This window comes from Klebsiella sp. HMSC25G12 (assembly GCF_001807705.1).
Classification (GTDB): Bacteria; Pseudomonadota; Gammaproteobacteria; order Enterobacterales; family Enterobacteriaceae; genus Klebsiella; species Klebsiella variicola.
Genome location: NZ_KV789920.1, coordinates 1 through 56,041, shown reverse-complemented (window position 1 = coordinate 56,041; position 56,041 = coordinate 1). Strand labels below are relative to the sequence as shown.

The window sequence follows — 56,041 nt, the reverse complement described above, 5'->3', positions numbered from 1 at the left end:
GCGACAAGCCAGAGCCGTCGGCGATGATCGTGTTGCCGAGATCGACCCCAGCCTGTTGACGCAGGATCTGGCGTACGGCATCGGATCCTGCCCGCCAGGTGCCTGGTACGCCGAAGCGGGCGTGGCCGATGGTACGAAAGACGGTGTCGGCAATCATGTTATCTGACTTCTTCAGCATGATCCGCAGCAGATCGTGCAGTGGAGCCGACTGGGTGGTGGCTAATACCGTTCCGGGGTCATTGGCCAGCGTCTGGCGCAACAGCGTGCCGCTATAGGTGATCCCCGCCTGGGTCAGCTCCGCTTTGAGGATCGCCCCGGCGTAGCTGGCGCCGTCCTGAATGGCGAAGGCCAGCGGCAGCGGCTCGCTACGCTGCGGCAGGCAGCCAGTGAGGGTGTAGCGATTGAGATCGCCTGGCACCACATCGAGCTCGCAGTACTGTGCTTCTGCTGAGCCGCGCGCCAGCGTTCGCACCTGGCTGAACATGGTGACCGGATAATAGGACGCAACGCGAATGAAGGCGAGATCGCCCGGTTTCTGCGCGCTATACAGCGAGACAGAGAAGCAGTTACGGTCGACAATTGCGGCCGCCGGCGGGGCGCTGAAGCACTGCGTCAGGTCGTTCCACGGCCAGCCTGGCGCTTTGTCATGGCTGGCGAAGACCGAGGTATCGATGAGCACATTGCCTTCGATACGCTGCACGCCAGCTTTTTTCAGCGTCGCCACCATATTGCGAATATCCTGCCGTTTGAGCGTCGGATCGCCGCCGAAGCGCGCAATCAGGTCGCCTTTCAGCACGCCGCCGTCAAGTGAGCCTTTGGTTTCCAGCGTGGTGGTAAAGCGAAAATCGGGCCCCAGCTGCAGCAGAGCCGCCAGCGCGGTGATGACCTTTTGCGTACTGGCCGGGAGCGCCATTTGCTGGCTGTGGTAGTCGATTTCCGGCGTCGATGCACCAACCTTTTGCGCCATAAAGGCAAGGTTCGCACCGGCGGGAAGCTGGTTGATGTACTCGTCAATATTCGCCGCCTGAGCGCTAAGCGCTATACCGGCAGTCAATCCGATGATAAATCTGGGAAATCGCATAATCTCGCGCTAACAACCTGAAGCCAGGCCGTCATACTACGGTGCAACGCCCAGTAAAGTAAACGATGACCCATAATGAACTTCGGGGTAAAATACCTATCAAATGAAAAATTGCTGCTGACCTGGGGAGTGTTTCCCGGGTCGGTTTCTTTTTGCTCGTGTCCTGCCTGTGGGCAGGGCAGGTGGCGGGGCGGAGCTCTCCGTTCCCTGAAGGAATGATAAAGAGGTATAACTAATGCAAGCGATTCCGATGACCTTACGTGGCGCTGAGAAACTGCGCGAAGAACTGGATTATCTGAAGTCTGTGCGTCGTCCTGAAATCATTGCCGCTATTGCTGACGCTCGTGAACACGGCGATCTGAAAGAGAATGCTGAGTATCATGCTGCGCGTGAGCAGCAGGGCTTCTGCGAAGGGCGTATCAAAGATATTGAAGCGAAGCTGTCCAATGCCCAGGTGATCGATATCACCAAAATGCCGAACAATGGCCGGGTAATTTTTGGCTCAACCGTCAGCGTGCTCAACCTCGATACCGATGAGGAACAGACCTACCGCATCGTGGGTGATGATGAAGCTGATTTTAAGCAGAATCTGATCTCCGTGAACTCGCCGATCGCCCGTGGTCTGATCGGCAAAGAGCAGGATGACGTCGTGACTATCCGTACCCCGGGTGGTGAAGTGGAATACGAAATTACTAAGGTTGAATACCTGTAAGGCGTATTTCCCGCTACGATGTTTATAGATTGTAAAGAAAGGAAAAAGGCCGCATAGCGGCCTTTTATCAACGTCAGGAGCATGGCATTTTGCTCGCCTGGCCGCAGAAATCCCTCGTTTTACACAAAGTTGTGTCGAGATTCAGGATATTCTTAGCGTGGCAGCGAGATCTTACGCTCTGGCGTTGGGCGGTACAGAACCAGCGTTTTACCGATGACCTGTACGTTACAGGCGCCGGTTTCACGTACGATGGCTTCCACGATCAAGGCTTTAGTTTCGCGATCTTCTGAGGCGATCTTCACCTTGATGAGCTCATGGTGCCCTAACGCTTGTTCGATCTCGGCCAGTACCCCTTCGGTCAAACCATTATTGCCAAGCATAACTACCGGCTTGAGCGGATGTGCCAGACCTTTCAGGTGCTGTTTTTGTTTAGTACTCAGATTCATCGTGTTTTTTTGCTTACGTTGGGATTGAAAACGGGTCATTCTACCGCCATCTCCCATATATCGCCAAACTACCGCGTCGATTTTTACGCAGTAAAGTACGATGAACCCGAACGGGAATGTTAAATGACAGGTAAAAAGCGTTCTGCCAGCTCAAGCCGCTGGCTTCAGGAACACTTTAGCGATAAATATGTTCAACAGGCACAGAAAAAGGGGTTACGTTCCCGTGCCTGGTTTAAACTTGATGAAATACAGCAAAGTGACAAAATTTTTAAGCCGGGGATGACGATAGTCGATCTCGGTGCTGCTCCCGGTGGCTGGTCGCAGTATGCGGTCACGCAGATCGGCAACAGCGGCCGCATCATCGCTTGCGATCTTTTACCAATGGATCCAATCGTTGGTGTGGACTTCCTTCAGGGCGATTTTCGTGATGAATTAGTCCTGAAAGCGTTACTTGAGCGAGTGGGCGACAGTAAAGTCCAAGTTGTCATGTCCGATATGGCGCCGAATATGTGCGGAACACCGGCGGTGGATATTCCCCGGGCTATGTATCTGGTAGAACTGGCGCTTGAAATGTCTCGTGATGTATTAGCGCCAGGTGGTAGTTTTGTAGTGAAGGTGTTCCAGGGCGAAGGCTTCGATGAGTATCTTCGAGAAATTCGCTCCCTGTTTACGAAGGTCAAAGTTCGTAAACCGGACTCTTCCCGCGCTCGTTCGCGTGAAGTGTATATTGTAGCGACCGGGCGTAAACCATAACCGGCAGATTTCAAACGAAAGTTTGAAAGAAACTGGATATAGAGTATCCTGACGCTGTTTTTAACACAGTTGTAATAAGAGGTTAATCCCTTGAGTGACATGGCGAAAAACCTAATACTCTGGCTGGTCATTGCCGTTGTGCTGATGTCAGTATTCCAGAGCTTTGGGCCCAGCGAGTCGAATGGCCGCAAGGTGGATTATTCTACCTTCCTGCAAGAGGTCAATCAGGACCAGGTTCGCGAAGCGCGTATCAACGGACGTGAGATCAACGTTACCAAGAAAGATAGTAACCGTTACACGACTTACATTCCGGTTAACGATCCGAAGCTGCTCGATAACCTGTTGACTAAAAACGTCAAAGTTATTGGCGAACCACCAGAAGAGCCAAGCCTGCTGGCTTCCATCTTCATCTCCTGGTTCCCAATGCTGCTGTTGATCGGCGTCTGGATCTTCTTTATGCGGCAAATGCAGGGCGGCGGCGGGAAGGGCGCGATGTCCTTCGGCAAAAGCAAAGCCCGTATGCTGACGGAAGACCAGATCAAAACCACTTTTGCCGACGTTGCCGGGTGTGACGAAGCGAAAGAGGAAGTCGGTGAGCTGGTGGAATACCTGCGTGAGCCGAGCCGCTTCCAGAAACTGGGCGGTAAGATCCCGAAAGGCGTCCTGATGGTCGGCCCTCCGGGTACCGGTAAAACGCTGCTGGCGAAAGCGATCGCTGGCGAAGCAAAAGTGCCGTTCTTCACAATTTCCGGTTCTGATTTCGTCGAAATGTTCGTCGGTGTCGGTGCATCTCGTGTGCGTGACATGTTCGAGCAGGCTAAGAAAGCAGCGCCTTGCATCATCTTCATCGATGAAATCGACGCCGTCGGCCGCCAGCGTGGCGCGGGTCTTGGCGGTGGTCACGATGAACGTGAGCAGACCCTGAACCAGATGCTGGTTGAAATGGACGGCTTCGAAGGTAACGAAGGTATTATCGTTATCGCGGCGACTAACCGTCCGGACGTTCTGGACCCCGCGCTGCTGCGTCCAGGCCGCTTCGACCGTCAGGTTGTCGTTGGTCTGCCGGATGTTCGCGGTCGTGAACAGATCCTGAAAGTGCATATGCGTCGCGTACCGCTGGCGCCGGATATCGACGCGGCGATCATTGCGCGCGGTACCCCTGGCTTCTCCGGTGCGGATCTGGCGAACCTGGTCAACGAAGCGGCGCTGTTTGCTGCTCGCGGCAACAAACGTGTTGTTTCGATGGTTGAGTTCGAAAAAGCGAAAGACAAAATCATGATGGGTGCGGAACGTCGCTCCATGGTGATGACGGAAGCGCAGAAAGAATCGACCGCTTACCACGAAGCGGGCCACGCGATTATCGGCCGCCTGGTTCCGGAACACGATCCGGTCCATAAAGTGACGATTATCCCGCGCGGTCGTGCGCTGGGTGTGACCTTCTTCCTGCCGGAAGGCGATGCGATCAGCGCCAGTCGTCAGAAACTGGAAAGTCAGATCTCCACCCTGTACGGCGGTCGTCTGGCGGAAGAGATTATCTACGGTCCGGAACATGTTTCTACCGGCGCGTCCAACGACATTAAAGTGGCGACGAACCTGGCGCGTAACATGGTGACCCAGTGGGGCTTCTCCGACAAACTCGGTCCGCTGCTGTATGCGGAAGAAGAAGGCGAAGTCTTCCTCGGCCGTAGCGTAGCGAAAGCGAAGCATATGTCCGATGAAACCGCGCGTATCATCGACCAGGAAGTGAAATCGCTGATCGAGCGTAACTACGGTCGTGCTCGCCAGCTGCTGAACGACAACATGGATATCCTGCACGCGATGAAAGATGCGCTCATGAAATATGAGACTATCGATGCGCCGCAGATTGACGACCTGATGGCTCGTCGCGATGTTCGTCCGCCGGCGGGTTGGGAAGAACCGGGTTCTTCGAATAACTCTGACAACAATGGCACGCCTCGTGCGCCGCGTCCGGTTGATGAACCGCGTACGCCGAACCCGGGCAACACCATGTCAGAGCAGCTGGGCGACAAGTAAGCTACCGCTGTTGATGTCTTGTTTTAACCTTAAAAACCCCGGGGCGCCCGCTCCGGGGTTTTTCTTTTTTTAACCTCTTCAGTCTCAGGGATTTTGTGATGAAACTTGTAGCCCAGGGCTCAACCCTCGATCTCTCTCATCCGCATGTGATGGGCATTCTTAATGTGACGCCCGACTCTTTCTCCGATGGCGGCGCTCACAACTCGCTGGTTGAGGCGGTGAAGCATGCCAATCTGATGATTAACGCAGGGGCGACCATCATTGATATCGGCGGTGAATCCACGCGGCCAGGGGCGGCTGAGGTGAGCGTAGAAGAGGAACTCGCGCGGGTGATCCCGGTTGTCGAAGCGATCGCTCAGCGCTTTGAAGTGTGGATCTCGGTGGATACGTCCAAACCGGAGGTTATCCGCGAATCAGCCCGGGCCGGGGCGCATATCATTAACGATATTCGTTCGCTGACCGAACCTGGCGCGCTGCAGGCCGCTGCGGAAACCGGGCTGCCGGTGTGTCTGATGCATATGCAGGGTCAGCCGAAAACCATGCAGGAGGCGCCGAAATATGAGGATGTCTTCGCCGATGTCGAGCGCTTTTTTGCAGAACATATTGTGCGCTGCGAGCAGGCGGGGATCGCAAAAGAAAAATTGCTGCTCGACCCGGGATTCGGTTTCGGTAAAAATCTCTCCCATAATTATCAACTGCTGGCCAGGCTGGGTGAATTTCACCACTTTGGGCTGCCTCTGCTGGTCGGTATGTCGCGTAAGTCGATGGTAGGTCAGTTGCTGAACGTCGGGCCGTCGGAACGGCTGAACGGCAGCCTGGCGTGTGCCGTCATTGCAGCAATGCAGGGCGCGCAGATAATCCGCGTCCATGATGTCAAAGAAACGGTAGAAGCGCTGCGCGTGGTGGAAGCCACCCTCGCCGCTAAGGGAAAAAAACGTTATGAGTAACCGCAAGTATTTTGGCACCGATGGTATTCGTGGCCGCGTCGGCGATGCGCCGATCACTCCGGAATTTGTGCTTAAGCTGGGCTGGGCGGCGGGGAAAGTGTTAGCGCGCCACGGCTCGCGTAAAATTATCATCGGCAAGGATACCCGTATTTCGGGCTATATGCTGGAGTCCGCGCTGGAAGCTGGGCTGGCGGCCGCGGGGCTCTCTGCGTCGTTCACCGGGCCAATGCCGACACCGGCCATCGCCTACCTGACGCGCGCATTCCGCGCCGAGGCGGGGATCGTTATTTCAGCTTCGCATAACCCTTTCTACGACAACGGTATTAAATTCTTCTCCATTGAGGGCACCAAGCTGCCGGATGATGTGGAAGAGGCGATTGAAGCCGAAATGGAGAAAGAACTCACCTGCGTGGATTCGGCAGAGCTGGGCAAAGCCAGCCGTATCGTTGATGCCGCCGGGCGCTACATTGAATTTTGTAAAGGCACCTTTCCCAACGAACTGAGCCTCGGCACGCTGAAAGTGGTGGTGGATTGCGCGCACGGTGCGACCTATCACATTGCCCCCAATGTCTTCCGCGAGCTGGGCGCCCAGGTTATCGCGATGGGCTGCGAGCCTGATGGCCTCAACATCAACGAAGAGGTCGGCGCCACCGACGTGCGTGCGCTGCAGGCGCGCGTGCTGGCGGAGAAAGCCGATCTGGGTATTGCCTACGACGGCGATGGCGATCGGGTGATCATGGTTGACCATGAAGGCAATAAAGTCGATGGCGACCAGATCCTCTACATCATCGCCCGGGAAGGGCTGCGTCAGGGGCAGCTGCGCGGCGGCGCCGTTGGTACCCTGATGAGTAATATGGGACTGGAGCTGGCGCTCAAGCAGTTAGGCATCCCGTTTGCCCGCGCGAAGGTCGGTGACCGTTATGTACTGGAGATGCTGCAGGAAAAAGGCTGGCGCATTGGTGCGGAAAACTCAGGCCATGTGATCCTGCTGGATAAAACCACCACCGGCGATGGCATCGTCGCCAGTCTGCAGGTGGTCGCGGCGATGGTACGTAACCATATGAGTCTGCATGACCTTTGCAGTGGCATGAAGATGTTCCCTCAGTTACTGGTGAATGTGCGTTTTACCGAAGGCAGCGGTAACCCACTGGAGAACGAGCATGTCAAAGCGGTGACCGCAGAAGTGGAAGCAGCGTTAGGGAAACGCGGCCGTGTCCTGCTGCGTAAATCCGGAACGGAGCCGCTGATCCGCGTCATGGTGGAAGGCGAGCATGAAGATCAGGTGCACGAGTTTGCGCATCGCATCGCCGAAGCGGTAAAAAGCGTCTAAGCTTGCCGGCTAAGTGGTTAAAAAGGCGGCGCTTGCCGCCTTTTTTATGATAGAAAACCGACTTTTTGCTGTTTTTTTCTGCAGTTGATACAATGTGTCGAAATTGCCCTTGCGAAGGTCATTCGCTTTGGTTAGTATTCACACCCGCTTCAGTGGGAAACGTTAAAACGTCCCGCTTTATTGGTCGAAGCACTTGGTATGCGGCAAATCCGCAAGGAACAGGTTGATTATGTACGAAGCTCTTTTGGTTGTTTTCCTTATTGTAGCGATTGGCCTTGTTGGTCTGGTTATGCTGCAGCAAGGTAAAGGCGCTGATATGGGAGCCTCCTTCGGTGCAGGCGCTTCCGGCACACTGTTTGGGTCCAGCGGTTCTGGCAACTTCATGACCCGTATGACCGGTATCCTGGCTGCGCTGTTCTTCATCATCAGTCTGGCGCTGGGTAATATCAACAGCAACAAGACCAGTAAAGGAAGTGAGTGGGATAACCTGAGTGCACCGAAAACGGAGCAAACTCAGCCAACTGCGCCGGCTCAGCCGACCAGCGACATCCCGCACTAAGTATTCTGTACCGAGGTGGTGGAATTGGTAGACACGCTACCTTGAGGTGGTAGTGCCCTAACGGGCTTGTGGGTTCGAGTCCCATCCTCGGTACCAATATTCCAGAAAAAAGACGCTGAAAAGCGTCTTTTTTTGTTTTTGTCCCCTCCGGCCATTTAATTATAAACATCTCTTTGCTGGTTCCCTTCTTTTACTGTCGTTAAAGTCGCCTCGTCAAATTAACAGAGGTGAAGTGACATAATGAACAAGATCGGGTTGCTTATCGTCGCCGGTGTGCTCGGTTTAGCAGGGTGCAGTTCAATATCGCCCTCCCAAACGGTGGAGACGATTAATGCGCTAACGGTACCGGTATCGCACAGTGAGCCTGGGGCGACAGCGAATAATGCCCAGGCGGTGACGCGCTATTTCCAGGACAATACGGCGCTGATTGGTCGCCTTAACCATTCGTTGAAAAATCATTATTTGCAGGATGTGGAGCGCCGCGATGTGTTTGACAGACATAGTGAGGCGTACCAGGTGTATGGCGCCCTGACCCGTCTGGAGCAGATGGCGTCCATGAATGATGTTTACCGTAAAGAGAATAATGTTGCCGGTCTGCAGGAGATCAACCGCGTGCTGAAAAGCGTGCCGTTGGCCAGCTGAGAGAAGACAGGGACTGTCGGACAGCAATCCCTGTGTAAGGATTAAAAGCGGAAGTTAACCCCGGCATAGACCCCGTCGGCAAGGGTGTTGTCACGATTGCCATCTTTCCCCGCCATATCGATATAACGATAGCCTGCTTCGATATTCAGAGACGGGAGTACGTTAATACGTAATCCGGCATTGGCCTCCACATAATCATCGACGCCGCTGGACATTGAGTCCGGCGAATAATACCCCTCACCGAAGAGCGTGAAGTACTGGCCGAGGGGCAGCTCCGCGCCGCCGCCAGCGGCGATGGCGTAGCCTTCATCACCATCTTTGGGATTCAGATAGACGCCTTTACCGCCCAGCGTCATCAGAAAAGGTCCAAGGTTAAAGTTGTAGCCCATTCCCAGCCCTACGCTGTCCCCGTCATTGTCGCTGTGAGCCCACTGGGTATTGAACGTCATACCCGGTTCCCCGGCGCCAAAGCTGGCGGACAGATTGGTGAACTCGGCACCGGCTTCACCATGCAGGTTAACGGATGCGCAGACGGCGCTGCTGGCCCCCAGGGCGATCATCACGGCAAACAATTTTGGAGCAATCGACTTCATTGTTGAATTCCTTCAGATAAAAAAAAGCCCGATACGGGCGTTCGGGCAAAATTAACGGGTTCTTGGATCTCATCGTTATGGTCGCTGCAGACGGCAGGCGAGGGGGTCAACTCCCGCTACCGCTGCTCACGCCTGGCCGATTTCCGGGGCATATCCTGAGCCGGTGCAGGCCCGGCGGTTAACGCCGTGAGTGGTTGCCTGCTGGTCGAGCCCAGGGACATGTTGTCCGCCGGTAAATTCAGGTGCTCAGCATAAAATTTTTCTTTTTTTACCGTTAGCGTTTATTAATTTAAATTTAAACATTTTCAACATTGAGGCGAGTAACAACAAATAAAGGTGACTGACGCGGTCAAAATTTTTCAGGAAGTGAGGTGATGCTTTGCAAATAACCGCCGCGGGCGAAAGCAATATAACCGCCTTTCTTTAATGCTGACAAGACATTGAGAATACTGCTGCGCGACAGGTGGGTCCTGTCCTGAATATATTCAAGAATAGACACGCGCAGTCGGGTCTCTGCGGTTAATAGCATCATTTCCAGCAGATGGTTACGGATCACTGAATAGGTTCGCTGTTGCAGGACCAGATCGTCACGATATACCAGGTAAGAAGTATGATAGGCCAGCAGGCTGGTCACCTCCTCCCACAGGTTATGCTGACGAAAGAGCGCGGAAGCCAGGTCATAGTCGATGCGTAGCAGTTCGGAAGAGACTTCCGCTCGCAGGCTATGGCTGCGGCTGGGCTGTAGCATTTCCGCCACGCCGAAAAGGTGGGGCTCATAGACGGTCACCATCAATAGCTTGTCGGAATTCCGAATAATCGATAGCTCGCCTTTTTTAAAAATAAAGAGCTGGGTTTTGCCTTTATATTCCCAGGTGAGTCTTTTTCTGGCGATCGCGTTAACGGGCGTCGCGTGTGGCTCAAGCACATCGATCAGTCGGTCAATGGCCTTTTGCGGCCTGATCGGCGGTTTAATATTCATGATGTTTATCACCAGATATGAATTAATCAATTGAGGCTATTATAATCAACAATTTTGCTGACCGGGCGATAAGGAAAAAATGCCTCTTTTCAATTTTTCTGGCGCTGACAGGGAACAAAAAATAAAAAGCCGGCGGAGGGCCGCCGGCGGGGAGCAAACATCGTCAGGCGATTATTTGCCTTTGTTTTCCAGATTCTCAACCTGCGGTAAACCGGTTGCCGAGGAGGCGCTCAGCAGGCCTGACTGGGCATAGCCGAACAGCTTCTCGCGGGTATCGGTAATATCCAGATTACGCATGGTCAGCTGACCGATACGGTCTTCGGCGGTAAACATGGAATCGCCTTTTTCCATGGTCAGACGCTCTGCTTTATAGGTCAGGTTGTCTGAAACGGTATTGAGGATCGAGTAGTCGTTACCGCGACGCAGCTCAAGGGTAACTTCGCCGGTGATCTGGCTCGCGACCCAGCGCTGCAGAGAATCACGCAGCATCAGCGCCTGGGAATCGAACCAGCGTCCCTGATACAGCAGGCGGCCCAGCTGACGACCGTGGGCATGGTATTGCTCGATTGTGTCTTCGTTATGGATACCGGTCAGCAGACGCTCGTAGGCGATATGCAGCAGCGCCATCCCGGGGGCTTCATAAATACCGCGGCTTTTCGCTTCGATAATGCGGTTTTCAATCTGATCGCTCATCCCCAGACCGTGGCGGCCGCCGATGCGGTTGGCTTCCAGCATCATCTCGACGTCGTCAGCGAAGGTTTTGCCATTCAGCGCCACCGGATGGCCTTGCTCAAAGCGTACGGTCACCTCTTCCGCAGGGATCTTCACGTTTTCGTCCCAGAACTTCACGCCCATAATCGGGTTGACGATTTTCACGCTGGAATTGAGGAATTCGAGGTCTTTCGCTTCGTGGGTGGCGCCGAGCATGTTGGAGTCGGTGGAATAGGCTTTTTCAACCGACATCTTGTAGTCAAAGCCGCAGGCGATCATAAATTCGGACATTTCGTGCCGGCCGCCGAGCTCATCGATGAAATCACTGTCCAGCCACGGCTTGTAAATCTGCAGTTCAGCATTGGTCAGCAGGCCGTAACGATAGAAACGTTCGATATCGTTGCCTTTATAGGTGCTGCCATCGCCCCAGATGTTGACGCCATCTTCTTTCATTGCCGCCACCAGCATGGTGCCGGTGACCGCGCGGCCCAGCGGCGTGGTGTTGAAGTAGGTCAACCCACCGGTGGTGTTATGGAAAGCGCCACACTGAATCGCCGCGATCCCTTCTGCGACCAGCTGTTTGCGGCAGTCGATCAGACGGGCACCTTCAGCGCCATACTCTTTCGCGCGGCGCGGAATAGCATCGTAGTCGTCTTCGTCCGGTTGACCCAGGTTAGCGGTATATGCATAAGGCACGGCGCCTTTTTTGCGCATCCATAACAGCGCGGCGCTGGTATCCAGTCCACCAGAGAAAGCGATACCAATACGTTGACCAACCGGGAGATGCTTGAGAATCGTCGTCATAAAATAAAACCCTGCTCGATAGACTGTGGTGAGTTCGACTCAACAACCTTAACTGCATTTTTATGCATTAATTGTGAGTATTCATTTAACCATCTTTTACTGGCGACAGGAAGGGCTTCATCATCTTTTTGCTAAAAAAGCCTGAAATACCAGCACAAACGGCAATCGGGGGCGATAAAAAGCATGTTGACAAAATATACTAATTGCCGATACAATTCACCCCGATTTTATGTCCCGTCTTCGGTACCAAATCCCAGCAGTATTTGCGTCTTTTGCTCAATAAGAGTAAAATATGCCACGTTTCAGGCGCGGGGTGGAGCAGCCTGGTAGCTCGTCGGGCTCATAACCCGAAGGTCGTCGGTTCAAATCCGGCCCCCGCAACCACTTTCCCATTAAGTACTTTTTCAAATATACTGTGAGGACTAAGTGTCCTTCGTAGCCGAATTTGAAAGAATTCTTGCGGAAGGTGTTCCAGATCGCCATGGCGATCTCAGGGTTCAGTTATCTAAAGCCCCGATTTATCGGGGTTTTTTGTTATCTGACTTCAGAATAACTGGGCTATACGCCCTTTTTTTATGTCTTGGGGGTGGGTTTGTCCACATTAGAGCAAAAATTGACAGAGATGCTCACAGCGCCGGTTGAAGCGCTTGGCTTTGAGCTGGTCGGCATCGAATTTATTCGCGGTCGCACATCCACACTGCGCATCTATATTGATAGTGAAGATGGCATCAACGTTGATGATTGTGCTGATGTGAGCCACCAGGTAAGCGCCGTCATGGATGTTGAAGACCCGATCACTGTCGCTTACAACCTGGAAGTCTCTTCGCCTGGTCTCGACCGTCCGATGTTCACCGCCGAACACTACCAACGTTTCACTGGCGAAGAAGTTGCGCTGGTGCTGCGCATGGCGGTTCAGAACCGTCGCAAATGGCAGGGCATTATCAAAGCGGTAGACGGTGAAATGATCACGGTAACCGTCGAAGGCAAAGATGAAGTGTTCGCGCTGAGTAACATCCAGAAGGCGAACCTGGTTCCCCACTTTTAACAGTCTGGATTGAGGTGAAAGGCCCCGATGAACAAAGAAATTTTGGCTGTTGTTGAAGCCGTTTCCAACGAAAAAGCGCTGCCGCGCGAGAAAATTTTCGAAGCGCTGGAAAGCGCGCTGGCAACGGCCACCAAGAAAAAATACGAACAAGAGATCGACGTTCGCGTAGAAATCGACCGTAAGAGCGGCGATTTCGACACCTTCCGTCGCTGGCTGGTTGTTGAAGAGGTGACTCAGCCGACGCGCGAGATCACGCTGGAAGCAGCGCGTTACGAAGATGAAAGCATGAACGTCGGCGACTATGTCGAAGATCAGATTGAATCTGTTACCTTCGACCGTATCACCACGCAGACCGCTAAACAGGTTATCGTGCAGAAAGTCCGCGAAGCCGAGCGCGCGATGGTGGTCGATCAGTTCCGCGAGCACGAAGGTGAGATCATCACCGGCGTGGTGAAAAAAGTGAACCGCGACAACATCACCCTGGATCTGGGCAACAACGCTGAAGCCGTGATCCTGCGTGAAGATATGCTGCCGCGTGAAAACTTCCGTCCGGGCGACCGCATCCGCGGCGTACTGTACGCTGTCCGTCCGGAAGCGCGTGGCGCCCAGCTGTTCGTGACCCGTTCCAAACCTGAGATGCTGATCGAATTGTTCCGCATTGAAGTGCCGGAAATCGGTGAAGAAGTGCTGGAGATCAAAGCGGCGGCTCGCGATCCGGGCTCTCGTGCCAAAATCGCGGTGAAAACCAACGACAAGCGCATCGACCCGGTTGGCGCTTGCGTCGGTATGCGCGGTGCGCGCGTGCAGGCCGTCTCTACTGAGCTGGGCGGCGAACGCATCGATATCGTCCTGTGGGATGATAACCCGGCGCAGTTCGTGATCAACGCCATGGCGCCGGCAGACGTCGCGTCTATCGTGGTGGATGAAGATAAACACACCATGGATATCGCGGTAGAAGCGGGCAACCTGGCGCAGGCGATTGGCCGTAACGGTCAGAACGTTCGTCTGGCTTCGCAGCTCAGCGGCTGGGAACTCAACGTGATGACCGTTGACGACCTGCAGGCTAAGCACCAGGCGGAAGCGCATGCCGCTATCGATACCTTCACCAAATATCTCGATATTGATGAAGATTTCGCGACAGTGCTGGTTGAAGAAGGCTTCTCCTCGCTGGAAGAGCTGGCCTATGTGCCGATGAAAGAACTGCTGGAAATCGACGGTCTGGATGAAGCCACCGTTGAAGCACTTCGTGAGCGTGCGAAAAACGCACTGACTACGCTGGCGCTGGCTCAGGAAGAAAGCCTGGGAGATAACAAACCTGCCGATGATCTGTTGAATCTGGAAGGTCTGGATCGTGCCCTGGCATTCAAACTGGCTGCCCGTGGTGTTTGTACGCTGGAAGATCTCGCCGAGCAGGGCGTTGATGACCTGGCTGATATCGAAGGGATGACCGACGAGAAAGCTGGCGAGCTCATCATGGCCGCTCGCAACATTTGTTGGTTCGGCGACGAAGCGTAATAAACTGTAGCAGGAAGGAACAGCATGACAGATGTGACTATTAAAGCGCTGGCCTCAGAGATTCAGACCTCTGTGGATCGCCTGATACAGCAATTTGCTGACGCAGGCATCCGCAAATCGGCTGATGATTCTGTGACCGCGCAAGAGAAACAAACTTTGTTGACGCACCTGAACCGTGAACACGGCTCGGCGCCCGACAAGCTGACGTTGCAGCGTAAAACCCGCAGCACGTTGAATATTCCAGGTACCGGTGGAAAGAGTAAATCGGTACAAATCGAAGTCCGCAAGAAACGCACCTTTGTGAAACGCGATCCGCAAGAGGCTGAACGTCTGGCCGCGGAAGAGCAGGCGCAGCGTGAAGCGGAAGAGCAGGCCCGTCGTGAAGCTGAAGAAGCAGCGAAACGCGAGGCGCAATTAAAAGCTGAACGTGAGGCCGCAGAACAAGCTAAACGTGAAGTCGCTGATAAAGCGAAACGTGAAGCTGCGGAAAAAGACAAAGTGAGCAATCAACATACCGACGAAATGACCAAAACCGCCCAGGCTGAAAAGATCCGCCGTGAGAACGAAGCCGCGGAACTGAAGCGCAAATCGGAAGAAGAAGCACGCCGCAAACTTGAAGAAGAAGCGCGCCGTGTAGCGGAAGAAGCACGCCGTATGGCAGAAGAAAACGAAAAAAATTGGTCTGAAACCTCAGACAGCCCGGAAGATAGCAGCGACTATCACGTCACTACTTCACAGCATGCTCGTCAGGCTGAAGATGATAACGATCGTGAAGTTGAAGGCGGTCGCGGCCGTAGCCGTAGCAGCAAAGCGGCGCGTCCGGCGAAGAAAGGCAACAAACACGCTGAATCTAAAGCTGATCGTGAAGAAGCCCGTGCGGCCGTTCGCGGCGGTAAAGGCGGTAAGCACCGTAAAGGTTCCGCTCTGCAGCAGGGCTTCCAGAAGCCGGCGCAGGCCGTTAACCGTGACGTTATCATCGGCGAAACCATCACCGTTGGTGAACTGGCTAACAAGATGGCGGTGAAAGGTTCTCAGGTCATCAAAGCGATGATGAAACTGGGCGCCATGGCGACCATTAACCAGGTCATCGACCAGGAAACCGCGCAGCTGGTTGCCGAAGAGATGGGCCACAAAGTTATCCTGCGTCGTGAAAACGAACTGGAAGAAGCGGTAATGAGCGACCGTGACACCGGCGCTGCGGCTGAACCGCGCGCACCGGTCGTGACCATCATGGGTCACGTTGACCACGGTAAAACCTCGCTGCTGGACTATATTCGTTCTACTAAGGTTGCCTCCGGCGAAGCGGGTGGTATTACCCAGCACATCGGTGCTTACCACGTAGAAACCGACAACGGCATGATCACCTTCCTGGACACCCCGGGCCACGCCGCGTTTACCTCCATGCGTGCTCGTGGCGCGCAGGCGACGGATATCGTGGTTCTGGTGGTGGCGGCAGACGACGGCGTGATGCCGCAGACCATCGAAGCTATCCAGCACGCTAAAGCGGCGCAGGTACCGGTGGTGGTTGCGGTGAACAAAATCGATAAGCCAGAAGCTGATCCGGATCGCGTGAAGAATGAACTGTCCCAGTACGGCATCCTGCCGGAAGAGTGGGGCGGCGAGAGCCAGTTCGTCCACGTTTCCGCGAAAGCCGGTACCGGCATCGACGACCTGCTGGACGCGATTCTGCTGCAGGCTGAAGTTCTCGAACTGAAAGCTGTACGTAACGGTATGGCGAGCGGCGCGGTCATCGAGTCCTTCCTCGATAAAGGTCGTGGCCCGGTGGCTACCGTTCTGGTTCGCGAAGGTACTCTGCATAAGGGCGATATTGTCCTGTGTGGCTTTGAATATGGCCGCGTGCGTGCGATGCGTGACGAACTGGGTCGCGAAGTGCTGGAAGCGGGTCCGTCCATTCCGGTGGAAATCCTCGGTCTGTCCGGTGTGCCGGCTGCGGGTGATGAAGTGACTGTGGTTCGTGACGAGAAAAAAGCGCGTGAAGTGGCACTGTATCGTCAGGGCAAATTCCGTGAAGTTAAGCTCGCGCGTCAGCAGAAATCTAAGCTGGAAAACATGTTCGCTAACATGACCGAAGGCGAAGTTCACGAAGTGAACATCGTGCTGAAAGCGGACGTACAGGGTTCTGTCGAAGCGATTTCCGATTCCTTACTGAAACTGTCTACCGACGAAGTGAAAGTGAAGATCATCGGTTCCGGCGTAGGTGGTATCACCGAAACCGACGCGACCCTGGCAGCAGCATCCAACGCGATTCTGGTTGGCTTCAACGTTCGTGCAGATGCCTCTGCGCGTAAAGTTATCGAAGCGGAAAGCCTGGATCTGCGTTATTACTCCGTCATCTATAACCTGATCGACGAAGTGAAAGCGGCGATGAGCGGCATGCTGTCTCCGGAACTGAAACAGCAGATCATCGGTCTGGCTGAAGTGCGTGATGTGTTCAAATCGCCTAAATTCGGCGCCATCGCGGGCTGTATGGTTACCGAAGGGACGATCAAACGTCACAACCCAATCCGCGTCCTGCGTGACAACGTGGTTATCTATGAAGGCGAGCTGGAATCCCTGCGCCGCTTCAAAGATGACGTTAACGAAGTCCGTAACGGCATGGAATGTGGTATCGGTGTGAAGAACTACAACGACGTTCGCGTTGGCGATATGATCGAAGTGTTCGAAATCATCGAAATCCAGCGTAGCATCGATTAATCATTTGATGGCTAAGCAGCCGGGGAAGCGAAGCGCCACCCGGCAATCATTTTAAAAAGGGGCTTTTGGCCCCTTTTTTGTCTTTATTCTGGAGAACTTATTATGGCGAAAGAATTTGGTCGCCCGCAGCGTGTGGCCCAGGAGATGCAAAAAGAGATTGCCATCATCCTGCAACGTGAAATCAAAGATCCGCGTCTGGGTATGATGACCACCGTTTCCGGTGTGGAAATGTCCCGTGACCTGGCCTATGCCAAGGTGTATGTCACCTTCCTCAACGACAAAGATGAAGCCGCGGTGAAAGCGGGCATCAAAGCGCTGCAGGAAGCTTCTGGTTTTATCCGCTCCCTGCTGGGTAAAGCGATGCGCCTGCGTATTGTGCCGGAACTGACTTTCTTCTACGACAACTCGCTGGTGGAAGGGATGCGTATGTCCAACCTGGTCACCAGCGTGGTGAAACACGACGATGAACGTCGTGTGAACCCGGACGACAGCAAGGAGGACTGATGAGTCGTCCTCGTCGTCGCGGCCGCGACGTGCACGGCGTATTGTTGCTGGACAAGCCTCAGGGCGCTTCCAGCAACGATGTGCTGCAGAAAGTAAAGCGTATTTATAACGCCAACCGCGCTGGCCACACCGGCGCGCTGGATCCGCTGGCGACCGGTATGCTGCCAGTGTGTCTTGGCGAAGCGACCAAGTTTTCCCAGTATCTGCTGGACTCCGATAAGCGTTATCGCGTGATCGCCAAACTGGGCCAGCGCACGGATACCTCCGATGCCGACGGTCAGGTGGTGGAAGAGCGTCCGCTAACCTTTAGCGACGAGCAGCTGGCGGCGGCGCTGGATAGTTTCCGCGGCGAGACGCAGCAGGTACCGTCGATGTACTCGGCGCTGAAGTATCAGGGCAAGAAGCTGTACGAGTATGCTCGTCAGGGCATTGAGGTCCCGCGTGAAGCCCGGCCGATTACGGTCTATGAGCTGCTGTTTATTCGCCATGAAGGCGATGAACTGGAGCTGGAGATCCACTGCTCGAAAGGCACCTACATCCGGACGATTATCGATGATTTAGGTGAAAAGCTCGGCTGCGGCGCGCACGTGATTTTCCTGCGTCGCCTGGCGGTGAGCAAATACCCGGTTGAGCGGATGGTGACCCTCGAGCAGCTGCAGGCGCTGGTCGATCAGGCGGCAGCGCAGGATATTCCTGCCGCGCAGCTGCTTGATCCGCTGCTGATGCCGATGGACAGCCCGGCATCGGACTATCCGCTGGTGGCGATTCCGGAGACCTCCGCGGTTTACTTTAAAAACGGTAACCCGGTTCGTCAGTCAGGCGCGCCGCTTAACGGGCTGGTGCGGGTGATGGAAAACGAATCCGGCAAGTTTCTCGGCATGGGCGAAATTGACGATGAAGGCCGCGTGGCGCCGCGTCGTCTGGTGGTGGAATACCCGGCGTAAGCGCTTTTCTTGCGATAAAAGCCTGCTACGAGTAGAATATCGCCGCTTAACGTCCGCTAAAGTGTTTTAACATTTTCGGGCGTTGCATCAGGGGTCGCTGAATTAGAGATCGGCACCCTTTCTTTCTTTTAATTTTTGGAGTTCTAAAATGTCTCTAAGCGTTGAAGCTAAAGCAAAAATCGTTTCTGAGTTTGGTCGTGGCGAAAACGACAGCGGTTCTACCGAAGTTCAGGTTGCACTGCTGACTGCACAGATCAACCACCTGCAGGGCCACTTTGCAGAGCACAAAAAAGATCACCACAGCCGTCGTGGTCTGCTGCGCATGGTTTCTCAGCGTCGTAAACTGCTCGACTACCTGAAACGTAAAGATGTTGCACGTTACGCTGCGCTGATCGAGCGTCTGGGTCTGCGTCGCTAATTCTGCGAGTTTCAGAAAAAGGGGCCTGACGGCCCCTTTTTTCGACCGGGCGGCAGCAATTCATTCAAAACTCATGTATTGTTGCTAGTAATGATCTTCATGCAGAGGTTCGCGCGGCTAATGAGAGGCTTCATCCGCAGGGGCGGGTAAAGGTTGTCATTAGTCGCGAGGATGCAGAGGATCGGGTCAATAGACGCTATATCTTTGATATGGCGTGATTTATAGATAAAAAGGATAGAATTTTGCTTAATCCGATCGTTCGTAAATTCCAGTACGGCCAGCATACCGTAACCCTGGAAACCGGCATGATGGCGCGCCAGGCAACGGCCGCTGTGATGGTTAGCATGGATGACACCGCGGTATTCGTGACCGTTGTGGGTCAGAAAAAAGCGAAGCCAGGCCAGGACTTTTTCCCGCTGACTGTTAACTACCAGGAGCGTACTTACGCTGCCGGTAAAATCCCGGGTGGTTTCTTCCGTCGTGAAGGCCGTCCAAGCGAAGGCGAAACCCTGATCGCGCGTCTGATTGACCGCCCGGTTCGCCCGCTGTTCCCGGAAGGCTTCGTTAACGAAGTTCAGGTTATCGCCACCGTCGTTTCCGTTAACCCGCAGGTTAACCCGGATATCGTCGCGATGATCGGCGCTTCCGCTGCGCTGTCCCTGTCTGGTATTCCGTTCAATGGCCCAATCGGCGCCGCGCGCGTGGGTTACATCAACGACCAGTACGTACTGAACCCAACCCAGGAAGAACTGAAGTCCAGCAAACTGGATCTGGTGGTTGCCGGTACTGAAGCGGCCGTGCTGATGGTTGAATCCGAGGCTGAACTGCTGAGCGAAGACCAGATGCTGGGCGCGGTGGTCTTCGGCCACGAGCAGCAGCAGATTGTTATTCAGAACATCAACGACCTGGTGAAAGAAGCCGGTAAACCGCGTTGGGACTGGCAGCCGGAAGCCGTCAACGAAGCGCTGAACGCGCGCGTGGCTGCGCTGGCTGAATCCCGCCTGAGCGATGCTTACCGTATCACCGACAAACAAGAGCGTTACGCTCAGGTTGACGTGATCAAATCTGAAACCATCGCCACGCTGGTAGCCGAAGATGAAACCCTGGACGCTAACGAGCTGGGTGAAATCCTGCACGCCATCGAGAAAAACGTGGTTCGTAGCCGCGTACTGGCAGGCGAGCCGCGTATCGATGGCCGCGAAAAAGACATGATCCGTGGTCTGGACGTTCGTACCGGCGTACTGCCGCGTACTCACGGTTCCGCACTGTTCACCCGTGGCGAAACGCAGGCGCTGGTTACCGCGACTCTGGGTACCGCACGCGACGCGCAGAACATCGACGAACTGATGGGCGAGCGCACCGACTCCTTCCTGTTCCACTACAACTTCCCTCCGTACTCCGTAGGCGAAACTGGCATGGTGGGTTCTCCGAAGCGTCGTGAAATCGGTCACGGTCGTCTGGCTAAGCGCGGCGTATTGGCCGTGATGCCGACTATCGACGAATTCCCGTACACCGTTCGCGTGGTGTCTGAAATCACCGAATCCAACGGTTCTTCTTCCATGGCCTCCGTCTGTGGCGCCTCTCTGGCGCTGATGGATGCGGGTGTGCCGGTGAAAGCCGCCGTTGCGGGTATCGCAATGGGTCTGGTGAAAGAAGGCGACAACTTCGTCGTTCTGTCTGACATCCTGGGTGACGAAGACCACCTTGGCGATATGGACTTCAAAGTTGCGGGTTCCCGCGACGGTATCTCTGCGCTGCAGATGGATATCAAAATTGAAGGTATCACCAAAGAAATCATGCAAGTTGCTCTGAACCAGGCTAAAGGTGCGCGTCTGCACATCCTGGGCGTGATGGAGCAGGCGATTAACGCGCCGCGCGGCGATATCTCTGAATTCGCACCGCGTATCCACACCATCAAGATCAACCCGGACAAGATCAAAGACGTTATCGGTAAAGGCGGTTCTGTTATCCGTGCCCTGACCGAAGAAACCGGCACCACCATCGAAATCGAAGATGACGGTACCGTGAAGATCGCAGCGACCGACGGCGATAAAGCACAGCATGCTATCCGTCGTATCGAAGAGATCACCGCTGAGATCGAAGTTGGCCGCATCTACAATGGTAAAGTGACCCGTATCGTTGACTTTGGCGCGTTCGTTGCCATCGGCGGCGGTAAAGAAGGTCTGGTTCACATCTCGCAGATCGCTGATAAGCGCGTTGAGAAAGTGACTGACTACCTGCAGATGGGTCAGGAAGTGCCGGTTAAGGTTCTGGAAGTTGACCGCCAGGGCCGTGTTCGTCTGAGCATCAAAGAAGCAACTGAACAGACTCCGTCTGCCGCAGCGCCGGAAGCTCCGGTCGCCGAGCAGGGCGAGTAAGGTTGCCGTTAGCCCTCCGCTTTTGCGGAGGGCGTTTTACGGGCAGGACGCCTCGTTTGCAGCCGGGGAACAGGACGTTCATCCAATCGTTGTCTTCGGGAGTGGGAAATGAAGCCTTTTTTGCGCTGGTGTTTCGTGGCGACAGCTCTCACGCTGGCAGGATGCAGTAGCACCGCCTGGCGTAAGGACGCCGTCCTCGCAGTACCATTGCAACCGACTTTACAGCAAGAAGTGATTCTGGCACGCATGGAACAAATTCTTGCCAGTCGGGCTTTATCCGATGACGAACGCGCACAGCTTTTATATGAGCGCGGAGTGTTGTATGATAGTCTCGGTCTGAGGGCATTAGCGCGAAATGATTTTTCACAAGCGCTGGCAATCCGACCCGATATGCCTGAAGTATTCAATTACTTAGGCATTTACTTAACGCAGGCAGGCAATTTTGATGCTGCCTATGAAGCGTTTGATTCTGTACTTGAGCTTGATCCAACTTACAACTACGCGCACTTGAACCGCGGTATCGCCCTGTATTACGGCGGCCGGGCTAAGTTAGCGCAAGATGATCTGCTGGCGTTTTATCAAGACGATCCCAATGATCCTTTCCGTAGCCTGTGGCTTTATATCGCCGAGCGTAAACTCGACGAGAAGCGGGCGCTTGAAGCACTCAGAGAGCGCTTAAACAAGTCGGACAAAGAGCAATGGGGATGGAACATTGTCGAGTTCTACCTTGGCGACATTAGCGAAAAAGAGCTGATGACTCGTCTGAAGGCAGACGCAACGGATAACACCTCGCTCGCTGAGCATCTCAGTGAAACCAACTTCTATTTAGGTAAGTACTACCTAAGTCTGGGGGACAAGGACAGCGCTACGGCACTGTTCAAACTGGCGGTCGCTAACAACGTACATAACTACGTTGAGCACCGATACGCATTGTTGGAATTATCGCTCTTGGGCCAGGAGCAAGATGACCTGGCAGAATCGGACCAGCAATAGCTGACGAACACATCAGCCCATAGTTTTTTGCTTGCTATCACCTTTGCGGGTGAGGGCGTTGTTGTTCGTTAATACACCTACTTTGAGCCGGTTCACACTTTTCAATGAAAATTACCGTAAATTTTCACGATGAGTTATGTAGACTGGCCGCCATTAATTTTGAGGCACACGTACTACATGGCTGAATTCGAAACCACTTTTGCAGATCTGGGCCTGAAGGCTCCCATCCTTGAAGCGCTTAACGATCTGGGTTACGAAAAACCATCTCCGATCCAGGCTGAGTGCATTCCGCATCTGCTGGACGGCCGCGATGTTCTGGGTATGGCCCAGACCGGTAGCGGTAAAACCGCAGCGTTCTCTTTACCGCTGCTGAACAACATTGATCCTGAGCTGAGAGCACCACAGATTCTGGTGCTGGCGCCGACCCGCGAACTGGCGGTACAGGTTGCTGAAGCAATGACGGAATTCTCTAAACATATGCGCGGCGTAAACGTGGTTGCCCTGTACGGCGGCCAGCGTTATGACGTGCAGCTGCGCGCTCTGCGTCAGGGTCCGCAGATCGTTGTCGGTACCCCGGGTCGTCTGCTGGACCACCTGAAGCGCGGCACGCTGGATCTCTCTAAACTGAGCGGTCTGGTACTGGACGAAGCCGATGAAATGCTGCGCATGGGCTTTATCGAAGACGTAGAAACCATTATGGCGCAGATCCCGGAAGGTCATCAGACCGCGCTGTTCTCTGCCACCATGCCGGAAGCGATTCGTCGCATTACCCGCCGCTTTATGAAAGAGCCGCAGGAAGTGCGCATTCAGTCCAGCGTCACCACGCGCCCGGACATCAGCCAGAGCTACTGGACGGCCTACGGCATGCGTAAAAACGAAGCGCTGGTGCGCTTCCTGGAAGCGGAAGACTTTGATGCGGCGATTATCTTTGTGCGTACCAAAAACGCGACCCTGGAAGTGGCTGAAGCGCTGGAGCGTAGCGGCTATAACAGCGCCGCGCTGAACGGCGATATGAACCAGGCGCTGCGTGAGCAGACGCTGGAGCGTCTGAAAGACGGTCGTCTGGACATTCTGATCGCTACCGACGTTGCGGCCCGTGGTCTGGACGTTGAGCGTATCAGCCTGGTTGTTAACTATGACATCCCGATGGATTCCGAGTCTTACGTTCACCGTATCGGCCGTACCGGTCGTGCGGGTCGTGCTGGCCGCGCCCTGCTGTTCGTTGAGAACCGCGAGCGTCGCCTGCTGCGTAACATCGAACGTACGATGAAACTGACGATCCCTGAAGTAGAACTGCCAAACGCAGAACTGCTGGGCAAACGTCGCCTGGAAAAATTCGCGGCTAAAGTTCAGCAGCAGCTGGAAAGCAGCGATCTGGACCAGTACCGTGCGCTGCTGGCGAAAATCCAGCCGACGGCGGAAGGCGAAGAGCTGGACGTGGATACGCTGGCCGCCGCGCTGCTGAAAATGGCCCAGGGCGAACGTTCTCTGATCGTCCCGCCGGATGCGCCGATGCGTCCTAAGCGTGAGTTCCGCGATCGTGATGACCGTTTCGAGCGTCGTGGCGACCGTAATGACCGCGGCCCGCGTGGCGATCGTGAAGATCGTCCGAAGCGTGAGCGTCGTGATGTTGGCGAGATGGAACTGTACCGCATTGAAGTAGGCCGTGATGACGGCGTTGAAGTTCGTCATATCGTTGGCGCGATCGCTAACGAAGGCGATATCAGCAGCCGTTACATCGGTAACATCAAGCTGTTCGGTTCTCACTCCACCATCGAACTGCCGAAAGGTATGCCGGGCGAAGTACTGCAGCACTTTACTCGCACCCGCATCCTGAACAAACCGATGAACATGCAGCTGATGGGCGATGCGCAGCCGCGCACTGAACGTCGTGGCGGCGGTGAACGTCGTGAAGGCGGCCGTGGTTTCGGCGGTGAGCGTCGTGAAGGCGGCCGTAGCTTCGGTGGCGAACGTCGTGAAGGCGGTCGTGGTGATGGTCGTCGTTTCAGCGGCGAACGTCGTGAAGGCCGTGCGCCGCGTCGTGACGATGCAGCTGCGCCGCGCCGTGATGACTCCGCTGGTCGTCGTCGTTTCGGTGGCGATGCGTAATTAGCGCAACACGCTAGCGTAAAGTAAATAATACAGCCCCGATCGTCATGATTGGGGCTTTTTTTATTTCTTTTGTACTCGTGTACTGGTACAGTGCGTCGCACCCATTGTGGGAAAGTTTTTTTGACTGGAGATTTCGGTAAATGGCGACACTAACCACTACGACCACCCGACCGTCCCTGTTTGGCGGCGTGGTGATTATCGGCGGCACGATTATTGGCGCGGGCATGTTCTCGCTGCCGGTGGTGATGTCCGGCGCGTGGTTCTTCTGGTCGCTGGCGGCGCTGGTTTTTACCTGGTTCTGCATGCTGCACTCCGGACTGATGATCCTGGAAGCCAACCTCAACTACCGGATTGGCTCCAGTTTCGACACCATCACCAAAGACCTGCTCGGCAAGGGCTGGAACCTGGTGAACGGCGTGTCGATCGCCTTTGTGCTGTATATCCTGACCTACGCCTATATTTCGGCGAGCGGTTCGATCCTGCACCACACCTTCAGTGAAATGTCGCTGAACGTACCGGCGCGCGCGGCGGGCTTCGGCTTTGCGCTTCTGGTGGCATTTATTGTCTGGATGAGCACCAAAGCGGTGAGCCGCATGACGGCTATCGTGCTCGGCGCCAAGGTCATCACCTTCTTCCTGACCTTCGGCAGCCTGCTGGGACACGTCGAACCGACGACGCTGTTTAACGTCGCGGAGAAGAATGCCTCCTATGCGCCCTACCTGCTGATGACGCTGCCGTTCTGCCTGGCCTCGTTTGGCTATCACGGTAACGTGCCGAGCCTGATGAAATATTATGGTAAGGATCCGCGCACCATTACCCGCTGTCTGATTTACGGTACGCTGCTGGCGCTGGGTCTGTACGTGGTCTGGCTGCTGGTGACGATGGGCAATATCCCGCGTCCGCAGTTTATCGATATTGCGCAGAAGGGCGGTAACATTGATGTACTGGTACAGGCCCTGAGCGGCGTACTGAATAACCGCGGCCTGGATCTGCTGCTGGTAGTGTTCTCCAACTTTGCTGTCGCGAGTTCGTTCCTCGGCGTGACGCTGGGTCTGTTCGACTATCTGGCGGATCTGTTTGGCTTTGACGATAGCGCGATGGGGCGCTTTAAAACCGCGCTGTTGACCTTTATCCCGCCGATGCTCGGTGGGCTGGTGAAACCAGATGGTTTCCTTTACGCCATCGGCTATGCCGGCCTGGCGGCGACGGTATGGGCGGCCATTGTGCCGGCGCTGCTGGCCCGCGCTTCGCGTAAACGCTTCGGCAGCCCACAGTTCCGCGTGTGGGGCGGAAAAGCGATGATTGTGCTGATCCTGCTCTTTGGTCTCGGCAACGCGGTGGTGCACTTCCTGTCGAGCTTTAATCTGCTGCCGGTTTATCAGTAAGGTTAATGCCCGGTGGCATAACATCCACCGGGCTGACGTTTGTGTTACCCCAACAGCTCCTCTTTCACCTGCATCGCCAAATCAAACGAATGCAGGCGAGCCTGATGGTCGAAGATCTGGCCGTTGACCATGATTTCATCCGCCTCGGTTTCGCGCAGAATGGACTCTAAGCCGTGGCGGACTTTCGTTTTATCGCCGACCAGCGACATGCTTAACGCCTGCTGCACGCCATACTGCTCGGACGCTGACCACAGCTGATGCATATTTTCCACCGGCGGCGGCAGCTGTCCGGTTTCGCCGCGCCGCAGCTTAACGAACGCCTGCTGCATAGAGGTAAAGAGGAACTCCGCATCGCGGTTGCTGTCGGCGGCGATAATATTGATACACACCATCGCGTACGGTTTTTCCAGCCGCGCCGAAGGTTTGAAATTGCTGCGATACAGATGCAGCGCCTGGAACAGCATATCCGGCGCGAAATGCGAGGCGAAAGCAAACGGCAGGCCGAGCTGCGCCGCCAGCTGGGCGCTGTACAGGCTTGAGCCCAGCAGCCACACCGGAATTCGTTCGCCATAGCCGGGAACCGGACGCACGTGCGGGTTCGGATCGCGGGCGTCAAACCAGTCCACCAGTTCCGCCACGTCGCGCGGGAAGTTATCGACATCGCCGCTCATATGGCGGCGCAGGGCGCGCATGGTCGGCTGATCGCTGCCTGGCGCGCGGCCAAGGCCGAGATCGATACGCCCGGGATAAAGGGTATTCAGGGTGCCGAACTGCTCGGCGATCACCAGCGGTGAGTGGTTGGGCAGCATCACCCCGCCGGAACCGAGATGCAGAGTGGTGGTATTGGCGGCGAGATAGCCTATCAGCACTGAGGTCGCCGCGCTGGCAATGCCGACCATATTATGGTGCTCCGCCAGCCAGTAGCGGTGATAGCCGCGCGATTCGGCCAGCCTGGCGAGACCCAGAGAGTGGGTAAAGGCTTCTTTGGCAGAAGATCCTTGCGGGATCGGCGCCAGGTCGAGCACCGAGAACGGAACAGATTTGTCAGTCATAAAGGCTCACTTTGCTACAGCATCGTCATCAGATTGAAGGTCTTCTTCCAGCCTGGCGCATCCTGGACGCGCCAGCCAGAAAAGCTGCATCTTTAATAATGCATTAAAATCTGAGCACTGTTGTTAACAAAGTGAGCGGTTTATCAGGCTTGCAGCACCAGACCGGGCAGCCGTTTCCAGTAGCCGTTGCAATCACTATTGCTGGTAAGATCCAGTGGCGCAGCACCGTTTTCGTTGGCGCGGAAGGCCTCTAGCATAGCGAAGGTTTCGTTGCCCATCGGCGACAGGCGCACCATATCCACCAGGCCGTGCATCAAGGTTAACTCGTTGCCAAGGTTATAGACGTAGCCGCTCATCGTCTGGATACCGTTGAGCACGAACACCTGCTGGTTCTCCTGCGACAGCATGCTGCGTCCGGTCGGGTACTTGATGCAGCAGGTTTCGCATTCGTCCTTTGGCCGGTCTTCCGAGCGGGCGGTAAAGCAGCGCGCGGAATAGGCCAGCGGCAGATGGCCGTAGCTCAGCACTTCCACTTCAAACTGGTTGCGAATACCCAGCTCTTCGCACTGGGTCAGTAAATTTGCCAGCCAGTCGCGGGAAAGCTCTACCGGCATGCACCAACGCATCATGCCTTGTTTCAGCAGCAGGCGCAGAGTGACGGCGTTATAGCAGTTCAGCGCATGCCCGGCAACGAACGGCAGCTTGCGTTCGGCGCAGAGGTTCACCACGCCAAGGTCGCTGGCCTCAATCAGGAACTCGCCGTTAGCGACATAGCGCTTCAGTTCGCCCAGTTCGGAAGAGGCCTGCACCAGCGCGAGGGTAGACAGCACCACCTGTTTGCCGCTACCGGCCAGCGCTTTTGCCATCTCGATCCAGTCGCCAACTTTGGTGGCGCGGCGTTTGCTGCACACGGCTTCGCCGAGATAAATGGTGTCGGCGCTGCTGTTTGCCGCCTGCTGGTAAAAATCTTCCAGCGTCTCTTTTGGCCAGTAGTACAGCACCGGCCCTAATGAATATTTCATGTTTCTCACTGCCATTTACGGTGATAGGCGCCAAGGGTGGTTTGCGTCCCTTCGGACATCGAACCAAGGGTTTCCATCCAGGCGGATTGCGGCACAAAATTCTGCGGATCGGCTTTGCAGCGGTCGATCGCCTGGCGCCAGACTTTCGCCACCTGGGTGACGTACGCCGGGCTGCGCTGACGGCCTTCGATTTTCACCGAGGCGATATTGGCGGCCATCAGCTCCGGCAACAGCTCCAGGGTGTTTAGGCTGGTGGGTTCTTCCAGTGCGTGATAGCGCTCGCCATCGACCAGATAGCGGCCTTTGCACAGCGTCGGATAGCCGGCGTTTTCGCCATCCTGATAGCGGTCGATCAGCACCTCATTAAGGCGAGATTCCAGCCCCTGCGGCGTTTGCTGCCAACGCACGAAGCGGGCAGGTGAACAGGCGCCGACGGTATTCGGCGATTCGCCGGTCAGGTAGGAAGAGAGATAGCAGCGGCCTTCCGCCATGATGCACAGGCTACCGAAGGCGAAGACTTCCAGCGGCACCGGCGTGGCACGGGCCAACTGCTTCACCTGGTGAATAGATAACACTCGTGGTAGTACGACGCGTGCCACGTCAAAGTTGCGATGATAGAAGCGAATGGCCTCTTCATTGGTGGCGGAAGCCTGCACCGAAACGTGACGCTCAATGTGTGGATAACGCTCCGCGGCATACTCCAGCATGGCGATATCGGCCAGGATCAGCGCATCGGCGCCCAGCTGGGCGGCCATGTCCACCGCGCGCTGCCAGCGGGCGTAGCCGTCGGGATGGGCGAAGGTGTTGATCGCAATATGTAGCTTACGACGGTGCTGATGCACAAAGCTGACGGCTTCCTGCAGTTTCTTTTCGGTGAAATTAAGGCCGGCAAAGTGGCGGGCGTTGGTGTCATCTTTCAGCCCGATATAGACGGCATCGGCGCCGTTTTCGATGGCCGCCTTAAGCGCCGGAAGGTTACCGGCTGGGCAGAGCAGCTCCATAATTTTTCCTGAAAAATGCGGCCCGTCAGGGACGCTGAATGGTTAACGAGCAGGGATTTTAGTTAACCTTCTGGTGACAATTTTTGATTTGAGGCAGTTAAAAGTGTATTGGTGGCGCCAATAACTGGCGGCCGTCATCGCGTTTTTGTTGATTTACGCCGCTATGTTGTTTATGTGATATGGCACAATAGCGGAACAATTGCATTCATGGAGTAAAGCTTGTGTTGGATAAACTGCGTTCCCGGCTGGTCCACTTTGGCCCGTCTTTACTGAGCGTGCCGGTTAAGCTGGCGCCTTTTGCCCTCAAGCGCCAGGTGCTGGAGCAGGTGCTAAGCTGGCAGTTCCGTCAGGCGCTGGCAGAGGGAGAACTGGAGTTTCTCGAGGGGCGCTGGTTAAGTATTCATGTGCGTGACATCGGTCTGCTGTGGTATACCTCGGTAGTCGATGGTCGCCTGGTGGTCAGCCAGCAGGCCGACGCCGACGTCAGCTTCAGCGCCGACGCCAGCGATCTGTTAATGATTGCCGCGCGCAAGCAGGATCCGGATACGCTATTCTTCCAGCGTCGTCTGGTGATTGAAGGCGATACGGAGCTGGGGCTGTACGTAAAAAATTTGATGGACGCCATTGAGCTCGAGCAGATGCCAAAAGCGCTGCGCGTGATGTTGCTGCAACTGGCGGATTTTGTCGAAGCTGGACTGAAGAGCCCGCAGAAACCTGAACAGACATCGGTAGGTGAGGCATGCTGATTCGAGTGGAGATTGGGATTGATGCACCGGGAATCGACGCGCTGCTGCGTCGTACCTTCGGCCGCGATGCCGAAGCGCAGCTGGTGCACGATCTGCGTGAAGATGGACTGATCACGCTGGGGGTGGTGGCAACGGATGATGAAGGCCAGGTGATCGGTTACGTTGCCTTCAGCCCGGTTGCAGTGGAAGGTGAAGAGCTGCAGTGGGTCGGTCTGGCGCCGTTGGCGGTGGATGAACACTATCGTGGACAGGGCATTGGCCGGCAACTGGTCTATGAAGGGCTGGATTCGCTGAATGAGTTCGGCTATGCCGCGGTGGTGACGCTGGGCGACCCGGATTTATACCGTCGCTTCGGCTTTGAGCCGGCCGCGCGCTTCGATCTCCGCTGCCGCTGGCCGGACAGCGCGGAGGCGTTCCAGGTTCACCGTCTGGCGGATGACGCTCTCGAAGGCGTCCACGGCCAGGTAGAATACAGCGACCATTTTAATCATCTTTGAGCCTCGCCAGCAGGGTATCGAAGGCATCCTCTCCGGCAACGAGGCGCTCTTTTTCGCGCTTCGTTAGCTGCTTAACGCGATATTCCAGTCGCAACGCAAGTGAGTGTTCACCAACCTCGTGGCTAAAGGCCAGCAGCAGGTCGCCTTTACCGCGCAACGCCTTCGCGCCTTTTCCCGCCTGATGCTGGCGAAAGCGGCGCGGCACATCGGTGGTGATGCCGGTATAAAGGCGATTATCCGCGGTTCGAATGAGATACAGAAACCAGCACACGGTCACAAAGTCACTATGGTAAGGTGTGTGCACCATAGCATAATGGAGAAGAAAGATGGAAACCCTTGCTGCCATTGGTCGCTGGCTGAGTAAGCAGCACGTCGTCACCTGGTGCGTCTCCCGCGACGACGAACTGTGGTGTGCGAATGCCTTTTACGTCTATGACCCGGATACCGTGGCCTTTTATCTGCTCAGCGATGAGCACACCCGCCACGGTCAGATGACCGGCGAACGGGCGAAAGTGGCCGGTACGGTTAATGGCCAGCCAAAAACCGTGGCCCTGATCCGCGGCGTGCAGTTCAAAGGCGAGATCCGTCGTCTGAGCGGTGACGAAGAGGCGCGGATGCGCCAGCGCTACGTTAAGCGCTTTCCGGTGGCCCGCATGCTGTCGGCGCCGGTATGGGAGATTCGTCCGGACGAAATCAAGTTTACCGATAACACGCTGGGCTTCGGGAAAAAGTTACACTGGCGGCGTGATGCCGGCGCCGAGCAGGCGTAGCGCTTCGCGATTGAAGGCCGGCAGATCGTCCGGCGTTCTGCTGGTGACCAGCTGTTCGTTATCGACCACCACCTCCTGGTCGTAAAACTCGCCCCCGGCGTTTTTCACATCCACCACGATAGGCTTCACCGCCGTGAGCTTACGCCCGCGGATCACATCGGCGCTGATCAGCAGCTGTGGGCCGTGGCAGATGGCAAACACCGGCTTCCCGCCATTGACGAAATCGCGGGTAAAGGTGACGAAGCGTTCATCCCCGCGCAGCTGATCAGGGGAATAGCCCCCGGGCAGCAGCAAGGCATCAAATTCGCCCGGTGTGACGTCATCAATGGCTCTGTCGATGGCGACCTCCGCTTCTCCCTGTTTACCCTTCACCGTCTTGCCAGCCTGCTTTTCGATCGTGACGACCTGATGCCCGGCGAGCTTGAACGCGTCGGCGGGAGAGGTAAATTCAGAATCTTCAAAGTCGTCGGTAATGAGCACGGCTATCTTTTTACTCATGCTTCCTCCGCTATCTGGATGGTCAATGAGGTAATTCCATGATGATGGTGGATACTTACCTTGTAAGGTATTAAGCCTGGAACATGAGCCCGAAAGTGCAAGGCGGAGAATTCTGTAAAGGAGAATCAATGAGTCAGGTATTATTAACCGGTGCGACCGGGTTAGTTGGCGGTCACTTACTCCGGCTGCTGCAGAATGAGCCGAGCATCAGCACCATCGCCGCGCCGACGCGTCGCCCTCTGGCGCCGGCGGAAGGTGTCTTTAATCCCCACGATCCCCAGCTGACCGATGCCCTGGCGCAGGTAGTCGACCCGGTCGATATCGTCTTCTGTTGCCTGGGGACGACGCGTCGGGAAGCGGGAAGCAAAGAGGCCTTTGTCCATGCTGACTACACGCTGGTGGTTGATACCGCGCTGACCGGCAAACGACTTGGTGCGCAACATATGCTGGTGGTTAGCGCGATGGGCGCCAATGCCCACTCGCCGTTTTTCTACAATCGGGTGAAGGGGGAAATGGAGGCGGCGTTGATTGAACAGGCCTGGCCGCGGCTGACCATCGCCCGGCCGTCGATGCTGTCAGGCGAGCGGGAAAAAAAACGGGCCAATGAGACTTTCCTCGAACCGCTGTTCCGGCTGCTGCCAGGAAACTGGAAAGCGATTCCGGCCCGTGACGTGGCGATTGCCCTGCTGGCGGAGGCGCTGTCGCCCTCCCAGGAAGGCGTGCAAATTCTGACGTCATCCCAGCTGCGGGAGCGCGCCGCGCAGCAGGCTGAATAGCGTTTTGCAAACGCAAATATCCGGCGTACTATTCACGGCTTCAATTCATATCCACATTTCTTGCTGGGGAATGCTATGACTGGTCAGTCTTCATCTCAGGCGGCGTCACCGTTTCAATGGTGGAAACCCGCGCTTTTCTTTCTCGTCGTGATTGTCGGCCTGTGGTTCGTCAAATGGCAGCCCTATTACGGGAAAGCCTTCACCGCCGCGGAAACCCACAGTATCGGTAAATCCATTCTCGCCCAGGCCGACGCCAATCCGCTGAAAGCCGCGTGGGACTATGCGATGGTTTACTTCCTCGCCGTCTGGAAAGCGGCAGTGCTCGGCGTGCTGCTCGGGTCGCTGATTCAGGTGCTCATCCCGCGCGATTGGCTGCTGCGCACCCTGGGACAATCGCGTTTTCAGGGCACGCTGCTGGGGGCGATTTTTTCACTGCCTGGCATGATGTGCACCTGCTGCGCCGCGCCGGTCGCGGCCGGCATGCGTAAACAACAGGTGTCGATGGGCGGGGCGCTGGCGTTCTGGATGGGTAACCCGCTGCTCAACCCGGCGACACTGGTGTTTATGGGCTTTGTCCTGGGCTGGCAGTTTGCGCTGGTTCGCCTGGTCGCTGGCCTGGCGACGGTGCTGATTGTTGCGACCCTGGTGCAGAAATGGGTGAAAGAGGCGGCGACGCAGCCGGTAGCGGTGCCTGCTGCACCGTCTGAAGCGGCCAGAGACAGCTTCTTTAGCCGCTGGCTGCGGGCGCTGTGGACCCTGTTCTGGAACACGATCCCGGTTTATATCCTCGCGGTACTGGTGCTGGGAGCGGCGCGGGTCTGGCTGTTCCCGCACGCCGATGGCGCGGTGGATAACACGTTGTTCTGGGTCATCGCGATGGCGATCGCCGGCTGCCTGTTTGTGATCCCTACCGCGGCGGAAATTCCGATTGTGCAGACGATGATGCTGGCTGGCATGGGGACAGCGCCCGCGCTGGCGCTGCTCATCACTCTGCCGGCGGTGAGCGTGCCGTCGCTGATTATGCTGCGCAAAGCCTTCCCGGCCAAAGCGCTGTGGCTGACGGGCGGACTGGTGGCGCTGTGCGGGGCGATTGTCGGTGCGCTGGCGCTGGTGTAGTTTGCCGTAAACGTATGGATAGCCGGATTGGCTGCCGGGCGGCGGCTACGCCTTACCCGGCACACAACGGACAGGGGACGGTAGCCCGGCTAAGCGCAGCGCCAGCCGGGAGACTGCAGGTTTATTTGATGTAGGTAAAGGCGGTAGTCACCCGGGACACGCCGCTCACCCGGCTGGCAATATCCGCGGCAGCCCGGCCTTCGCGCTCGGTCACCAGCCCCATCAGGAAGACTTCGCTGTTTTCCGTGGTCACCTTCACGTTCGAGGATTTGACCTGATCGGTGCTCAGCAGCTGCGAACGCACCTTGGTGGTAATCCAGGTATCAGACGAGGCGGTCCCTAAACCAATCGGCTGGCCCTGGCGCACTTCATTAAACACTTCCGTGGTCCCTTCCACGCCCATGGCGATTTGCTTGGCGCGGGCGGAGAGGTCCGGCGTCGGCGACTGGCCGGTCAGCAGGACTTTGCCCTGATAAGCCGTGACGTTGATGCGGGCCTGTTTCTTAATCTGTTCATCTTTCGACAAGGCGCTATTGACGCGCAGTTCCAGGGTGCTGTCATCGACCTGGGTTCCCACCGTACGCGGGTCCGTTGCGGCTTTAGTGCCGACAGCTGCCGTTCCGACTACCGCGGCGGCAACGCAGCCCTGCAGCAATAGTGCAGAAAGTAGGATGGCGAGGGGCGAGAGAGCCTTCATGTGTTCTCCTTAATCGTCCTGGTGTGGAAAAAGGGTGTTATCTATCAAATCGCACAGACAGTTGACGGTTAGCATATGCATCTCCTGAATACGCGCGCTGCGATGCGAGGGGATGCGGATTTCGACATCCTGCTGACCTAAGAGGCCAGCCAGCTCACCGCCGTCATAGCCGGTTAACGCGACGATAGTCATGTCGCGAGTCACGGCGGCTTCCACCGCTTTGACGATATCCCGGCTGTTACCGCGCGTAGAGATCGCCAGCAGCACATCGCCGGCGTGTCCCAGAGCGCGCACCTGCTTGGCGTAGATCTCGTCATGCAGGCGATCGTTGGCGATGGCGGTTAAGACCACATTATCGGTATTAAGTGCAATGGCGGGTAAACCAGGGCGTTCCGTTTCAAAACGATTAATCATGCTGGCAGCAAAATGCTGTGCGTTGGCGGCGGAGGTGCCATTACCACAACAGAGGATTTTGTTGCCGTTGAGCAGGGACTGCACGAGCGTCATCGCCGCCCGGGAGATGGCGTCCGGGAGTGCTTCCGCTGCGGCAATTTGGGTTTGAATGCTTTCGGTAAAGCAGGCTTTGATTCTGTCGAGCACGGGATCCCTTACTTCTGGTATTACGCTATTCGCCAAAGGCGTTTTTTAGCCATTGGATGTCGTTTCCGGTGAAGGCTACCACATCGAAACGGCAATCCACAGTCTCAAAGCTCCCATTCTGTCGGCAGAGCCACAAACGGGCGGCTTTAAGCAGTCGTTGTTGTTTTTGCGGGGTGACGCTGGCCGCCGCGTCACCGTACCGGGCGCTACGGCGGTAGCGCACCTCGACAAAAACGGTGACGGCGCCGTCGCGCATGATGAGATCAATTTCGCCGCCACGCTCGCGGGCATTAGCGGCGATAAAACGCAGGCCCTGGCCTTCCAGCCAGCGGCGAGCCTGGTTTTCCCAGGCATCGCCAGTCTGTTTGCTTAGCTGGCCGGAACGATTTTTCCCTGCTGGTACTTGAGCCATGACAGTTTCCTGTTAATCACGCAGTCCTGGGTGGCCGTCAGATCGCCGGTATTGCCGTTCAGCTCGAAGCCCGGCGTTTGGCGCATTTGCGTGAAGTGGTTCGCCAGTGACCAGGCGTCAGCTCCCATGGCATACAGGCGCGCCAGCGAGTAGTCATTACGTACAGCGGACAGCGCCTGCTGCATCAGCGCCGGGTTGCTGCCGGCCAGCATCGGGATCTCACTATACTGCAGCCCTTCCATCTCCAGACGGAAATCCGGCCCTGCGGTGCCCTGGGCGCTGCGCGAGCTGGCGTACAGGGTGACATTGTTTTGACTGCCGTTGCGCATGGCGATCATGGGTTTGATATAGGCAATCTGTTCCGGGGTGGCGAGGATATAGGCGGCGTCCACGCTGCCGCCGCTGCTCACCGGCATCTCATCCGCACTGCCGAGGGAACTGTTCTGGGCCGAAGGCAGGGTGGAGACCGGGGTGCCGGTCAGCGCAATGCCCCCTCCGCCGTTGACGCCGGCGCGCAGCTCGGCCGTGGATCCAAAACGCTGCTGCAGGACGCTGGCGCCGCCCAGCTTCAGCCATTCGTCGGCAAACGCGCTAACCACGCGATCGCCCAGCGCACCGCGCGGAACCAACAGCAGTGGCGTCTGCTTGCCCTGTTGGTGGATATGTCGGGCCGCGTCACGCGCTTCGTCTTCCGGGGAAAGCGCGAAATAGCAGAGGTTAGCGCGGCTTTCGACTTTCTCCGGCTGGTTGAGGGCCAGTACATTGAGCGGCGTGTTGCTCTTAATCACATCATCTACGTTCTCTTTCAGCAGCGGCCCGACGACTAAAGTGGCGCCATCCTGCTGAGCCTGGGCAAGCAACTGACTGATGGGCTGGCTGGTGGTGTCGTAAATTTTCAGTTCCGCAGAGGGGTTGGCGGCGCTGGCGACTGCGGGCTGAGGCTGTGCGGTCGGGGCGGTGACCGGCTGAGTGACCGGGGAAGCGGTGGTCTGCGGCGTGGCGGACGCTGCCGGCGCCTGGGCTGTAGGTTCCGCGGCAGGCGCCGCCTGGTCTTGTGCCGGGGCTTGCACCGGTTCAGCGCGGCTTCCGGTGGCGGTTAGATCGCTGACTTCTGCCTGCGACGGACTCACTACATCATCATTACCGGAGACATTCGCCGCCTGGGCAACCTGCGCGGGAACGGCGCTACCCGTCACCGACGGCGCACCATTTTTGGCGGCTTCAAAGCCCTGCTGGATAGTGCGGCCGAAGATCGACGCCTGACCGTTCAGCGGCAGAAAAAGCGCAATCTTGTTGGTGGACGCGGGCTTATAGTTTTGCATGTTCACCAGCGCCGTCGGCAGCATTTTGGCGCCCGGATTTTGCGGATAGCGCGTCTGCCAGTCTTTAACGCCTGCTTTCAGCAGCGTCGGATCGTTGCGGTTGTCAAACCACATCCGCTGCAGATCCAGCCAGCCCTGGAGGGTATTTTCATCAGCGTTGATCACCAGCGCATTGGCCTGGTCCTGGGGCATCGAGGTGAGCGCTTGCCACGTCGCATCAATATTTTTCTGACGCTGTTTCGCGTCACTCAGCAGCGGCTGCTGGGCGATTAAGGCGCGCAGCAGGGTCAGCGATGGTTTGCCCTGGCTGGCATCGATTTGCGCCTGCCAGTAGCGCGCCTGCTGGGGTTGATCCAGGCTTGTCGGGTCGAGCTTTGCCAGCAGAGTACGAGCGCCCTGATAGTCGTTTTGCGCCAGCTTCACTTCCACCGCCAGCAGCGACTGTTCACGGGCCTGGGTGCTGTTCAGGTTCGACGGCAGCTGGTTGTACAGGTCGATGGCCTGCTGCTTCTTCCCTTCCTGCAGCAGTGCACGAATGGCGAGTAATTGCCAGTTGGTCTTGCTATCATTCGTGCTTTGCTGCATCTGCTGTAGGTAGAAACTGGAGTTGGCCTGCGATGTACCCTGCATAAACGCCGTGCTTTGATCCTGCGTGTGGGTGCCGCAGCCAGCAAAAAGAAGCGTCGCCAGCAATACGGGCAGACAGCGCGCGGGCTTAGAACGAAGAAATGTTGACGGTACCATAAGTGTCCAGTGATATTTTTTTGGCTCAATGCTCAATATTAAATCGGCAATACGGACGAGACAATGAAACAACACGAATCAGCGGATAATTCTCAGGGGCAGCTCTATATTGTGCCCACTCCGATAGGGAATCTGTCTGATATCACGCAGCGCGCACTGGAAGTGTTGCAAGCTGTTGATTTAATTGCTGCGGAAGATACCCGCCACACCGGTTTGCTGCTGCAACATTTTGCGATTAACGCCCGCTTATTTGCGCTTCACGACCATAACGAGCAGCAAAAGGCGGAAACACTTCTCGCTAAACTGAAAGAAGGGCAAAACATCGCGCTGGTCTCCGATGCCGGCACGCCGCTGATTAACGACCCTGGCTATCATCTGGTGCGCACCTGCCGCGAAGCGAATATTCGCGTGGTGCCGCTGCCGGGTCCCTGTGCGGCCATCGCCGCCCTGAGCGCCGCCGGTCTGCCTTCCGACCGTTTCTGCTATGAAGGCTTCCTGCCGGCGAAATCGAAAGGCCGCCGCGATACCCTGAAGGCGCTGGAAGAAGAACCGCGCACTCTCATCTTCTATGAGTCAACGCACCGTCTGGTGGAGAGTCTGGAAGATATCTGCGCGGTACTGGGAGAATCCCGCTACGTGGTGCTGGCCCGCGAGCTGACCAAAACCTGGGAATCGATCCACGGCGCGCCGATCGGCGAGCTGGTGGCGTGGGTGAAGGAAGACGAAAACCGCCGCAAAGGCGAGATGGTGTTGATTGTCGAAGGCTTTAAGGCCCAGGAAGAGGCGCTGCCGGCGGCCGCGCTGCGTACCCTGGCGCTGCTGCAAGCGGAGCTGCCGCTGAAGAAAGCCGCCGCGCTGGCCGCGGAGATCCACGGCGTGAAGAAAAATGCGTTGTATAAGTACGCCCTGGAGCAGCAGGGGGAGTAAGCGATGAGCCGTTACCAACCGCCGTTTAGCATCACACCCACGGTCCTCAACCTTGTCGTTGAGATTGGGGAATTGCTTGGGCATTGGTCGGCGAAACGTGGACAAACATCGCCGTTGCTGCGTAAAGAAAACCGCATTCGTACTATTCAGGCGTCACTCGCGATTGAACATAATAGCCTGAGCATGGATCAGGTCACGGCGCTGCTGGAAGGCAAACGGGTTCTCGCGCCGGCTAAGGATATTCAGGAAGTGAGAAATGCCATTCGTGCTTATGAATTAATGCCCGGATGGCATGCGGCAAATATTAGGGATCTTCTGACGGCGCATAAAACACTGATGACAGGGCTGGTTGATCGTCCTGGCGCTTTACGTGGCGGAAACGTCGGCATTTATCGCGGTACGCAGGTGGTACATATGGCTCCACCTGCTGCTCAAGTCCCAAGATTGATCGCTGATTTACTCAGCTGGCTGGAACACACCGAGCTTCATCCTTTGATTGCCAGTTCAGTTTTCCACTATGAGTTTGAGTTCATTCACCCTTTCGCTGATGGCAATGGTCGGATGGGGCGTTTATGGCAGACGTTGATTCTAAGCCAGTGGCGTCAGGAATTGGCCTGGCTGCCCGTTGAAACGCTGATCCACCATCAGCAAGAACGCTATTACGACATTTTAGGTGTTTGTGACAAAACCAGTGATTGCACGCTATTCGTGACCTGGATGTTGCAAAATATCCTGGCGGCGCTGAAAGAAGGTCTGGAGACTTCATTCGTCGTGTCGGAAGAAATGTCGGAAGAAATGTCGGAAGAAATCGACGTTAAAGTAGCTCCACCGGAAAACGCAATTTTGCGTTTGCTAACCGAAAACCCGGAATTGACGGCGAGAGCGCTGGCGGAGATCTTGGGGATATCAGCACGTACGGTTGAGCGCCATCTGCAAGGGCTACAGGCGAAAGGGAGATTGATTCGCATAGGCGCTAAAAAAGGTGGAAGCTGGCTGGTTAAGTAGAACCAGCCGCCATGATGTTCCACTCAGCGTGCAATCACACTATCTTCAGTTCCACCTTCTTGCTGCTTAACGCTGTGCGGTCATTTTCACTGATGCCGTCATCGGTGATTACGCAGTCTATCTTTTCCATCGGCAGTACCTGGTTAAAGCCCCGGCGATTAAATTTACTGGCGTCGAGCACGGCGATCACCTGATGTGCGGCGGCGGCCATCACGCTGCTGATGGAGTAGCCCTCATTAAAGGTAGTGATGCCGTTGGTGGCGTCGATACCGTCGGCGCCGACAAACATCAAATCGGCGCAGATTCCCTGCAGAGAACGTTCGGCAATCGTCCCGTGCATGGAGTGCGTTTTATGCCGCACGGTGCCGCCGCAAACCACCAGGGTGATATCTTTATTTTCCGCCAGGGTAAACGCGGCGGGCAGGCTGTTGGTGATGACAGTGATATTGGTCATCCTCACCAGTGCCTCGGCAATGAGCAGGGTGGTGCTGCCGCTATCGAGGATCACCGTCATACCTTCACGGATCATGGCTACCGCGGCCTGGGCGATGCGCTTTTTGGGATCGCTGGCAAGCTGATAGCGGTCTTCCAGCACCACTTCCTGATTCTCTGCGTCGGTCAGGTTGCTGCCCGCGCGGGCGGCGCCGCCGTGAAAGCGGGTTAACAGCCCTTTTTCTTCCAGTAAGCGAAGATCGGCACGGATCGTTACCTCAGAGATGCCAAAGAGATTCGAAAGGTCTAGAACCAATACGCTGCCCTGCGTATTCACCATATCGACGATTTTGTTCCTTCGTTCAAATGAGTTCATCTTGATTTGCCTGATAATTAACTCATCTCAGTGTAATCGAAGGATAACGAAAGTTGAACGATAATTTTCGAAAGGTTACATGAGCCAGCCCTCAGGGCTGGCTCATGCAGTCAGGAGAGTTTGAGCAGGATTTTACCCTGCATCGGTGCGCCGTTTAGCGCCTGAACTTCACGCGCAAAGCTCTCCGCGTCACCGCGGTGGGCTATTAGCGGTGCCAGCTGCAGGCGTTTTTCTGTCAGCAGGCGGGTGGCCGTTTGCCACTCTTCTCCTGGCCACGGACCAGAGTAATTCATCCAGCTACCGACAATATTCAACTCTTTACGCAGGATCTGCCCGAAGGTGGCGGCCGGGAGGGTTAAATCGTGATGAAGCGTGCCGACCAGCGCCAACTGCGCCCGCGGACCGGCGGCCTCAATCGCCAGCGTGACGGTCTGCGGCGTGCCGGCGGTCTCAAGGACTAACTGGTCGAACTGAATGGCTTCCAGCGCCTGCTGAATCGCCTGGCCGCTCATTTCGCGGCTGTTGAACACTCGGGTCGCGCCAAGGGCTTTGGCCAGCTCCAGTTTCTGCGGATTGATATCGATCGCCGTGACGCTGTTGGCGCCCAGTTCGCGGGCGCACTGTAATGCCAGCAGGCCAATGGTGCCCGCACCGATAATAATCACGTTTTTACCTTCGCAACCCTGCGCCAGGTGGAAGGCGTGGAGGCCAACGGTTATCGGCTCGATAAACGCGCCGTCATCAATCGGCATCTGATCCGGCAGGCGGAACAGGTTGGCGCGCTTCACCACCACATATTCGGCGTTGCCACCTTCGCTGCGTGAGCCGACAAACTGATATTGTTTACATAAAGAGAAATACTCGCGCTGGCACTGCGGACACTGAAAGCAGGGCAGCAGTGGCACGCAGGCGACGGCATCGCCGGGCTGCAGATCAGTTACCGCCGCGCCGTAGGATTCCACATAGCCGCTGAATTCGTGCCCCAGCGTAATAGGGTAGTAATGCGCGCCTTTGGCGAAAATGCGCGGGATGTCGGAGCCGCATAATCCGGAACTGACCACTTTGACCAGGACATCGTTTTCCGTTTGCAGCGTAGGGATAGGGCGTTCTTCAACGCAGACGTTCCCCTCAGCATGGATTACCACTGATTTCATAACATTCTCCAGCTATAAGATTCAGGGGAGCGACCGCTCCCCTTTTAGATCAAGACATGCCTGTACTTTGTTGTGGGGCAGCGCTTTTTTCTGCTTTTTCCACCGCGATGAAGCGACGGGCACGACGCCAGGTCAGCAGAACGCCAGTCAGATAGATAATGCCGATGACCGCGAAGCCCACCACGTTCTGCCAGGTAAAGAGCTGGATCAGCAGCCAGGTAATCGGTGAACCGCCCTGGTCCATTGAGGCCACCATACCGCCGGCTTTCAGGGCCCCGGCGTTTGCCGCCAGCTGGGTGTGCAGGCCTATGGTCTGGGTGGCGATCCATAGGGTGATACCCATAATGATGACCCCGGAAATCAATGTGCGGAACAGGTTCCCTTGATGTACCGCGACTGCCATCGCCACGAAGAAGCCGATGGTGGCCAGGTCGCCAAACGGCAGGACCTGGTTGCCAGGAACCACGACGGCGATAAGAATGGTCAGCGGGATGAAGATCAGGCTGGCGGAGACCACCGAGGTATGACCGAGCAGCAGCGCCGGGTCGAGACCAATCAGAAATTCCTGGACGCCGAATTTGGCCTGCAGACGTTTACGCGCCTGTTTGGCTATCGGTGTGAGGCCATCCATAATCGGTTTGATCACCCGTGGCATCAGCAGCATCACCGCTGCGGTTTTCACCGCAAGCTGGAGAATGCTCTTCAGGTCGTAACCCGCCAGCGCGCCAATCACAAGGCCCATGACGAAGCCAACGGTAACCGGTTCACCGAAGGGACCGAAGCGTTTCTGGATATCATCGGCGCTAAAGTGAATACGGTTAAGACCGGGGATCTTGTCGATGATGGTATCGACAAGCACGGCAACCGGCCCTAAATACGCCGAACTGCCGTGCGGGATCGCAATACCCTCGAGGCCAAAGAAATCGCGGGTATCTTTGGCAAACCAGTCGCCCAGCTTATACACAAAGGCGGCATGCACTACCACGCCGAGAATACCTATCCAGTACGATCCGGTAGCGATATGCAGCATCGCGCCGGTAAAGGTCATATGCCAGATGTTCCAGATATCGACATTCACTACGCGGGTCATACGGGTAACCAGCATCACGATATTAACCACGATGGCCACCGGGATCGCCACCAGGGCGATTTGCGACGCCCAGGTCATCGGTGATGAACCCGGCCAACCGATATCGATCACGTGAAGATTAATCTGGAAATGCTCCGCCATCGCCTTTGCCGCCGGGCCGATGGAGTCGAGCATCAGGCCAATGACCAGGCCGATACCGACGAAACCGATCCCGATATGCAGACCAGATTTGAAACAATCCCCGAGCTTCATCCCCAGTAACTTGGAGAAAATAATGATCACGATCGGCAGCATCACCGTCGGACCGAGATCGAGGATATAACGCATGATTTCGCTAAACATGGCGTTTACTCCGCGAGGATGCCGAGGATTTTCTGTTGTAAGGCTTCAATGCCGACGCCCGAAACGAATGGCATGCCGTGTACCACCGGAATGTCGCCAAAGGTCCGCTCCACGCGCGCGGTGGTGCAGATCAGGTCCGCCCCGTCCATGTAGGTTTCGATTTCATTGACCCGGCACTGCACCAAATCCAGTTCAATATTGTGGTCTGCACACAGCTCTTTAATCTCTTCAGCCGCCATCGTGGAGGTGGCGACGGCACCGCCGCAGGCGACGATAACTTTACGTTTCATAGGGTACCCCTTTTATTATCAGTATCTTATGAAGCCACGGCGTTAAGCTCAGGCTCAAGGATAAATTGCTGGAACCGCACCGGCAGCTGATCGTCGGAAGCGGCGAGCAGTGCCTCCAGCGTGTGCGGATTTTGTAGCTCACTAAATAACCGGCGCAGTAGCTTCAGCTGTGCCGCCGGGTTTTCAACAATCAGCGCGATGATGAGCGAAACGTCGATTTCGCCGTCGTCATCAGCGCGCTGAAAAGGAACCGGCGCATCCGGACGAATCAGGTAAATGGCCGGCGATTTGGCGTGGACGGCTTCACAGTGCGGGATAGCGACAGCATGCTGCTCCAGGGCGATGCCGGTGGGAAAAGTCGCTTCGCGTTCGAGCAGGGCGGCGGGATAGCTGTCGTGTACGACGCCTCGCGCCAGCATCTCTGCGCCAATGTGTTCAAGCGCCTGCTGGCTGGAACTGAAATGAATGCCGGTACGAACAAACAGTTGACTCATATATCCTCTTAACTTCAGGCGATTTCAGAAGAACAGCCGTAGCGGTAGGCACGCAGAACATCCTGGATTTTGTCGAGGATCAGCGCGTGCGGCTCGGCGTTCAGTGCATTCAGCGACAGTCGTTCAAACTGCACCGGCATATACTGGCTGATAAGCCCCAGCGGCAGCTTAGCGTCGGTCAGATTAGCGATAAGTTTCTCAACGCTCTGACGAATACGCGGGTGCGGCCAGTAGTAACGGATACGGTCGGAAAGGCTAAAGTGGATATCGACCATCGCCTGACTCCAGGTCGGGCGATAGTATTTTTTCCAGTAGCCCGGTTCGTTGAGCATCACCTCGTCGATGACCTCCATCACCCGGCTGCGGGACTCCGGCGCGATCAGCTCATTTTCCATCTGTGCGAGGGCGAAAATGGCTTCACGCAGGGCAAAGGTGAGCGCCGGGCCGACTTTCAGAATGGCGAAGTGGTCGCGGACCAACGCGCGGTAAGCCTGGCGGGATTGGTAGTCGGTGGAGTGGGCTTCGTACACCATCGTGGTGTTTTCGATCCACGCGGATAGCGCTTTCGCTTCTTGTGGCTGGTAATGGATGATTTGCGTGTGGTCGAACTCCACGCCCGGTTGCACGACGATGGCGATGACTCGCCCCAGCGCTGCGTCGAGACCCAATTTGCGGAACGCCGCTTCATGAGTTTCAAGGGTGGCGGCGGCATCCTGCGCTCGGGTGACGTGTACGCTGCCGATGGTGCTGGCTTCGCCGCCGGGAACCGGTACTTCGGTACCGATAACGTAGGTCAGCTGGCGCTTTTGCTCATCGCTGGCTGTCTCTTCGGCGGCCTGACACAGGCGGGCGGCACGCTCGGCCACCACGCTTGGGTTCAACGGCACCGGGTCGTCGGCACAGGACATCGATGCATCCAGGTGGATCTTACTGAAGCCTGCGGCAACATAGGCTTTGATAAGGTCGACGGATTTTTCCATCGCGTCGGCAGCCGGTTCGTCTTGCCAGCAGTTCGGGCCCAGATGGTCGCCGCCAAGAATAATGCGTTCGGCCGGGAAACCGACGGTGTGGGCAATGCTGTAGACGAAGTCGCGGAAATCGGCCGGCTGCATGCCGGTGTAGCCGCCAAACTGATTCACCTGGTTGGATGTCGCTTCGATCAGCACCTTGTTGTTAGTCGACAGATCGAAACGTAACGCCGCTTCGATAACCAGCGGATGCGCTGAACAAACTGAACAGATGCCGATGTGTTCGCCGGACTTATGGCGAGAGATAATGTCTTTCATTTACAACCTCCGTTTTCTTTCGAATATATTCGTTATGTTTTGTTTTGGTCGCAAATGGCTTTGTTTTGAATTGTGATCTGCATCGATAAATAGTCGTGTAACGCAGTGAAAGGTATCGTCTTTCAAGACAAAAACGCCCTGGCCAGAAAGACAGGGCGTTTTTAATTTGTTGAAAATTAACTAAATAGTCGGGAAAGCCAGCTACGTTTCGTTTTGACGGCTTCCTGAGTGGCCTGCTGCGGCTGGGCGGCGATTTCGCCGAGACCGGCGTTAAAAGCGTCGCCAATGGCTTTTAACGCCTGCTGCGCATCGTTGCCGCTGGCCATAAAGTGCAGACGATGACCCTGTTTGGCGCCCAGTGATACGACGCGCATCAGATTTTTGGCATCAACAATGGCGGAGCGCGTATCAAGGTTTTCGACCTGGATTTGCGATCGCCACTGCTTGACGGCTTTCACCAGCACCGCACTGGGGCGGGCATGAAGACCGTGCGGATTGCGCAGGGTAAAGGTGGCCTCTTCGTCAAAGTGCGGCGCGGGTTGTGGTTCTTCGCCTGCTGGCAGAGGGATATCACCAGCGAGAATTTCCAGCACCGCCTGGGGGGTATCGGCGCGCGTCAGCGCGTCAGGCACCCGATCATCGCCCAGGGCATGGGTGAGTTGGCGCAAAATATCGAGATGCTCGTTGTCCTGAGCCGCGATACCGACAATCAGATAGGCGGTTTGCTCCTCACCCCAGTCAACCCCCTGCGGACAAGCCAGCACCTTAACACCCGTTTTGAGCACTGCGTCGCGACTGTGCGGCGTGCCGTGGGGAATAGCGATGCCGTTGCCCAGATAGGTGCTGATTTGCCCCTCGCGCTCGCGCATGCCTTGTAGATAGGCTGCTTGCGTATGTCCGGCCTCAGTCAGGGCTGCAACGACACGTTGTAGCGCCTCGTCTTTCGTTTTGACCTGACGATCGAAACCAATATCGGCAGAAGTCAGTTGCATAGCTTGCTCCTTATTTCATGGCGCCAGCAAGGGCTGTCGCTTTGTCAGTGCGTTTCTGCCATAGCCGCCAGCATCCCAGCATAAGTGCCCCGCAGGCGGAACCGGCGAGAATGCACAGCACCCACATCAACGGTTTACTGACCAGCGGCAGGATTAAGAAGCCGCCGTGCGGTGCCGGAACCTGAATATGCAGGCTGTAGCTGAGTACCGCAGAAATTGATGAGGCGATCATCATCATCGGGATCACCCGCAGCGGATCCTTGGCGGCAAAGGGAATCGCACCTTCGGTAATGTGTGTGCAGCCGAGGATATAGTTGACCATCCCGGCGGCGCGTTCCTCCTCGCTAAAGCCTTTCGGAAAGAACGTGGTCGCCAGAGCGATGACCAGCGGCGGCGTGATGCAGGCGGCAGACACACCGGCCATAAAGAAATAGTTACCTTGCCCCAGCAGCAGCGTACCGGTGACATAGGCCGCTTTGTTGACCGGCCCGCCGAAGTCGAAGGAGCACATTGCGCCGACCACGATCCCCAGCAGGATGGGGTTGGCTTCCTGCAGAGAGCTGAGCCAGTTCATCATGCCATTGTTGATCGCTGCCACTGGCTGGCCGAGCAGGACCATCATCACGCCAATCACCAGGACGCCGATCAGCGGCATAATGAAGATCGACTTCAGCCCTTCGTACTGGCGCGGCAGACCGTCGAGCAGATGACGGATCAGCAGCATAAAATACCCGGCGGCAAAACCGGCGATGATCCCACCGAGGAACCCGGCGCCGGTGGCGTTCGCCAGCAGGCCGCCGACAAAACCGGCGACCATGCCCGGGCGGCCAGATATCGACCAGGCAATGTAGGCGGTAAACACCGGCACCATGATCGAGAACGCCTGCTGACCGACTTTCATCAGGGTGGCGGCAACCACGTTATACTGCGGTGAATTCGGATCGGCGGAGTAGATGCCCCACAGGAAAGAAACGGCGATTAAGATCCCGCCGGCGACAACGAACGGCAGCATGTTGGAAACACCGCTCATCAGATGTTTGTAAATCTGTCGGCCGAACGATTCTCGCTCATATTTCTCGGCGAGATCCGTCGTCGCGGAGTGTCCCTGGCGACGCTGCGCCTGACCGTTAACAACTTTATTAATTAATTCCGCCGGATGGTGAATGGCTTCTTTAACCGGCACCTCAATAACCGGTAAGCCATTAAAACGTTCGGCATTAACATCTTTATCGGCAGCGATAATCACACCATAAATATCCGTCAGGTCTTCCGGCGTAATGGCATTTTCTACGCCGGAAGCGCCATTGGTTTCGACTTTTATTTCAACGTTTAATTTTTTCGCTGCGGTTTTTAAGGCCTCTTCAGCCATAAATGTATGAGCAATACCTGTAGGGCAGCCGGTAACGGCAATAATTTTTTTCATAATCGGACCTTTATAATTGGACGATCTGAAGTTGTTGTAATAATTCTTGCGTACGGTTTAATTTGCCAAGCCCGGCGGAGGCGGCAACATCGGCGCCGGTGGCGCTGGCCAGCGCCAGCGCCTGAGGAATATCGCCTGCGTTAAGCCATCGGCTGAGGAACGCGCCCAGCGCGGCATCGCCGGCGCAGGCCGAGCTGACCAGTTCGATTTTCGGTGCCGAGCAGAACCACAGTTGCTCGCCGTTCGAAAAATAGAGCCCTTGTGCGCCAAGGGTCAGCAGAACATTGCGAGCCCCAAGCTGGTGGAGCGTTTGCATTGCTTCGCGTACCCGCTGGGGGCTGCTGACATCCAGACCAAAGATCTCGTTCAGCTCGTCGTCATTGGGTTTAATCAATAGCGGATGCCACTCCAAAAGCTGGCGCAGCACCGGGTGGCTGATATCTAAGATGACTTCACACCCTTTTTGCTGACACAGCACCAGAATCTCGCTATAGAACCGGCTCTCTATTCCCGGTGGCAGACTGCCGCTGATAACTAAATAATCACCAGGCGTGACGCACTGTAAATGATGAAGAATTTGTTCTTTCCCTTCATCGTTAATCCGCGCGCCGGGATTTACCAGTTTATATTCATCTCTGCCGTCGTTAATAAAGATATTAATACGGGTGGGTTCAGCGACCCATGCCGGCGTGACGTTAATATGTTGTTTGCGTAGTTCCTCAACGATATAGCGGCCGGTAAAACCGCCGAATATGCCCATAACATGGGTTGGCTGCTGGTAATGATGTAATACCAGCGAGACGTTAACCCCTTTACCATTCGGGCAATATTCCGTCTGCCGGGTGCGGTTGACTGCCGCCGGCTGGAGCGGATCGCAAAAGATATTCATATCAATCGCGGTGTTCAGTGTCAGGGTGTGGATCACGACAAGGCTCCTTCGATCCGCTGATTACAGTTGTCCTTCGCAGCCACAGACGTGAATGACTTTGCGAACGACCTCTTTCATTGCCGCTTTCGCCGGTTTCATATAGTGACGAGGATCGTTGGCGCCCGGATTTTCCAGGAAGTAGGCTTTCAGTGCATCCGAGAAGGCGATTTTAAGTTCGGTGGCGACGTTGACTTTGCATACGCCCAGAGAAATGGCGCGGCGAATATCACTATCCGGCAGGCCGGAAGCGCCGTGCAGAACCAGTGGAACATCAACGCAGTCGCGAATAGCCGCCAGGCGCTCAAAATCAAGCTTCGGTTCGGCGGTGTAAAGACCGTGAGCGGTACCGATGGCGACGGCCAGCGAATCAATACCGGTACGAGCGACAAATTCACGGGCCTGTTCGGGGTTGGTATAGAGCGCATCTTTAGCATCGACCACCAGATCGTCTTCGATTCCGCCCAGACGGCCCAGCTCGGCTTCTACGCTGGCATCATAGCGGTGGCTCAACTCCACCACGCTTTTTACCAGTGCCACATTTTCCTCGAACGGTGAGTGAGAGCCATCGATCATGACCGAGCGGATCCCTGCCTGGACTTTGCGCGTGATATCAGCCAGATCCTCGTGATGATCGAGGTGCAGGGCGAGCGGGAGATCCCACTTTTTCGCCAGATCGCGGGCGATCGCCACCACGTTGCCGGTGCCGGCATAGCTGTAGGTACCGGGCGTGCCGGCAAGGATCAAGGGAGAGCGTAATTCAGCCGCCGTTTCAACGACGACCTGCATGGTTTCGAGGTTATGGATATTGAAAGCCGGCACGGCATAACCCTGTCGTTGAGCTTTTAACAGCATGTTTTTACTGGAAATGATGTACATTTTAGTCCTCTTTTCAATTTGTAAGTTATTTACATTAAATAACCTTCAATTTGAAAGTAATGTAACGATCGTCTCGACTTTTAGGTGTGATCCACCGCACACAATGATGAATTGATTTTTAAAATGAAAGTTAATAATATTTTTAATGTTTCTTTTTTAAAGTTTTAGCAGGGAAGTGCTTTCTTTGTAACTATATGATTAATATTAATTAATTTATTTATGGCAAGATGGAAGTTCAGCCGCGGTTTGACATTACGATAGGGAAATTTAAAAATGAAAGTTATTCCAGGAGAAAATAATAAGGCATAAACCGTGGCAAAACCGTCAACCAGCCTGCTGAAAAGGCGCTTGGACATCGCAGAGATCGTTCGTAAGAACGGCGAGATCAAAGTCGACGATCTGGCCGAAATGCTGGCTGTTTCCGGAGTGACAATCCGTAACGATCTCAACTACCTCGAGCAGCAGGGCTACTTAAAACGCTCCTTCGGCGGGGCGATTTATACCGCCCAGGCTGGCGCGCCGGTTGCGGTGATGCGGGAAGCACCAGCCGTCAGGGATAAAGCGCTGGAGACGGAAATGGCTCGCCAGGTGGCGGCGCAGATAGAAGATGGCGAAACGCTATTTTTAGGCCAAGGTTCCATTTTGCGTAAAGTGATCCCCTTTCTGGCCAACAGAGAAGAACTTTGCCTGCTGTTAAACGATCTGGGCCATGTCGCGCTGGCGCAGGAGTTTTTAAATGGGGAAACCGTTCTGCTTGGTGGGGTGCTGTCCGGGCAGGGGCGGATTGTGGAGGGCGATCTGGCGCTGAAAGCGTTAGGTCATTACCGGCCATCACATGCGCTGATTGCGGTGGATCATATTGCCGAAGACGGTACGCTGAGCGTGCGTAACGAGGCCACAGCACATCTACTGAATGAGGCTGTGGCGCAGAGCGAAAGAGTTATCGCGATTGTTGCGTCCAGACCGGTCTACGGTGAGAAACGTTATGCTGTCGGTGAATTGCAACAGATCAGCAGCGTGGTGACCCCGCAGGTCGTCGCGGCAGAGTACCATGCCTGCTTCCTCGCTGCGGGTTTGACCAACAGCTATACCAACAATGAATGCCTGACATGGCTCAACACGGCTTTGCATAAGACAAACCAGGAGCGGTGATGAACGTAACCATTTGCACCATCGGCGAACTGCTGGTGGAGTTTCTCGCCAAGGAAGAGAATCAGGGTTTTTCCCGCCCCGGTGAATTTTGGGGGCCCTATCCCAGCGGGGCGCCGGCAATCTTTGCCGATCAGGTGGCAAAGCTGGGTTTTGGCTCTGTGTTGTTTAGCTGCGTGGGCAACGACGCATTTGGCGAGATGAATATTGCGCGTCTGGAGAAAGATGGCGTTAACGTCAACGGTATCGCCATGCTGCAGAAAGCGACCACCGGTAGCGCCTTCGTCAGCTATCGTAGCCAGGCGCAGCGCGATTTTATTTTTAATATGCCTAACAGCGCCTGCGGTTTGCTGACTGCCGACCACATTGATGAGGCGCTGCTAAATCAGTGTCAGCATTTTCATATTATGGGATCGTCGCTGTTCTCGTTCCGTATTATCGATGCGATGCGTAAAGCGATTGAAAACATTAAAGGCCGCAACGGTACGGTGTCGTTCGACCCAAACATTCGCAAAGAGATGCTGAACATTCCCGAGATGTCGCAGGCGTTTGAATACATTCTCGATTACACCGATATTTTCCTGCCGAGCGACGGTGAGCTGGATTATTTTGGCCTCAATCCGGAGCGCAATGAGCAGATCCTGGTTGATAAGCTATTGAAACGCGGCGTGAAGCATGTGGTGATTAAACGTGGGCCGCGTGGCGCCAGCTACTTTAGCGCCAACGAGACACACCATGTCGCCGGCTTCAACGTGCCGGTGGTGGATCCGACTGGTGCCGGGGATTGCTTTGGCGCCACCTTTGTCAGCCTGTTCCTCAATGGCGCCACGCCGCAGGAGGCGCTGAGATGGGCAAACGCCAGCGGCTCGTTGGCGATTAGCCAACGCGGCCCCATGGAAGGCACCTCGACGCAGGCGCAGATCCGCGCTTTCCTTGCCGCACAGCATCCGTAACCAACAAGCCCGGATAAATCCGGGCTAAAAGTAGTTAAATTCTCACGCTCTCGATCAGGTCACCGGCGCCGGGTTAAACACCGCCAGCTGGTTGTGCAGGCCCCATTGATCGGAGAAAGTTTTCTTGCGTCCGCTGGCGACGTCGAGAATAAATTCGAACAGCTTCCGCCCGACATCCTCAATCGTCTCTTCGCCAGTGGCGATGGTCCCGGCGTTAATGTCCATTAAATCATACCAGCGGTTGGCCAGCTCGGTACGGGTCGCCATTTTTATTACGGGTACCGCCATCAGGCCATACGGCGTGCCGCGACCGGTGGTGAACACCTGCACGGTAATGCCAGAGGCGACCTGCTGGGTGCCGCAGACAAAATCGCTGGCGGGGGTAGCGGCATAAATCAGGCCGCGTTTGGTCGGGCGCTGGCCTGGAGAGAGCACCTCGACGATGGCGCTTTTCCCTGATTTAGCAATAGAACCCAGCGCTTTTTCCACCACGTTAGCCAGGCCGCCTTTTTTGTTGCCGGGGGAGGGGTTGGCGCTGCGGTCGGTTTTGCCCATGTCGAGATAGTTATCGTACCAGGCCATCTCTTCCAGCAGGCGTTTGCCCACCTCTTCGTTAATCGCCCGCGGGGTTAACAGATGGATGGCGTCGCGGACTTCGGTCACTTCCGAGAACATCACCGTCGCGCCGCAGCGCACCAGCAGGTCGGATGCATAACCCACCGCCGGGTTGGCGGTCACACCGGAGAAGGCGTCGCTGCCGCCGCACTGCATGCCGACCACCAGCTCTGAAGCCGGACAGGTTTCCCGCTGGCGCTGGTTCAGTTTCGCCAGGTGGCACTCGGCGACCTGCAGAATGTCATCGACCATCGATTTAAAACCAACATGCTTTTCATCCTGCAGGCTGACGATGCTGGCGCTGTCCACCGGGATACTTTTGACGTCTTCCGTGCCCTGCAGCAGGCGTTCCGGCTGCAGCTTTTCACAGCCGAGGCCAATGACCATCACCTCACCGCCGAAATTCGGGTTGAGGGCGATATTGTGGATAGTGCGAATTGGCACTACCGCCGCCGGTGCATTAATCGCCACGCCGCAACCGTAGAGGTGGTTCAGGCCTACCACGCCGTCGACGTTGGGGTATTTCGGCAGCAGGTCGCGTTCAATGATTTTCACCACATAATCAACCACGCCCGCAACACAGTGCACGCTGGTGGTGATGCCCAGCAGGTTCTTGGTGCCCACGCAGCCATCGGCATTGCGGTACCCTTCAAAGGTATAGCCTTCCAGCGGCGGTAGGGGTTCAGGCACTTTGGTCGCCAGCGGCAGGCTGTTCAACGGCGGGGCGGTGGGCAGTTCCACCAGCGATTCGTCAATCCAGCTTCCCTGTGGGATGTCGCGCACGGCGAAGCCAATTACTTCTCCGTAGCGGATGATTTCACCGCGGGCAGGGATATCCACCAGGGCTACTTTATGACCCTGTGGGATGTGTTCGACGAGCGTCAGGCCGTCCGGGAAACGTGTTCCGGCGGTCAATCCCCGATCGTTAACAATAATCGCCACGTTATCTGTCGGGTCAACTTTAATATAAAACGCGGTTGGCGATTGTTGTCGAATTGCAATGTCAGCCATTGTCCAGTCATCTCCAAACAGGTGCTAAAAAAAGAATGAAATGGTCATTCTGGTGCTGTAGAAAAGAATAATGAAATAAAGAATGTCAGGAGTAATGGCTTTAAAATGTGATCTGTGTCACCCCTCTTGGCGACAACGCTCACGCACCGACAGGCAATCATGAGAACTGTGGATTAGCGCCCATGACTTGTGGCATTTGCCTAACTAAAGCGTCAGATAAGACATTTATATTGTGATTATGCATGGTGTCTGGCGATGGCAGGCTGATTATACTGTGTCATGTTTTTGAGGTAGCCGATAGGCAATAAGAGAGCGTTGATATCGTCTATTTAACAAATAAAGAACCCGATTAAAAAAATAATAAAAGGTGTTCTGTTTTTGATGAATATCTTCATGATCCTGGATGGGATGAGAAACAAGGAATACCAACTCGCTATTTTATTCTGCTGATTATATTTATGGTTCGCGAGATTAAACGCCTGGAATTGCAGAAGTAAGCAACGATTAACGCAAGGTAAACATCATGGATAACGCAATTTTCCCGAACAAATTTAAGGCCGCGCTGGCGGCTCATCAGGTGCAGATTGGCTGCTGGTGCGCGCTGGCTAACCCGATCAGCACTGAGGTGCTGGGTCTGGCCGGTTTCGACTGGCTGGTGCTGGATGCGGAACACGCGCCGAACGACGTGACCACGCTTATCCCACAGCTGATGGCGCTGAAGGGCAGCTCCAGCGCGCAGGTAGTCCGTGTGCCGACCAATGAGCCGATCATCATCAAGCGCATGCTGGACATCGGCTTCTATAACTTCCTGGTGCCGTTTGTCGAGACGGCTGAACAGGCGGCGCAGGCGGTGTCTTCGACCCGTTATCCGCCGGAAGGGATCCGCGGGGTTTCCGTTTCCCACCGCGGCAATATGTTTGGCACCGTGGCGGACTACTTCGCCCAGTCCAACAAGAACATTTCCATTCTGGTGCAGATTGAGAGCCAGACCGGGGTGGACAACGTCGAGGCGATTGCCGCGACCGACGGCGTCGACGGCCTGTTCGTCGGCCCGAGCGACCTGGCCGCGGCCTTAGGTCATCTGGGCAATGCCGCCCATCCTGAGGTACAGCGCGCCATCCAGCATATCTTCGCCAGCGCGAAGAAACACGGTAAGCCAAGTGGCATTCTGGCGCCGGTTGAAGCCGATGTGCGCCGCTATCTGGAATGGGGCGCGACTTTCGTCGCCGTCGGCAGCGATCTGGGCGTCTTCCGCTCAGCAACGCAGAAACTTGCTGATGCGTTTAAAAAATAATCACCAGGATGAAGAGAGAGAACATTATGACAATCAAAGTGGGTTTTATCGGTCTTGGCATTATGGGTAAACCGATGAGCAAAAATTTGCTGAAAGCAGGTTATTCGCTGGTGGTGTCCGACCGTAACCCGGAAGCGATTGCCGACGTGATTGCCGCGGGTGCTGAGACCGCGACGACGCCGAAGGCGATTGCCGAACAGTGCGACGTCATTATCACCATGCTGCCAAACTCTCCGCATGTGAAAGAGGTGGCGCTGGGTGAAAACGGCATTATCGAAGGGGCAAAGCCGGGCACCGTGGTGATTGATATGAGCTCTATCGCGTCGCTGGCGAGCCGGGAAATCAGCGAAGCGCTGAAAGCCAAGGGTATTGATATGCTGGATGCGCCGGTGAGCGGCGGCGAACCAAAAGCCATCGACGGCACCCTGTCGGTGATGGTCGGCGGCGATAAGGCGATCTTTGATAAATACTACGATCTGATGAAAGCGATGGCGGGCTCCGTGGTGCATACCGGCGACATCGGCGCGGGCAACGTCACCAAACTGGCTAACCAGGTGATTGTCGCCCTGAACATCGCGGCGATGTCTGAAGCGCTGACTCTGGCGACCAAAGCTGGCGTCAATCCGGATCTGGTATATCAGGCGATCCGTGGCGGCCTGGCGGGCAGTACCGTGCTGGATGCCAAAGCGCCGATGGTGATGGATCGTAACTTCAAGCCGGGATTCCGTATCGACCTGCATATTAAAGATCTGGCGAACGCCCTGGATACGTCCCATGGCGTGGGCGCTCAGCTACCGCTGACGGCGGCGGTAATGGAGATGATGCAGGCGCTGCGTGCGGACGGTCTGGGCACCGCGGACCATAGCGCGCTGGCGTGCTATTACGAAAAACTGGCGAAAGTGGAAGTCACTCGCTAACAAGAAGGGCGCACCACGCGCCCTGTTATTCTTGCCTTGCGCGGCACGGTCAGGCTACAAACTTATGAAAATCGTCATTGCCCCAGACTCTTACAAAGAAAGCCTGTCTGCCGCCGAGGTAGCTCAGGCGATAGAAAAAGGATTCCGTGAAATTTTCCCCGACGCGCAGTATGTTTCCATGCCCGTCGCCGACGGCGGCGAGGGAACGGTGGAGGCGATGATTGCCGCGACGCAGGGAACGGAACATTCCGCATGGGTGACTGGCCCGCTGGGCGAGAAAGTGGAGGCCTGCTGGGGCATGTCCGGCGATGGCGTCACTGCGTTTATTGAGATGGCGGCGGCCAGCGGCCTGGGACTCGTTCCGCCCGAAAAACGCAACCCTCTCATCACCACTTCACGCGGTACCGGCGAGCTGATATTACAGGCGCTGGAACATGGCGCGAAACGGATCATTATCGGTATCGGCGGCAGTGCGACCAACGACGGTGGAGCGGGCATGATGCAGGCGCTAGGCGCCCGCCTTTGCGACGCCGAGGGGCAGGAGATCGGCCATGGCGGCGGTAGCCTGAGCCGTCTGAGCCGGATCGATCTTTCCGCCATCGATCCACGCTTACGTGACAGGATGATCCACGTGGCCTGCGACGTCACTAACCCGCTGGTGGGCGAGCGCGGCGCGTCGCGGATCTTTGGCCCGCAGAAAGGGGCGACCGAGGCGATGATCGTTGAGCTGGATCGTAATCTGGCGCACTTCGCCGACGTCATTAAGGCGTCGCTGCAGGTGGACGTTAAGCCGATCCCCGGGGCGGGGGCGGCCGGCGGCATGGGCGCGGCGCTGATGGCCTTTCTTAATGCGGAACTGCGTAGCGGGATTGAGATCGTTACCGAGGCGCTGAAGCTGGAAGAGCAGATCCATGACTGCTCGCTGGTGGTCACCGGAGAAGGGCGGATCGATAGCCAGTCCATTCACGGTAAGGTGCCGGTGGGGATAGCCCGGGTGGCGAAAAAATACCGTAAGCCGGTGATCGGTATTGCTGGCAGCCTGACCCACGACGTCGGCGTGGTTCACCAGCACGGTATCGATGCGGTTTTCAGCGTGTTAACCACAGTTTCGACGCTGGAAGAGGCATTTCGCGGGGCGTTTGATAACATTTACCGCGCGTCGCGCAATATCGCCGCCACCCTGCAGGTTGGGATGACGACAGAAGGATGACAACGGGCGGTAAACCCTCTATACTGCGCGCCGAAGCTGACCAGACAGTCGCCGCTTCGTCGTCGTCCTCCTTCGGGGGGAGACGGGCGGAGGGGAGGAAAGTCCGGGCTCCATAGGGCAAGGTGCCAGGTAACGCCTGGGGGGTGTCACAGCCCACGACCAGTGCAACAGAGAGCAAACCGCCGATGGCCCGCGTAAGCGGGATCAGGTAAGGGTGAAAGGGTGCGGTAAGAGCGCACCGCGCGGCTGGTAACAGTCCGCGGCACGGTAAACTCCACCCGGAGCAAGGCCAAATAGGGGTTCATAAGGTACGGCCCGTACTGAACCCGGGTAGGCTGCTTGAGCCAGTGAGCGATTGCTGGCCTAGATGAATGACTGTCCACGACAGAACCCGGCTTATCGGTCAGTTTCACCTCTTTATGCA

Annotated in this window: 55 protein-coding genes, 2 tRNA genes and 1 other RNA gene (1 of these 58 cut by a window edge); 33 read left to right on the top strand and 25 right to left on the bottom strand. The window is 56.0% G+C overall.

The features are described 5' to 3' along the window. Positions 1-1,081: the 5' portion of a serine-type D-Ala-D-Ala carboxypeptidase gene (dacB, locus tag HMPREF3096_RS24360; protein ID WP_008806640.1), read on the bottom strand. It extends 353 nt beyond the left edge of the window; the window shows 1,081 of its 1,434 coding nt (coding positions 1-1,081); the start codon lies at positions 1,079-1,081; its stop codon lies beyond the left edge, outside the window. A 235-nt stretch (positions 1,082-1,316) separates the two neighbouring features. On the opposite strand from dacB, the gene greA reads away from it, so the two are divergent. After that, positions 1,317-1,793, top strand: coding sequence for a transcription elongation factor GreA (gene greA, locus HMPREF3096_RS24355; RefSeq protein WP_008806639.1), 477 nt, complete (start codon positions 1,317-1,319; stop codon positions 1,791-1,793). A gap of 152 nt (positions 1,794-1,945) precedes the next feature. Here greA and yhbY read toward each other — a convergent pair whose 3' ends face one another. Next, positions 1,946-2,239 carry a ribosome assembly RNA-binding protein YhbY gene (gene yhbY / locus HMPREF3096_RS24350; protein WP_002918374.1) on the bottom strand — a complete coding sequence of 98 codons (294 nt, stop codon included), beginning with the start codon at positions 2,237-2,239 and terminating at the stop codon, positions 1,946-1,948. A gap of 123 nt (positions 2,240-2,362) precedes the next feature. Between yhbY and rlmE the strand changes: the two genes are divergently transcribed. The 7 genes from rlmE (at position 2,363) to HMPREF3096_RS31105 (ending at position 8,504) form a co-directional block, all read left to right on the top strand. Next, positions 2,363-2,992, top strand: a complete 630-nt coding sequence (gene rlmE / locus HMPREF3096_RS24345) for a 23S rRNA (uridine(2552)-2'-O)-methyltransferase RlmE (RefSeq protein ID WP_008806638.1) — start codon at positions 2,363-2,365, stop codon at positions 2,990-2,992. A 99-nt stretch (positions 2,993-3,091) separates the two neighbouring features. Next, positions 3,092-5,026, top strand: a complete 1,935-nt coding sequence (ftsH, locus tag HMPREF3096_RS24340; RefSeq protein WP_008806637.1) for an ATP-dependent zinc metalloprotease FtsH — start codon at positions 3,092-3,094, stop codon at positions 5,024-5,026. Positions 5,027-5,124: 98 nt separating this feature from the next. Next, complete coding sequence (folP, locus tag HMPREF3096_RS24335; protein ID WP_012540474.1) at positions 5,125-5,973, top strand: dihydropteroate synthase; 849 nt, start codon at positions 5,125-5,127, stop codon at positions 5,971-5,973. Beyond that, entirely contained in the window at positions 5,966-7,303 is a 1,338-nt protein-coding gene (gene glmM, locus HMPREF3096_RS24330; RefSeq protein WP_002918370.1) for a phosphoglucosamine mutase, read from the top strand. Before folP ends, glmM begins: the two co-directional genes overlap by 8 nt. A 229-nt stretch (positions 7,304-7,532) precedes the next feature. Continuing rightward, positions 7,533-7,862, top strand: coding sequence for a preprotein translocase subunit SecG (secG, locus tag HMPREF3096_RS24325; RefSeq protein WP_002918369.1), 330 nt, complete (start codon positions 7,533-7,535; stop codon positions 7,860-7,862). Positions 7,863-7,871: 9 nt separating this feature from the next. Further along, positions 7,872-7,958: transfer RNA gene (locus tag HMPREF3096_RS24320), tRNA-Leu, on the top strand. Positions 7,959-8,255: 297 nt separating this feature from the next. Further along, positions 8,256-8,504 carry a hypothetical protein gene (locus tag HMPREF3096_RS31105; protein WP_162493299.1) on the top strand — a complete coding sequence of 83 codons (249 nt, stop codon included), beginning with the start codon at positions 8,256-8,258 and terminating at the stop codon, positions 8,502-8,504. 41 nt (positions 8,505-8,545) lie between these two features. Here HMPREF3096_RS31105 and HMPREF3096_RS24310 read toward each other — a convergent pair whose 3' ends face one another. The 3 genes from HMPREF3096_RS24310 to argG all read right to left on the bottom strand — a co-directional run bounded on the left by HMPREF3096_RS24310 (position 8,546) and on the right by argG (position 11,591). After that, positions 8,546-9,097, bottom strand: coding sequence for a YfaZ family outer membrane protein (locus HMPREF3096_RS24310; RefSeq protein ID WP_032731310.1), 552 nt, complete (start codon positions 9,095-9,097; stop codon positions 8,546-8,548). Positions 9,098-9,446: 349 nt separating this feature from the next. Continuing rightward, complete coding sequence (locus HMPREF3096_RS24305) at positions 9,447-10,076, bottom strand: winged helix-turn-helix transcriptional regulator (protein ID WP_012540476.1); 630 nt, start codon at positions 10,074-10,076, stop codon at positions 9,447-9,449. Positions 10,077-10,247: 171 nt separating this feature from the next. Next, positions 10,248-11,591 (bottom strand): argininosuccinate synthase, encoded by a 1,344-nt coding sequence (gene argG / locus HMPREF3096_RS24300; RefSeq protein ID WP_008806631.1) that lies wholly within the window; start codon positions 11,589-11,591, stop codon positions 10,248-10,250. Positions 11,592-11,898: 307 nt separating this feature from the next. Here argG and HMPREF3096_RS24295 point away from each other — a divergent pair. The 12 genes from HMPREF3096_RS24295 to mtr all read left to right on the top strand — a co-directional run bounded on the left by HMPREF3096_RS24295 (position 11,899) and on the right by mtr (position 25,600). Further along, positions 11,899-11,975 (top strand) — tRNA-Met (locus HMPREF3096_RS24295). 208 nt (positions 11,976-12,183) lie between these two features. Next, positions 12,184-12,636 carry a ribosome maturation factor RimP gene (rimP, locus tag HMPREF3096_RS24290; RefSeq protein WP_002918364.1) on the top strand — a complete coding sequence of 151 codons (453 nt, stop codon included), beginning with the start codon at positions 12,184-12,186 and terminating at the stop codon, positions 12,634-12,636. A 27-nt stretch (positions 12,637-12,663) separates the two neighbouring features. Then, a complete protein-coding gene (gene nusA / locus HMPREF3096_RS24285) occupies positions 12,664-14,151 on the top strand; it encodes a transcription termination factor NusA (RefSeq protein WP_008806630.1) in 1,488 nt (495 codons plus the stop codon). Positions 14,152-14,175: 24 nt separating this feature from the next. Further along, on the top strand, positions 14,176-16,866 hold the full coding sequence (infB, locus tag HMPREF3096_RS24280; RefSeq protein WP_008806629.1) for a translation initiation factor IF-2: 2,691 nt from the start codon (positions 14,176-14,178) through the stop codon (positions 16,864-16,866). 102 nt (positions 16,867-16,968) lie between these two features. Next, positions 16,969-17,370 (top strand): 30S ribosome-binding factor RbfA, encoded by a 402-nt coding sequence (gene rbfA, locus HMPREF3096_RS24275; protein ID WP_002918248.1) that lies wholly within the window; start codon positions 16,969-16,971, stop codon positions 17,368-17,370. Next, a complete protein-coding gene (truB, locus tag HMPREF3096_RS24270) occupies positions 17,370-18,314 on the top strand; it encodes a tRNA pseudouridine(55) synthase TruB (protein WP_008806628.1) in 945 nt (314 codons plus the stop codon). Before rbfA ends, truB begins: the two co-directional genes overlap by 1 nt. A 148-nt stretch (positions 18,315-18,462) precedes the next feature. Then, complete coding sequence (gene rpsO / locus HMPREF3096_RS24265; RefSeq protein WP_012540479.1) at positions 18,463-18,732, top strand: 30S ribosomal protein S15; 270 nt, start codon at positions 18,463-18,465, stop codon at positions 18,730-18,732. Positions 18,733-18,974: 242 nt separating this feature from the next. Further along, on the top strand, positions 18,975-21,110 hold the full coding sequence (gene pnp / locus HMPREF3096_RS24255) for a polyribonucleotide nucleotidyltransferase (RefSeq protein WP_008806626.1): 2,136 nt from the start codon (positions 18,975-18,977) through the stop codon (positions 21,108-21,110). Between the two features lie 108 nt (positions 21,111-21,218). Further along, a complete protein-coding gene (nlpI, locus tag HMPREF3096_RS24250; RefSeq protein WP_002918241.1) occupies positions 21,219-22,103 on the top strand; it encodes a lipoprotein NlpI in 885 nt (294 codons plus the stop codon). Between the two features lie 104 nt (positions 22,104-22,207). Beyond that, positions 22,208-22,288: a protein YrbN gene (gene yrbN / locus HMPREF3096_RS30645; RefSeq protein ID WP_085903200.1), complete on the top strand. Its 81-nt coding sequence runs from the start codon at positions 22,208-22,210 to the stop codon at positions 22,286-22,288. Then, the gene (deaD, locus tag HMPREF3096_RS24245; RefSeq protein ID WP_032731308.1) at positions 22,281-24,212 is read left to right on the top strand and encodes an ATP-dependent RNA helicase DeaD; all 1,932 of its coding nucleotides are present in this window, start codon (positions 22,281-22,283) and stop codon (positions 24,210-24,212) included. Before yrbN ends, deaD begins: the two co-directional genes overlap by 8 nt. 143 nt (positions 24,213-24,355) lie before the next feature. Next, complete coding sequence (mtr, locus tag HMPREF3096_RS24240; protein WP_012540482.1) at positions 24,356-25,600, top strand: tryptophan permease; 1,245 nt, start codon at positions 24,356-24,358, stop codon at positions 25,598-25,600. Positions 25,601-25,644: 44 nt separating this feature from the next. On the opposite strand, the gene HMPREF3096_RS24235 is transcribed toward mtr, so the two are convergent. The 3 genes from HMPREF3096_RS24235 to ubiU form a co-directional block, all read right to left on the bottom strand. Next, a complete protein-coding gene (locus tag HMPREF3096_RS24235; protein WP_070544659.1) occupies positions 25,645-26,652 on the bottom strand; it encodes a luciferase-like monooxygenase in 1,008 nt (335 codons plus the stop codon). Positions 26,653-26,795: 143 nt separating this feature from the next. Beyond that, positions 26,796-27,674 carry a U32 family peptidase gene (locus HMPREF3096_RS24230; protein ID WP_032731306.1) on the bottom strand — a complete coding sequence of 293 codons (879 nt, stop codon included), beginning with the start codon at positions 27,672-27,674 and terminating at the stop codon, positions 26,796-26,798. Between the two features lie 5 nt (positions 27,675-27,679). Beyond that, positions 27,680-28,675, bottom strand: a complete 996-nt coding sequence (ubiU, locus tag HMPREF3096_RS24225) for a ubiquinone anaerobic biosynthesis protein UbiU (protein WP_004206164.1) — start codon at positions 28,673-28,675, stop codon at positions 27,680-27,682. 221 nt (positions 28,676-28,896) lie between these two features. On the opposite strand from ubiU, the gene ubiT reads away from it, so the two are divergent. Continuing rightward, positions 28,897-29,421 (top strand): ubiquinone anaerobic biosynthesis accessory factor UbiT, encoded by a 525-nt coding sequence (ubiT, locus tag HMPREF3096_RS24220; protein ID WP_008806622.1) that lies wholly within the window; start codon positions 28,897-28,899, stop codon positions 29,419-29,421. Then, positions 29,415-29,918 (top strand): GNAT family N-acetyltransferase, encoded by a 504-nt coding sequence (locus HMPREF3096_RS24215; RefSeq protein ID WP_023298265.1) that lies wholly within the window; start codon positions 29,415-29,417, stop codon positions 29,916-29,918. The genes ubiT and HMPREF3096_RS24215 overlap by 7 nt, the downstream gene beginning before the upstream one ends. On the opposite strand, the gene HMPREF3096_RS24210 is transcribed toward HMPREF3096_RS24215, so the two are convergent. Further along, positions 29,905-30,195 carry a GIY-YIG nuclease family protein gene (locus tag HMPREF3096_RS24210; protein ID WP_032731566.1) on the bottom strand — a complete coding sequence of 97 codons (291 nt, stop codon included), beginning with the start codon at positions 30,193-30,195 and terminating at the stop codon, positions 29,905-29,907. The genes HMPREF3096_RS24215 and HMPREF3096_RS24210 overlap by 14 nt on opposite strands. A gap of 49 nt (positions 30,196-30,244) precedes the next feature. Between HMPREF3096_RS24210 and HMPREF3096_RS24205 the strand changes: the two genes are divergently transcribed. Next, positions 30,245-30,688: a YhbP family protein gene (locus HMPREF3096_RS24205; protein WP_008806619.1), complete on the top strand. Its 444-nt coding sequence runs from the start codon at positions 30,245-30,247 to the stop codon at positions 30,686-30,688. Here the strand turns inward: HMPREF3096_RS24205 and HMPREF3096_RS24200 are convergent. Continuing rightward, complete coding sequence (locus HMPREF3096_RS24200) at positions 30,650-31,186, bottom strand: type 1 glutamine amidotransferase domain-containing protein (protein ID WP_008806618.1); 537 nt, start codon at positions 31,184-31,186, stop codon at positions 30,650-30,652. The two genes, HMPREF3096_RS24205 and HMPREF3096_RS24200, sit on opposite strands and share 39 nt — an antisense overlap. A 128-nt stretch (positions 31,187-31,314) precedes the next feature. Here HMPREF3096_RS24200 and HMPREF3096_RS24195 point away from each other — a divergent pair, with 128 nt between their 5' ends. Beyond that, positions 31,315-31,962, top strand: a complete 648-nt coding sequence (locus HMPREF3096_RS24195; protein WP_016161870.1) for an NAD(P)H-binding protein — start codon at positions 31,315-31,317, stop codon at positions 31,960-31,962. 75 nt (positions 31,963-32,037) lie between these two features. Then, positions 32,038-33,078: a permease gene (locus HMPREF3096_RS24190; RefSeq protein ID WP_008806616.1), complete on the top strand. Its 1,041-nt coding sequence runs from the start codon at positions 32,038-32,040 to the stop codon at positions 33,076-33,078. A gap of 121 nt (positions 33,079-33,199) precedes the next feature. Here the strand turns inward: HMPREF3096_RS24190 and dolP are convergent, their stop codons facing one another. The 4 genes from dolP to HMPREF3096_RS24170 are packed head-to-tail and all read right to left on the bottom strand — an operon-like array spanning position 33,200 to position 36,853. Next, positions 33,200-33,775, bottom strand: coding sequence for a division/outer membrane stress-associated lipid-binding lipoprotein (dolP, locus tag HMPREF3096_RS24185; protein WP_008806615.1), 576 nt, complete (start codon positions 33,773-33,775; stop codon positions 33,200-33,202). Positions 33,776-33,784: 9 nt separating this feature from the next. After that, positions 33,785-34,375: a DnaA initiator-associating protein DiaA gene (diaA, locus tag HMPREF3096_RS24180; protein ID WP_002918211.1), complete on the bottom strand. Its 591-nt coding sequence runs from the start codon at positions 34,373-34,375 to the stop codon at positions 33,785-33,787. Positions 34,376-34,400: 25 nt separating this feature from the next. Next, on the bottom strand, positions 34,401-34,787 hold the full coding sequence (locus tag HMPREF3096_RS24175) for a YraN family protein (RefSeq protein WP_008806614.1): 387 nt from the start codon (positions 34,785-34,787) through the stop codon (positions 34,401-34,403). Next, positions 34,745-36,853, bottom strand: coding sequence for a penicillin-binding protein activator (locus HMPREF3096_RS24170; protein ID WP_023323315.1), 2,109 nt, complete (start codon positions 36,851-36,853; stop codon positions 34,745-34,747). Before HMPREF3096_RS24170 ends, HMPREF3096_RS24175 begins: the two co-directional genes overlap by 43 nt. A gap of 63 nt (positions 36,854-36,916) precedes the next feature. Between HMPREF3096_RS24170 and rsmI the strand changes: the two genes are divergently transcribed. Next, on the top strand, positions 36,917-37,780 hold the full coding sequence (gene rsmI / locus HMPREF3096_RS24165; protein ID WP_004144878.1) for a 16S rRNA (cytidine(1402)-2'-O)-methyltransferase: 864 nt from the start codon (positions 36,917-36,919) through the stop codon (positions 37,778-37,780). A gap of 114 nt (positions 37,781-37,894) precedes the next feature. Then, a complete protein-coding gene (locus tag HMPREF3096_RS24160) occupies positions 37,895-38,785 on the top strand; it encodes a Fic family protein (RefSeq protein WP_176747759.1) in 891 nt (296 codons plus the stop codon). A gap of 34 nt (positions 38,786-38,819) precedes the next feature. Here HMPREF3096_RS24160 and HMPREF3096_RS24155 read toward each other — a convergent pair whose 3' ends face one another. The 10 genes from HMPREF3096_RS24155 to HMPREF3096_RS24110 form a co-directional block, all read right to left on the bottom strand. After that, a complete protein-coding gene (locus HMPREF3096_RS24155; RefSeq protein ID WP_032731303.1) occupies positions 38,820-39,593 on the bottom strand; it encodes a DeoR/GlpR family DNA-binding transcription regulator in 774 nt (257 codons plus the stop codon). Between the two features lie 110 nt (positions 39,594-39,703). After that, positions 39,704-40,747: a galactitol-1-phosphate 5-dehydrogenase gene (gene gatD / locus HMPREF3096_RS24150; RefSeq protein ID WP_012967178.1), complete on the bottom strand. Its 1,044-nt coding sequence runs from the start codon at positions 40,745-40,747 to the stop codon at positions 39,704-39,706. 49 nt (positions 40,748-40,796) lie between these two features. Then, positions 40,797-42,179 (bottom strand): galactitol-specific PTS transporter subunit IIC, encoded by a 1,383-nt coding sequence (locus HMPREF3096_RS24145; protein ID WP_032731302.1) that lies wholly within the window; start codon positions 42,177-42,179, stop codon positions 40,797-40,799. Between the two features lie 5 nt (positions 42,180-42,184). Next, complete coding sequence (gene gatB / locus HMPREF3096_RS24140; RefSeq protein ID WP_002918119.1) at positions 42,185-42,469, bottom strand: PTS galactitol transporter subunit IIB; 285 nt, start codon at positions 42,467-42,469, stop codon at positions 42,185-42,187. Positions 42,470-42,495: 26 nt separating this feature from the next. Further along, positions 42,496-42,963 carry a PTS galactitol transporter subunit IIA gene (gatA, locus tag HMPREF3096_RS24135; RefSeq protein ID WP_008806608.1) on the bottom strand — a complete coding sequence of 156 codons (468 nt, stop codon included), beginning with the start codon at positions 42,961-42,963 and terminating at the stop codon, positions 42,496-42,498. Between the two features lie 14 nt (positions 42,964-42,977). Beyond that, positions 42,978-44,249, bottom strand: coding sequence for a tagatose-bisphosphate aldolase subunit GatZ (gene gatZ / locus HMPREF3096_RS24130; protein ID WP_032731301.1), 1,272 nt, complete (start codon positions 44,247-44,249; stop codon positions 42,978-42,980). Between the two features lie 176 nt (positions 44,250-44,425). Continuing rightward, the gene (locus tag HMPREF3096_RS24125; protein ID WP_008806606.1) at positions 44,426-45,241 is read right to left on the bottom strand and encodes an HPr family phosphocarrier protein; all 816 of its coding nucleotides are present in this window, start codon (positions 45,239-45,241) and stop codon (positions 44,426-44,428) included. A gap of 10 nt (positions 45,242-45,251) precedes the next feature. Then, positions 45,252-46,664 (bottom strand): PTS fructose transporter subunit IIC, encoded by a 1,413-nt coding sequence (locus HMPREF3096_RS24120; RefSeq protein ID WP_008806605.1) that lies wholly within the window; start codon positions 46,662-46,664, stop codon positions 45,252-45,254. Between the two features lie 10 nt (positions 46,665-46,674). Continuing rightward, positions 46,675-47,589, bottom strand: coding sequence for a 1-phosphofructokinase (gene pfkB / locus HMPREF3096_RS24115; RefSeq protein ID WP_008806604.1), 915 nt, complete (start codon positions 47,587-47,589; stop codon positions 46,675-46,677). Positions 47,590-47,613: 24 nt separating this feature from the next. Beyond that, positions 47,614-48,468: a tagatose bisphosphate family class II aldolase gene (locus tag HMPREF3096_RS24110; RefSeq protein WP_032731300.1), complete on the bottom strand. Its 855-nt coding sequence runs from the start codon at positions 48,466-48,468 to the stop codon at positions 47,614-47,616. Positions 48,469-48,816: 348 nt separating this feature from the next. Here HMPREF3096_RS24110 and HMPREF3096_RS24105 point away from each other — a divergent pair, with 348 nt between their 5' ends. Then, complete coding sequence (locus HMPREF3096_RS24105; RefSeq protein ID WP_008806602.1) at positions 48,817-49,620, top strand: DeoR/GlpR family DNA-binding transcription regulator; 804 nt, start codon at positions 48,817-48,819, stop codon at positions 49,618-49,620. Then, positions 49,620-50,570: a sugar kinase gene (locus HMPREF3096_RS24100; RefSeq protein ID WP_012967182.1), complete on the top strand. Its 951-nt coding sequence runs from the start codon at positions 49,620-49,622 to the stop codon at positions 50,568-50,570. Before HMPREF3096_RS24105 ends, HMPREF3096_RS24100 begins: the two co-directional genes overlap by 1 nt. Before the next feature lie 54 nt (positions 50,571-50,624). Here HMPREF3096_RS24100 and garD read toward each other — a convergent pair whose 3' ends face one another. Then, entirely contained in the window at positions 50,625-52,196 is a 1,572-nt protein-coding gene (garD, locus tag HMPREF3096_RS24095; RefSeq protein WP_032731299.1) for a galactarate dehydratase, read from the bottom strand. A 523-nt stretch (positions 52,197-52,719) separates the two neighbouring features. Between garD and garL the strand changes: the two genes are divergently transcribed. The 4 genes from garL (at position 52,720) to rnpB (ending at position 56,032) form a co-directional block, all read left to right on the top strand. Next, entirely contained in the window at positions 52,720-53,490 is a 771-nt protein-coding gene (gene garL / locus HMPREF3096_RS24090) for a 2-dehydro-3-deoxyglucarate aldolase (protein ID WP_032731298.1), read from the top strand. Positions 53,491-53,516: 26 nt separating this feature from the next. After that, entirely contained in the window at positions 53,517-54,407 is an 891-nt protein-coding gene (garR, locus tag HMPREF3096_RS24085; protein ID WP_070544657.1) for a 2-hydroxy-3-oxopropionate reductase, read from the top strand. A 64-nt stretch (positions 54,408-54,471) separates the two neighbouring features. Further along, positions 54,472-55,617 carry a glycerate 2-kinase gene (garK, locus tag HMPREF3096_RS24080; protein ID WP_023323313.1) on the top strand — a complete coding sequence of 382 codons (1,146 nt, stop codon included), beginning with the start codon at positions 54,472-54,474 and terminating at the stop codon, positions 55,615-55,617. Between the two features lie 32 nt (positions 55,618-55,649). Further along, an RNA gene (gene rnpB, locus HMPREF3096_RS24075) (RNase P RNA component class A) lies at positions 55,650-56,032 on the top strand. The last annotated feature ends 9 nt before the right edge of the window (positions 56,033-56,041 follow it).

What these genes read in the sequence shown, in the direction of transcription:
- greA (WP_008806639.1), top strand. Translation starts at nt 1,317, where the DNA reads ATGCAAGCGATTCCGATGACCTTACGTGGCGCTGAGAAACTGCGCGAA.
- yhbY (WP_002918374.1), bottom strand. Translation starts at nt 2,239, where the DNA reads ATGAATCTGAGTACTAAACAAAAACAGCACCTGAAAGGTCTGGCACAT.
- rlmE (WP_008806638.1), top strand. Translation starts at nt 2,363, where the DNA reads ATGACAGGTAAAAAGCGTTCTGCCAGCTCAAGCCGCTGGCTTCAGGAA.
- ftsH (WP_008806637.1), top strand. Translation starts at nt 3,092, where the DNA reads ATGGCGAAAAACCTAATACTCTGGCTGGTCATTGCCGTTGTGCTGATG.
- folP (WP_012540474.1), top strand. Translation starts at nt 5,125, where the DNA reads ATGAAACTTGTAGCCCAGGGCTCAACCCTCGATCTCTCTCATCCGCAT.
- glmM (WP_002918370.1), top strand. Translation starts at nt 5,966, where the DNA reads ATGAGTAACCGCAAGTATTTTGGCACCGATGGTATTCGTGGCCGCGTC.
- secG (WP_002918369.1), top strand. Translation starts at nt 7,533, where the DNA reads ATGTACGAAGCTCTTTTGGTTGTTTTCCTTATTGTAGCGATTGGCCTT.
- HMPREF3096_RS24310 (WP_032731310.1), bottom strand. Translation starts at nt 9,097, where the DNA reads ATGAAGTCGATTGCTCCAAAATTGTTTGCCGTGATGATCGCCCTGGGG.
- HMPREF3096_RS24305 (WP_012540476.1), bottom strand. Translation starts at nt 10,076, where the DNA reads ATGAATATTAAACCGCCGATCAGGCCGCAAAAGGCCATTGACCGACTG.
- argG (WP_008806631.1), bottom strand. Translation starts at nt 11,591, where the DNA reads ATGACGACGATTCTCAAGCATCTCCCGGTTGGTCAACGTATTGGTATC.
- nusA (WP_008806630.1), top strand. Translation starts at nt 12,664, where the DNA reads ATGAACAAAGAAATTTTGGCTGTTGTTGAAGCCGTTTCCAACGAAAAA.
- infB (WP_008806629.1), top strand. Translation starts at nt 14,176, where the DNA reads ATGACAGATGTGACTATTAAAGCGCTGGCCTCAGAGATTCAGACCTCT.
- rbfA (WP_002918248.1), top strand. Translation starts at nt 16,969, where the DNA reads ATGGCGAAAGAATTTGGTCGCCCGCAGCGTGTGGCCCAGGAGATGCAA.
- truB (WP_008806628.1), top strand. Translation starts at nt 17,370, where the DNA reads ATGAGTCGTCCTCGTCGTCGCGGCCGCGACGTGCACGGCGTATTGTTG.
- rpsO (WP_012540479.1), top strand. Translation starts at nt 18,463, where the DNA reads ATGTCTCTAAGCGTTGAAGCTAAAGCAAAAATCGTTTCTGAGTTTGGT.
- nlpI (WP_002918241.1), top strand. Translation starts at nt 21,219, where the DNA reads ATGAAGCCTTTTTTGCGCTGGTGTTTCGTGGCGACAGCTCTCACGCTG.
- yrbN (WP_085903200.1), top strand. Translation starts at nt 22,208, where the DNA reads ATGAAAATTACCGTAAATTTTCACGATGAGTTATGTAGACTGGCCGCC.
- deaD (WP_032731308.1), top strand. Translation starts at nt 22,281, where the DNA reads ATGGCTGAATTCGAAACCACTTTTGCAGATCTGGGCCTGAAGGCTCCC.
- mtr (WP_012540482.1), top strand. Translation starts at nt 24,356, where the DNA reads ATGGCGACACTAACCACTACGACCACCCGACCGTCCCTGTTTGGCGGC.
- HMPREF3096_RS24235 (WP_070544659.1), bottom strand. Translation starts at nt 26,652, where the DNA reads ATGACTGACAAATCTGTTCCGTTCTCGGTGCTCGACCTGGCGCCGATC.
- HMPREF3096_RS24230 (WP_032731306.1), bottom strand. Translation starts at nt 27,674, where the DNA reads ATGAAATATTCATTAGGGCCGGTGCTGTACTACTGGCCAAAAGAGACG.
- ubiU (WP_004206164.1), bottom strand. Translation starts at nt 28,675, where the DNA reads ATGGAGCTGCTCTGCCCAGCCGGTAACCTTCCGGCGCTTAAGGCGGCC.
- HMPREF3096_RS24215 (WP_023298265.1), top strand. Translation starts at nt 29,415, where the DNA reads ATGCTGATTCGAGTGGAGATTGGGATTGATGCACCGGGAATCGACGCG.
- HMPREF3096_RS24205 (WP_008806619.1), top strand. Translation starts at nt 30,245, where the DNA reads ATGGAAACCCTTGCTGCCATTGGTCGCTGGCTGAGTAAGCAGCACGTC.
- HMPREF3096_RS24200 (WP_008806618.1), bottom strand. Translation starts at nt 31,186, where the DNA reads ATGAGTAAAAAGATAGCCGTGCTCATTACCGACGACTTTGAAGATTCT.
- HMPREF3096_RS24195 (WP_016161870.1), top strand. Translation starts at nt 31,315, where the DNA reads ATGAGTCAGGTATTATTAACCGGTGCGACCGGGTTAGTTGGCGGTCAC.
- HMPREF3096_RS24190 (WP_008806616.1), top strand. Translation starts at nt 32,038, where the DNA reads ATGACTGGTCAGTCTTCATCTCAGGCGGCGTCACCGTTTCAATGGTGG.
- dolP (WP_008806615.1), bottom strand. Translation starts at nt 33,775, where the DNA reads ATGAAGGCTCTCTCGCCCCTCGCCATCCTACTTTCTGCACTATTGCTG.
- HMPREF3096_RS24175 (WP_008806614.1), bottom strand. Translation starts at nt 34,787, where the DNA reads ATGGCTCAAGTACCAGCAGGGAAAAATCGTTCCGGCCAGCTAAGCAAA.
- HMPREF3096_RS24170 (WP_023323315.1), bottom strand. Translation starts at nt 36,853, where the DNA reads ATGGTACCGTCAACATTTCTTCGTTCTAAGCCCGCGCGCTGTCTGCCC.
- rsmI (WP_004144878.1), top strand. Translation starts at nt 36,917, where the DNA reads ATGAAACAACACGAATCAGCGGATAATTCTCAGGGGCAGCTCTATATT.
- HMPREF3096_RS24155 (WP_032731303.1), bottom strand. Translation starts at nt 39,593, where the DNA reads ATGAACTCATTTGAACGAAGGAACAAAATCGTCGATATGGTGAATACG.
- gatD (WP_012967178.1), bottom strand. Translation starts at nt 40,747, where the DNA reads ATGAAATCAGTGGTAATCCATGCTGAGGGGAACGTCTGCGTTGAAGAA.
- HMPREF3096_RS24145 (WP_032731302.1), bottom strand. Translation starts at nt 42,179, where the DNA reads ATGTTTAGCGAAATCATGCGTTATATCCTCGATCTCGGTCCGACGGTG.
- gatB (WP_002918119.1), bottom strand. Translation starts at nt 42,469, where the DNA reads ATGAAACGTAAAGTTATCGTCGCCTGCGGCGGTGCCGTCGCCACCTCC.
- gatA (WP_008806608.1), bottom strand. Translation starts at nt 42,963, where the DNA reads ATGAGTCAACTGTTTGTTCGTACCGGCATTCATTTCAGTTCCAGCCAG.
- gatZ (WP_032731301.1), bottom strand. Translation starts at nt 44,249, where the DNA reads ATGAAAGACATTATCTCTCGCCATAAGTCCGGCGAACACATCGGCATC.
- HMPREF3096_RS24125 (WP_008806606.1), bottom strand. Translation starts at nt 45,241, where the DNA reads ATGCAACTGACTTCTGCCGATATTGGTTTCGATCGTCAGGTCAAAACG.
- HMPREF3096_RS24120 (WP_008806605.1), bottom strand. Translation starts at nt 46,664, where the DNA reads ATGAAAAAAATTATTGCCGTTACCGGCTGCCCTACAGGTATTGCTCAT.
- HMPREF3096_RS24110 (WP_032731300.1), bottom strand. Translation starts at nt 48,468, where the DNA reads ATGTACATCATTTCCAGTAAAAACATGCTGTTAAAAGCTCAACGACAG.
- HMPREF3096_RS24100 (WP_012967182.1), top strand. Translation starts at nt 49,620, where the DNA reads ATGAACGTAACCATTTGCACCATCGGCGAACTGCTGGTGGAGTTTCTC.
- garD (WP_032731299.1), bottom strand. Translation starts at nt 52,196, where the DNA reads ATGGCTGACATTGCAATTCGACAACAATCGCCAACCGCGTTTTATATT.
- garL (WP_032731298.1), top strand. Translation starts at nt 52,720, where the DNA reads ATGGATAACGCAATTTTCCCGAACAAATTTAAGGCCGCGCTGGCGGCT.
- garR (WP_070544657.1), top strand. Translation starts at nt 53,517, where the DNA reads ATGACAATCAAAGTGGGTTTTATCGGTCTTGGCATTATGGGTAAACCG.
- garK (WP_023323313.1), top strand. Translation starts at nt 54,472, where the DNA reads ATGAAAATCGTCATTGCCCCAGACTCTTACAAAGAAAGCCTGTCTGCC.